At 46.7% G+C, this 50,242-nt stretch carries 60 protein-coding genes and 2 pseudogenes; 45 read left to right on the top strand and 17 right to left on the bottom strand.

All coding sequences use genetic code 11. The features are described from left to right. Positions 1-75 precede the first annotated feature (75 nt). The 5 genes from AB447_RS15945 to AB447_RS15925 all read left to right on the top strand — a co-directional run bounded on the left by AB447_RS15945 (position 76) and on the right by AB447_RS15925 (position 4,687). Complete coding sequence (locus AB447_RS15945; RefSeq protein WP_048356377.1) at positions 76-1,644, top strand: 2-isopropylmalate synthase; 1,569 nt, start codon at positions 76-78, stop codon at positions 1,642-1,644. A 455-nt stretch (positions 1,645-2,099) separates the two neighbouring features. Further along, positions 2,100-2,705: a YpjP family protein gene (locus AB447_RS15940; RefSeq protein WP_048356375.1), complete on the top strand. Its 606-nt coding sequence runs from the start codon at positions 2,100-2,102 to the stop codon at positions 2,703-2,705. Between the two features lie 16 nt (positions 2,706-2,721). Continuing rightward, positions 2,722-3,267: a phosphatidylglycerophosphatase A family protein gene (locus tag AB447_RS15935; protein ID WP_048356374.1), complete on the top strand. Its 546-nt coding sequence runs from the start codon at positions 2,722-2,724 to the stop codon at positions 3,265-3,267. A 292-nt stretch (positions 3,268-3,559) separates the two neighbouring features. Continuing rightward, positions 3,560-4,048: a dihydrofolate reductase gene (locus AB447_RS15930; protein WP_048356373.1), complete on the top strand. Its 489-nt coding sequence runs from the start codon at positions 3,560-3,562 to the stop codon at positions 4,046-4,048. 15 nt (positions 4,049-4,063) lie between these two features. Next, positions 4,064-4,687, top strand: a complete 624-nt coding sequence (locus AB447_RS15925) for a hypothetical protein (protein ID WP_048356372.1) — start codon at positions 4,064-4,066, stop codon at positions 4,685-4,687. Between the two features lie 53 nt (positions 4,688-4,740). Here the strand turns inward: AB447_RS15925 and trhA are convergent, their stop codons facing one another. Further along, entirely contained in the window at positions 4,741-5,379 is a 639-nt protein-coding gene (gene trhA / locus AB447_RS15920; protein ID WP_046129607.1) for a PAQR family membrane homeostasis protein TrhA, read from the bottom strand. Between the two features lie 15 nt (positions 5,380-5,394). Continuing rightward, complete coding sequence (locus tag AB447_RS15915; RefSeq protein ID WP_048356371.1) at positions 5,395-6,396, bottom strand: sigma 54-interacting transcriptional regulator; 1,002 nt, start codon at positions 6,394-6,396, stop codon at positions 5,395-5,397. A gap of 234 nt (positions 6,397-6,630) precedes the next feature. On the opposite strand from AB447_RS15915, the gene ilvA reads away from it, so the two are divergent. The 7 genes and pseudogenes from ilvA (at position 6,631) to ypmT (ending at position 11,515) form a co-directional block, all read left to right on the top strand. Continuing rightward, on the top strand, positions 6,631-7,899 hold the full coding sequence (ilvA, locus tag AB447_RS15910) for a threonine ammonia-lyase IlvA (RefSeq protein ID WP_048356370.1): 1,269 nt from the start codon (positions 6,631-6,633) through the stop codon (positions 7,897-7,899). 98 nt (positions 7,900-7,997) lie between these two features. Further along, positions 7,998-8,249, top strand: a complete 252-nt coding sequence (locus AB447_RS15905) for a YpmP family protein (protein ID WP_048356369.1) — start codon at positions 7,998-8,000, stop codon at positions 8,247-8,249. Between the two features lie 95 nt (positions 8,250-8,344). Continuing rightward, complete coding sequence (locus AB447_RS15900; protein WP_048356368.1) at positions 8,345-9,187, top strand: DegV family protein; 843 nt, start codon at positions 8,345-8,347, stop codon at positions 9,185-9,187. Positions 9,188-9,206: 19 nt separating this feature from the next. Further along, entirely contained in the window at positions 9,207-9,788 is a 582-nt protein-coding gene (locus AB447_RS15895) for an SCO family protein (RefSeq protein WP_048356367.1), read from the top strand. 145 nt (positions 9,789-9,933) lie between these two features. Next, a pseudogene (locus AB447_RS15890) lies at positions 9,934-10,660 on the top strand (SGNH/GDSL hydrolase family protein). 9 nt (positions 10,661-10,669) lie between these two features. Further along, positions 10,670-11,233, top strand: coding sequence for a YpmS family protein (locus tag AB447_RS15885; protein ID WP_048356366.1), 564 nt, complete (start codon positions 10,670-10,672; stop codon positions 11,231-11,233). Between the two features lie 90 nt (positions 11,234-11,323). Then, entirely contained in the window at positions 11,324-11,515 is a 192-nt protein-coding gene (gene ypmT / locus AB447_RS15880; RefSeq protein WP_048356365.1) for a protein YpmT, read from the top strand. Between the two features lie 38 nt (positions 11,516-11,553). Here the strand turns inward: ypmT and AB447_RS15875 are convergent, their stop codons facing one another. After that, positions 11,554-12,225, bottom strand: a complete 672-nt coding sequence (locus tag AB447_RS15875) for a DUF4397 domain-containing protein (protein ID WP_048356379.1) — start codon at positions 12,223-12,225, stop codon at positions 11,554-11,556. Positions 12,226-12,316: 91 nt separating this feature from the next. Between AB447_RS15875 and AB447_RS15870 the strand changes: the two genes are divergently transcribed. Continuing rightward, complete coding sequence (locus tag AB447_RS15870) at positions 12,317-13,669, top strand: MATE family efflux transporter (protein ID WP_048356364.1); 1,353 nt, start codon at positions 12,317-12,319, stop codon at positions 13,667-13,669. Positions 13,670-13,697: 28 nt separating this feature from the next. Here the strand turns inward: AB447_RS15870 and AB447_RS15865 are convergent, their stop codons facing one another. Together AB447_RS15865 and AB447_RS15860 are read right to left on the bottom strand one after the other, a co-directional pair. Beyond that, positions 13,698-13,946, bottom strand: coding sequence for a hypothetical protein (locus tag AB447_RS15865; RefSeq protein WP_048356363.1), 249 nt, complete (start codon positions 13,944-13,946; stop codon positions 13,698-13,700). Between the two features lie 67 nt (positions 13,947-14,013). Next, on the bottom strand, positions 14,014-14,445 hold the full coding sequence (locus AB447_RS15860; RefSeq protein WP_048356362.1) for a MarR family transcriptional regulator: 432 nt from the start codon (positions 14,443-14,445) through the stop codon (positions 14,014-14,016). 387 nt (positions 14,446-14,832) lie between these two features. Here AB447_RS15860 and msrA point away from each other — a divergent pair, with 387 nt between their 5' ends. The 13 genes from msrA to AB447_RS15795 all read left to right on the top strand — a co-directional run bounded on the left by msrA (position 14,833) and on the right by AB447_RS15795 (position 25,146). After that, positions 14,833-15,381, top strand: coding sequence for a peptide-methionine (S)-S-oxide reductase MsrA (msrA, locus tag AB447_RS15855; RefSeq protein ID WP_048356361.1), 549 nt, complete (start codon positions 14,833-14,835; stop codon positions 15,379-15,381). Beyond that, positions 15,368-15,826 carry a peptide-methionine (R)-S-oxide reductase MsrB gene (gene msrB, locus AB447_RS15850; RefSeq protein ID WP_048356360.1) on the top strand — a complete coding sequence of 153 codons (459 nt, stop codon included), beginning with the start codon at positions 15,368-15,370 and terminating at the stop codon, positions 15,824-15,826. The genes msrA and msrB overlap by 14 nt, the downstream gene beginning before the upstream one ends. Before the next feature lie 83 nt (positions 15,827-15,909). Further along, positions 15,910-16,686, top strand: a complete 777-nt coding sequence (locus AB447_RS15845) for a GNAT family N-acetyltransferase (RefSeq protein WP_048356378.1) — start codon at positions 15,910-15,912, stop codon at positions 16,684-16,686. Positions 16,687-16,763: 77 nt separating this feature from the next. Continuing rightward, entirely contained in the window at positions 16,764-16,898 is a 135-nt protein-coding gene (locus AB447_RS25370) for a YjcZ family sporulation protein (RefSeq protein ID WP_048356359.1), read from the top strand. Positions 16,899-17,337: 439 nt separating this feature from the next. Further along, positions 17,338-18,696, top strand: a complete 1,359-nt coding sequence (locus AB447_RS15835; protein WP_057957651.1) for an aspartate aminotransferase family protein — start codon at positions 17,338-17,340, stop codon at positions 18,694-18,696. Next, positions 18,680-19,372 (top strand): CoA transferase subunit A, encoded by a 693-nt coding sequence (locus tag AB447_RS15830; protein ID WP_048356178.1) that lies wholly within the window; start codon positions 18,680-18,682, stop codon positions 19,370-19,372. Before AB447_RS15835 ends, AB447_RS15830 begins: the two co-directional genes overlap by 17 nt. After that, on the top strand, positions 19,354-20,034 hold the full coding sequence (locus AB447_RS15825) for a 3-oxoacid CoA-transferase subunit B (RefSeq protein ID WP_057957650.1): 681 nt from the start codon (positions 19,354-19,356) through the stop codon (positions 20,032-20,034). The genes AB447_RS15830 and AB447_RS15825 overlap by 19 nt, the downstream gene beginning before the upstream one ends. After that, positions 20,022-21,296: a peptidase gene (locus AB447_RS15820; RefSeq protein ID WP_057957649.1), complete on the top strand. Its 1,275-nt coding sequence runs from the start codon at positions 20,022-20,024 to the stop codon at positions 21,294-21,296. Before AB447_RS15825 ends, AB447_RS15820 begins: the two co-directional genes overlap by 13 nt. Positions 21,297-21,320: 24 nt before the next feature. Continuing rightward, positions 21,321-22,214, top strand: coding sequence for a putative beta-lysine N-acetyltransferase (gene ablB, locus AB447_RS15815; RefSeq protein WP_082142418.1), 894 nt, complete (start codon positions 21,321-21,323; stop codon positions 22,212-22,214). 70 nt (positions 22,215-22,284) lie between these two features. Next, the gene (gene kamA / locus AB447_RS15810; protein ID WP_057957648.1) at positions 22,285-23,694 is read left to right on the top strand and encodes a lysine 2,3-aminomutase; all 1,410 of its coding nucleotides are present in this window, start codon (positions 22,285-22,287) and stop codon (positions 23,692-23,694) included. Continuing rightward, a complete protein-coding gene (locus AB447_RS15805) occupies positions 23,691-23,972 on the top strand; it encodes a YokU family protein (RefSeq protein ID WP_048356177.1) in 282 nt (93 codons plus the stop codon). The genes kamA and AB447_RS15805 overlap by 4 nt, the downstream gene beginning before the upstream one ends. Positions 23,973-24,081: 109 nt before the next feature. After that, positions 24,082-24,303, top strand: a complete 222-nt coding sequence (locus AB447_RS15800) for a YozE family protein (protein WP_048356179.1) — start codon at positions 24,082-24,084, stop codon at positions 24,301-24,303. 162 nt (positions 24,304-24,465) lie between these two features. Next, positions 24,466-25,146: a hypothetical protein gene (locus AB447_RS15795; protein WP_048356176.1), complete on the top strand. Its 681-nt coding sequence runs from the start codon at positions 24,466-24,468 to the stop codon at positions 25,144-25,146. On the opposite strand, the gene AB447_RS26930 is transcribed toward AB447_RS15795, so the two are convergent. After that, positions 25,139-25,273: a hypothetical protein gene (locus tag AB447_RS26930; protein ID WP_046129584.1), complete on the bottom strand. Its 135-nt coding sequence runs from the start codon at positions 25,271-25,273 to the stop codon at positions 25,139-25,141. The genes AB447_RS15795 and AB447_RS26930 overlap by 8 nt on opposite strands. Positions 25,274-25,395: 122 nt before the next feature. Here AB447_RS26930 and AB447_RS25365 point away from each other — a divergent pair, with 122 nt between their 5' ends. From AB447_RS25365 to AB447_RS15785, 3 genes are all read left to right on the top strand, one after another. Beyond that, positions 25,396-25,566 (top strand): YozD family protein, encoded by a 171-nt coding sequence (locus AB447_RS25365; RefSeq protein ID WP_082142419.1) that lies wholly within the window; start codon positions 25,396-25,398, stop codon positions 25,564-25,566. A gap of 106 nt (positions 25,567-25,672) precedes the next feature. After that, on the top strand, positions 25,673-26,284 hold the full coding sequence (locus AB447_RS15790) for a phosphatase PAP2 family protein (RefSeq protein WP_048356175.1): 612 nt from the start codon (positions 25,673-25,675) through the stop codon (positions 26,282-26,284). Between the two features lie 54 nt (positions 26,285-26,338). Beyond that, on the top strand, positions 26,339-26,659 hold the full coding sequence (locus AB447_RS15785; protein WP_048406038.1) for a YodL domain-containing protein: 321 nt from the start codon (positions 26,339-26,341) through the stop codon (positions 26,657-26,659). Between the two features lie 37 nt (positions 26,660-26,696). Here the strand turns inward: AB447_RS15785 and AB447_RS25890 are convergent, their stop codons facing one another. From AB447_RS25890 to AB447_RS15775, 3 genes are read right to left on the bottom strand one after another with little or no spacing between them, the layout of a single operon-like run. Beyond that, positions 26,697-26,828: a hypothetical protein gene (locus tag AB447_RS25890; RefSeq protein WP_096891842.1), complete on the bottom strand. Its 132-nt coding sequence runs from the start codon at positions 26,826-26,828 to the stop codon at positions 26,697-26,699. Between the two features lie 60 nt (positions 26,829-26,888). Then, complete coding sequence (locus AB447_RS15780) at positions 26,889-27,746, bottom strand: TIGR03943 family putative permease subunit (protein WP_048406039.1); 858 nt, start codon at positions 27,744-27,746, stop codon at positions 26,889-26,891. 17 nt (positions 27,747-27,763) lie between these two features. Continuing rightward, positions 27,764-28,765, bottom strand: coding sequence for a permease (locus tag AB447_RS15775; protein ID WP_048355321.1), 1,002 nt, complete (start codon positions 28,763-28,765; stop codon positions 27,764-27,766). A 199-nt stretch (positions 28,766-28,964) separates the two neighbouring features. Here AB447_RS15775 and deoD point away from each other — a divergent pair, with 199 nt between their 5' ends. Next, entirely contained in the window at positions 28,965-29,663 is a 699-nt protein-coding gene (gene deoD / locus AB447_RS15770) for a purine-nucleoside phosphorylase (RefSeq protein ID WP_048355320.1), read from the top strand. A gap of 30 nt (positions 29,664-29,693) precedes the next feature. Beyond that, positions 29,694-30,515, top strand: a complete 822-nt coding sequence (locus AB447_RS15765; RefSeq protein ID WP_048406041.1) for a M15 family metallopeptidase — start codon at positions 29,694-29,696, stop codon at positions 30,513-30,515. A gap of 89 nt (positions 30,516-30,604) precedes the next feature. Here the strand turns inward: AB447_RS15765 and AB447_RS15760 are convergent, their stop codons facing one another. Both AB447_RS15760 and AB447_RS15755 read right to left on the bottom strand, forming a co-directional pair. Beyond that, positions 30,605-30,868 (bottom strand): hypothetical protein, encoded by a 264-nt coding sequence (locus AB447_RS15760; RefSeq protein WP_048355319.1) that lies wholly within the window; start codon positions 30,866-30,868, stop codon positions 30,605-30,607. Between the two features lie 93 nt (positions 30,869-30,961). Next, positions 30,962-31,669 carry a class I SAM-dependent methyltransferase gene (locus tag AB447_RS15755; protein WP_057957647.1) on the bottom strand — a complete coding sequence of 236 codons (708 nt, stop codon included), beginning with the start codon at positions 31,667-31,669 and terminating at the stop codon, positions 30,962-30,964. A 148-nt stretch (positions 31,670-31,817) separates the two neighbouring features. On the opposite strand from AB447_RS15755, the gene AB447_RS15750 reads away from it, so the two are divergent. Further along, entirely contained in the window at positions 31,818-33,215 is a 1,398-nt protein-coding gene (locus AB447_RS15750; protein WP_048355318.1) for a S41 family peptidase, read from the top strand. 40 nt (positions 33,216-33,255) lie between these two features. Here the strand turns inward: AB447_RS15750 and AB447_RS15745 are convergent, their stop codons facing one another. Beyond that, the gene (locus tag AB447_RS15745) at positions 33,256-34,737 is read right to left on the bottom strand and encodes a sodium:solute symporter family protein (protein WP_048355322.1); all 1,482 of its coding nucleotides are present in this window, start codon (positions 34,735-34,737) and stop codon (positions 33,256-33,258) included. Next, positions 34,737-34,940: a DUF3311 domain-containing protein gene (locus AB447_RS15740; RefSeq protein WP_048355317.1), complete on the bottom strand. Its 204-nt coding sequence runs from the start codon at positions 34,938-34,940 to the stop codon at positions 34,737-34,739. The genes AB447_RS15745 and AB447_RS15740 overlap by 1 nt, the downstream gene beginning before the upstream one ends. Before the next feature lie 183 nt (positions 34,941-35,123). Between AB447_RS15740 and AB447_RS15735 the strand changes: the two genes are divergently transcribed. Further along, complete coding sequence (locus AB447_RS15735) at positions 35,124-36,038, top strand: ring-cleaving dioxygenase (RefSeq protein WP_048355316.1); 915 nt, start codon at positions 35,124-35,126, stop codon at positions 36,036-36,038. 15 nt (positions 36,039-36,053) lie between these two features. Then, the gene (locus tag AB447_RS15730) at positions 36,054-36,665 is read left to right on the top strand and encodes an alpha/beta hydrolase (protein ID WP_048355315.1); all 612 of its coding nucleotides are present in this window, start codon (positions 36,054-36,056) and stop codon (positions 36,663-36,665) included. A gap of 35 nt (positions 36,666-36,700) precedes the next feature. On the opposite strand, the gene AB447_RS15725 is transcribed toward AB447_RS15730, so the two are convergent. Further along, positions 36,701-37,321 carry a nitroreductase family protein gene (locus AB447_RS15725; protein ID WP_057957646.1) on the bottom strand — a complete coding sequence of 207 codons (621 nt, stop codon included), beginning with the start codon at positions 37,319-37,321 and terminating at the stop codon, positions 36,701-36,703. A 134-nt stretch (positions 37,322-37,455) separates the two neighbouring features. Between AB447_RS15725 and yodB the strand changes: the two genes are divergently transcribed. From yodB to AB447_RS15710, 3 genes and pseudogenes are all read left to right on the top strand, one after another. Then, a complete protein-coding gene (gene yodB, locus AB447_RS15720; RefSeq protein WP_048355314.1) occupies positions 37,456-37,785 on the top strand; it encodes a transcriptional regulator YodB in 330 nt (109 codons plus the stop codon). Continuing rightward, positions 37,782-38,529, top strand: a pseudogene (locus AB447_RS15715) (SDR family oxidoreductase). Before yodB ends, AB447_RS15715 begins: the two are co-directional and overlap by 4 nt. 71 nt (positions 38,530-38,600) lie before the next feature. After that, entirely contained in the window at positions 38,601-38,918 is a 318-nt protein-coding gene (locus AB447_RS15710) for a hypothetical protein (protein ID WP_048355313.1), read from the top strand. Positions 38,919-38,992: 74 nt separating this feature from the next. Here AB447_RS15710 and exlX read toward each other — a convergent pair whose 3' ends face one another. Continuing rightward, positions 38,993-39,691, bottom strand: a complete 699-nt coding sequence (gene exlX / locus AB447_RS15705) for an expansin ExlX (RefSeq protein ID WP_048355312.1) — start codon at positions 39,689-39,691, stop codon at positions 38,993-38,995. A gap of 252 nt (positions 39,692-39,943) precedes the next feature. After that, on the bottom strand, positions 39,944-40,399 hold the full coding sequence (locus AB447_RS15700; RefSeq protein ID WP_057957645.1) for a hypothetical protein: 456 nt from the start codon (positions 40,397-40,399) through the stop codon (positions 39,944-39,946). Between the two features lie 94 nt (positions 40,400-40,493). Between AB447_RS15700 and rarD the strand changes: the two genes are divergently transcribed. The 4 genes from rarD (at position 40,494) to bshB2 (ending at position 42,809) form a co-directional block, all read left to right on the top strand. Further along, entirely contained in the window at positions 40,494-41,426 is a 933-nt protein-coding gene (gene rarD / locus AB447_RS15695; protein ID WP_048355311.1) for an EamA family transporter RarD, read from the top strand. A 73-nt stretch (positions 41,427-41,499) separates the two neighbouring features. Beyond that, positions 41,500-41,775, top strand: a complete 276-nt coding sequence (locus tag AB447_RS15690; protein WP_046129564.1) for a hypothetical protein — start codon at positions 41,500-41,502, stop codon at positions 41,773-41,775. A gap of 1 nt (position 41,776) precedes the next feature. Next, positions 41,777-42,127, top strand: coding sequence for a YojF family protein (locus tag AB447_RS15685; protein ID WP_048355310.1), 351 nt, complete (start codon positions 41,777-41,779; stop codon positions 42,125-42,127). 16 nt (positions 42,128-42,143) lie between these two features. Further along, complete coding sequence (bshB2, locus tag AB447_RS15680; RefSeq protein ID WP_048355309.1) at positions 42,144-42,809, top strand: bacillithiol biosynthesis deacetylase BshB2; 666 nt, start codon at positions 42,144-42,146, stop codon at positions 42,807-42,809. A 46-nt stretch (positions 42,810-42,855) separates the two neighbouring features. On the opposite strand, the gene AB447_RS15675 is transcribed toward bshB2, so the two are convergent. Beyond that, positions 42,856-44,214, bottom strand: coding sequence for an MATE family efflux transporter (locus AB447_RS15675; RefSeq protein ID WP_048355308.1), 1,359 nt, complete (start codon positions 44,212-44,214; stop codon positions 42,856-42,858). Between the two features lie 1,047 nt (positions 44,215-45,261). Here AB447_RS15675 and AB447_RS15670 point away from each other — a divergent pair. The 4 genes from AB447_RS15670 (at position 45,262) to AB447_RS15655 (ending at position 50,168) form a co-directional block, all read left to right on the top strand. After that, entirely contained in the window at positions 45,262-46,548 is a 1,287-nt protein-coding gene (locus AB447_RS15670; RefSeq protein WP_048355307.1) for a C40 family peptidase, read from the top strand. Between the two features lie 111 nt (positions 46,549-46,659). Continuing rightward, on the top strand, positions 46,660-47,253 hold the full coding sequence (locus AB447_RS15665) for a superoxide dismutase family protein (protein WP_048355306.1): 594 nt from the start codon (positions 46,660-46,662) through the stop codon (positions 47,251-47,253). Positions 47,254-47,353: 100 nt separating this feature from the next. Further along, positions 47,354-48,244 carry an ATP-binding protein gene (locus AB447_RS15660; RefSeq protein WP_048355305.1) on the top strand — a complete coding sequence of 297 codons (891 nt, stop codon included), beginning with the start codon at positions 47,354-47,356 and terminating at the stop codon, positions 48,242-48,244. Positions 48,245-48,254: 10 nt separating this feature from the next. Further along, positions 48,255-50,168 (top strand): vWA domain-containing protein, encoded by a 1,914-nt coding sequence (locus tag AB447_RS15655; protein WP_057957644.1) that lies wholly within the window; start codon positions 48,255-48,257, stop codon positions 50,166-50,168. Positions 50,169-50,242: the final 74 nt, after the last annotated feature.

Below are 50,242 nucleotides of genomic sequence, written 5' to 3'. Positions count from 1 at the left end.
TTTTAACGGGTCAGTTCAATACATAGAGACGGGGCTTTTTTTTATACACAAATATGCCGAAGGAGTGGTTTTGACATGACAAGAAAAATTTGGGTGTTCGACACAACGCTTAGAGACGGAGAGCAGGTTCCTGGCGCTAAGCTCAACCTTTATGAAAAGCTGGAAGTTGCCAATCAATTAAAAAAGCTCGGGGTCGATATCATCGAAGCAGGTTTTCCTTCATCATCGGCCGGCGATTTCAATGCTGTAAAAGAAATTGCGAGAAAGGTAGGAAAGGTTGACGATGTGATCATCACGGGGCTGGCGAGGGCAGTAAAAGCTGATATAGATGCGGTTTATCACAGCGTGAAATACGCCGAACATCCGTTGATCCACATCGTACTAGGCACTTCTGACATTCATGTTGAAAAGAAATTCGGAAAATCAAAAAGCGAAATCATGAATATCGGTGTAGATGCAGTAAAATACGCCAAAACGCTTCTGCCGGATGTGCAGTACTCGACAGAAGACGCTTCACGCTCCGACTTTGAATATTTATGGTCGACAATTGAGGCTGTTGTAAAGGCGGGAGCGACGATAATCAATATCCCTGATACGGTCGGCTATGCAGAACCGGAAGAGTTCGGCGAATTGATTTTCAAAATAAACGACCGCTTGAAAAACGTAAATGACCGGGTGCTTCTCAGCGTCCATTGTCACAATGATCTTGGCATGGCAACTGCCAATACGTTAGCTGCCATTAAAAACGGTGCAGATAAAGTGGAGTGCACGATCAATGGAATTGGCGAACGCGCCGGCAACGCTGCTTTAGAAGAAGTTGTGATGGCGGTGAACACACGCCGGACATTGTATCAGGCGTTCACGAATATCAACACAAAAGAAATTACGAATACATCCAGGCTTGTCAGCAGCTTGATGGGGCTTGACGTACAAGTGAATAAAGCCATAACCGGGGAAAATGCTTTTGCTCATTCGTCAGGCATCCACCAGGACGGTTTGCTGAAATCGAGGGATGCTTATGAAATTATGAACCCGGTTGAGGTCGGTCTCGATGATATGGAACTCGTATTAACAGCCCGATCCGGCCGCCACGCGGTGAAAAACGCACTCGGGAAAATGGGTTTACGTCAGTTAACCGATCCGCAGTTTGAAGAAATATTTGAAGCGTTTCTCAAACTGGCCGATGCAAAAAAAGAAATCTATCAACACGATTTATATGTCATCGCAGAGAACTATTTCGCAAAGCATCATCCCTATGATCAAGACAGAACACAGCACAGCAGGCATTTTTATGAGCTTATCGATTTGCAGGTCATCAGTAATTTTCATTTTCCGTCTGCCAGTGTGAAAATAAAACAGAATGAGCAAATCTTCCAATCGAGCGCTGTCGGTTCAGGCCCGATCGAGGCGTTGTACGCCGCTATCACAGAAATCGCGGATTTCGATATTAAATTGATTGAATACAAGATCACGAGCGTATCAAGGGGAAAAGATGCCTTGGGGAAAGTCAGCATTCAAGCGGAACATAAAGGGGAAACATATTCAGCAAAAGCAACGGATACCGATATTATGAAAGCGAGTGCTTTAGCTTACATTCATGCAATCAATCTTATCGTGGTCGATCGATTGCTTCAGGTGAAATGAAGCAACGGAAGGGTGATCAAAAAGTGCAGGACAATTGTTAGAACCGGAGTATTTCAATGAGATGAAGCGCAGGAGCACGATCGGCTGCAGGACGGAAGTCGATTAAGCCGTGCTTGTGATTGCAAGCGGGACAAACCGGATTGATAAAGCTAAAATTGAGAAATTCGCCGGAAAAAGGTCGAAAAGGCGCAAAGCCAGTCAAGAAACAAGCAGGTCAACCGGCGGTCCTAGCGGTCGATCGGCCCGCTTGTTTCAGATGAAAACCTCCTTTAATATGAGAAGATCTGGGCATTCGAAGGCCTGCTTCAGTTGACGCCGGATGAGTTTTTGAAGCTCGCGGAAGGAGAAAATGTACGGGTAAACAGTCTTTCGGGATAACCATTTTAGCTGACTGAAAATTCAACATATGATAGAATAAGAGAAAACGAATGTGGTCAGAAGGGAACTAATCGGCGATGAAGATGTGGATGAGAAAAGCTCTTGTAACCTTATTTACAATTGCGACGTTCGGCCTTGTTTCACCTCCTGCAGCTTTGATGGCGGACAAGCCGTCAGAGCACCAGAACATCAAGCAGCAGACGGGGTATACGGCCGTATATGAAAACAGGGAAGATTCCCTGTCTGACGGGGAACAGGAACAAAAGCTTTCGTTCGATTCCTATATGACAGGGCTGCTGAATGATGCCGAAGATCAATCTTTTGCGAAGTTCGGGGACAAGATATCGCAAAAGATTGAAGATGAGTACAGAGAAGAAGTCCTTCCAAAGATTGAAGATGTGATCGTCAGCCATCTGATGACGCTGAAAGACGATGAGGCATACCAGGATCTTGAGATTTCTAAAACGCCGACACCGGGAAAATCGGAAAAAATCTTTCACGTGTATAACCGCAAAACAGGGGAGGATGTTTTAAGGTTTCACGTCAGAAGGGATCAGCCGCCCCAGCAAGGCTACTGGTTTAATTTTCATTATCACAGCGCAGAGGACGGTTTTCAAAAACACCATAACCTCGGAAGCATTTACTGGGACCGCAATACGCCGCCAAATTGGATGAGTCATTAAAGGAGATGGATGCCAGATGAAAAAATATACGATGAACGAAATGGTGCACCTTACAAAAAACATGCTGAATGAACGCGGCGTCACCATTGAAGACATCGCGCTCATCGTTCAAAAACTGCAGGAAAAATACCATCCTGACCTGCCTTTGAGCGTTTGTATTGAAAATGTCGAAAAGGTTTTGAATAAACGGGAAATCATCCATGCCGTTTTAACGGGAATAGCGCTGGATCAGCTTGCGGAGAAAAAGCTTTTGCCAGAACCACTTCAATATTTAGTGGAAACGGATGAACCGCTTTTCGGAATAGACGAAATCATTCCTCTGTCAATCGTCAATGTTTACGGATCGATCGGACTTACCAACTTTGGATACCTGGACAAAGAAAAATTCGGGATCATTAAAGAGCTGGATGATTGTCCGGACGGTGAGGTCCACACATTTCTTGACGATATCGTGGCTGCGCTGGCTGCCGCGGCGGCCAGCCGGATCGCCCACACTCATCAAAAGCTCCAGGACGAAGAGCAGGAAGAGAAAGCCGGGCATCCGAGCGTGCACGGGAGTTGATAAACCGCCGAAAGGCGGTTTATTTATTTAGGTTCGCCTTTTCTGAAAAATGTCTTGTTGCCAAAGGCCAAACAAGATACACTACAAAAGGATGAAAAAAGTGAAACGAAATCGGATGTATACCGTCATATGTTTAGGAACGGAAAGGACGGGGAATACAAGCTTCTTCAGTCGCCTGCTACGATGCTAAACCCCCGGGAAGCGATGCCTCTTTACGCCAAAACCGTTATACATAGCCATCTTAATCATCTGTAAAAAAACCGAATTATACATAAAGGAGGCTGTCATACACATGATTTCATTTATTTTTGCGATGGACCGGAACCGCCTGATCGGTAAAGACAATGATCTACCTTGGCATCTGCCGCGGGATTTAAAATATTTTAAAGACGTAACAAGCGGACATACCGTCATCATGGGAAGAAAAACGTTTGAATCGATCGGAAAGCCGCTCCCGAACCGAAGAAACATTGTCGTGACAACGAATGGGGAGCTCGATCTGCCGGGCTGCGAAATGCTGCATTCGGCAGACGAAGCTGTGCGTTTTGCTAAAGAAAGCGGGGAAGAATGTTTTGTGATCGGCGGTTCAACGCTGTATACAGAACTGTTTCCTTACGCGGATAAGCTGTACATGACAAAAATTGATGAAGCGTTTGAGGGAGACCGCTATTTCCCGGAATTCAGCGAAGACGAGTGGGAAATCGTTTCGAGACAAAAGGGTATAAAAGATGAACAAAACCCTTATGACTACGAATTCCTCGTTTATCAGAGAAAAGGATAGAGAGGAGGGAATTTCGTGTTTCGCTCTTGTTTTTTGGCGATCTATGTAACCTATATGCTGTTAAAGCACATCAGATTGCTGTATGAGCTTCAGACGCTCGATCCGCGGATTTCTTATGCCAATCAAATGCGGGCTGTGTATGACAAACCGAAATCTTTCATGCGCGGGTGTGTCGGGTTAACTGGATCGACCGTCTCCATTCACCAGTTCGGCAAGACTCCGGCAGGTCCTGTGCTGTATGTTCATCCGAAGCTTACGCTTGCAGATCTGGCTATTCTGCTCGGCCACCTCGATAAAACACCTTCTTTTTTCGCGGAACCCCGTGCATTTCGATACCCGCTTATCGGACAATGGCTGAACAAAATGGCCGCTATTAAAAAAAGCGGAGACCCAAACGAAGCCGCTGAAAAAATAGAAGATATCGTTCGCAAAGGTCAAAGCTTCATCCTTTCCGAGGATGACGGGATTGATTATGAAGCTTTGGCAGGCAGGCTCGGCATCCTTGTTGTACCGGTTGAGACGGCAGGTGTCGGGGACATGCAAAAAGGGGCGCTTTTTAAACGGCTGAGACCTGCGGATATCGACTTGACGATTCATCAGGCTTACGCCATTTCTGAAAAAAAGCAGCTTCGGGCATAACGCTTAGGAAGCGCAAAAACACCGGGCACATTATAAGCCCGGTGTTTTTTATGTTATACAAAAGGTACATTTGCAACGTAGAAGAGCACGCAGAAAAACATAGACGCGCTTCCTCCGAGGACAAACGTATGCCAAATGGCATGGTGGTAAGGAATTTTCCGCCATAAATAAAAGATCGTTCCGACGGAGTACAGGATTCCTCCTAATAGGAGGAGTGCAAAGCCTTTGCCGGTTAATGCCTCATAAAGCGGTTTGATCGCAATGATCGCCATCCAGCCCATCAAAAGATACATCAAGGTGCTTACGACGATAAAGCGCTTGACGAAAAAGATTTTAAAAACGATCCCGCATACGGCAAGGCTCCAGACGACCGCAAGCATCGTATAGCCGAGAGGGCCTTTGAGAGGGCCGAGAACTAACGGTGTGTAAGTGCCCGCGATCAATACATAAATGGCTGAGTGGTCGATAATTTCCAATATATCTTTCGTTTTCGGATGCTGAATGCTGTGCAAGAGGGTTGAACTTAGATACAAAAACAGCATGGAGGCTCCGAAAATCGAAAAGCTGACGACATCAAGCGGATTGCCGTAGCGCACTGCGAAAATCACCAAGAATACGATCGCAGGGATGGACAGCAGGACGCCGAGTCCGTGTGTTACGGCATTGGCGATTTCTTCTTTAATTGTGTACATCAACATACATCCTTTCTAATCCTGAATGATATGATTTTTTAATGAGCTTAAAAAACGCAGCCCTTCAAGCGTTATTTTCGTTCCGGCTCTTCCGCGGCCTTTTGTGACGTATTCCCGTTTTTCGAGGTAGTCGAGTCTATTGCGAACCTGCTGCGGAGTAAGCTCAGACTTTCCGTTTTTGCTTTGTTCTGAAAGGATTCTCCTGCTTGCAGGCTCTCCTTTTTCATTCAGTTGTTTGATCGTTTCGAGCAAAAACGCAAATTCCTCTTTTTCCATCAGCGTCAGAGACGCCGGCGCGTTTTTTTTGTCTTTTGTTTTTTTCTTATCAACATGCTCCCGCAAGGCGGGCGGAATGTCATAAAGCTGAATGGTTGTTTGGTCTGAGACGGTTTTCATATAATCGGCCATATTTTTCAGCTCTCTTACGTTTCCCCGAAACTCGTATTGCTCCAAAGCCTTCCAAACGACAGGTTCGACATAGATGTCACGGTCTCCGCTCCTCAGGAAATGATGAACGAGAAGGGGAATGTCGCTTTTTCGCTCACGAAGAGGAGGCAGCGGCAGGTTCAGCACGTTTAGTCTGTAATACAGATCCATGCGGAACTCATCGTTTTCAACGCGTTCTCTGAGCGGGACACTCGAGGATGAAATAAGCCTCGGGCCGATCCCTTGTTCAATGGCGGCCAACAGCTTTCCCTGAAGGGATAAAGAGAGGCCCCACACTTCATCGAGAAACAGGGTTCCGGGATCCAGCACGGAATCGTGAAAAAGTTTGTCTTCCAATTCTTCTTCAGATACGGCGCTGCAGTTCACTTGCAGAAACGGACCGCCGGAAAAAGGTGATTCATAGTGGATGACTTTCGCAAACAGCCCTTTTCCCGTTCCTGTTTCCCCTGATATGTACACCGGGTGAACGGATTCGGCAAATCGTTTGGCCCTGTTTTTTGTCTGTAAAAAAGAATCGTCTTCACCGATTAAGTCAGCGAAGGTGATCGAAGGACAAGTGTATTGGATCATTGTTAAACTCCTTTTGGTTCTAATTGATTCTATTATAACACCCAATTGAAACAAATAAAGCTTTTTTTGCAAAAATAATCTTTTTGAATGAAACGGTTCTTGCAGTCGTATATATGGATAAAGCGGTGAATCGTTAAAAAAGTCTGCAAATAAAATAGAATTGCCCTTTAAATTTTGAATATTCATGATATAATGGCGTATTAAATAAAGCTTTATAAAGAAAGGATCCTATAAATGAAACCGTTGCTTAAAGAAGACTCTCTCATCCAAGTCAAAGACATTTTAAAAGCACACCAAAACGTAAAAGATGTTGTCATTCATACCCCTCTTCAAAAAAACGAGAGGCTCTCTGAGAGGTACGATTGCAACGTTTATTTAAAAAGAGAGGATTTGCAGGTTGTCCGCTCATTCAAACTGAGAGGCGCCTATAATAAAATGAAGCAGCTGTCAAAAGAAACGACGAAAAACGGCATCGTCTGCGCAAGCGCCGGCAACCATGCCCAGGGCGTTGCATTTTCGTGCAAGCACCTCGGCATCCACGGGAAAATCTTCATGCCATCTACAACGCCGAGACAAAAAATATCCCAGGTTGAGCTCTTTGGAAAAGACTATGTCGAAATTATTCTGACCGGTGATACGTTCGATGATGCTTATCAAAGCGCGGTATCATGCTGTGAAGAAGAAGGACGCGCATTCATCCATCCGTTTGACGACCTTGACGTAATGGCCGGACAGGGAACGGTTGCCGTTGAAATCTTAAATGATATTGAAGCAGAGCCGCATTATTTGTTTGCGAGCGTCGGAGGAGGAGGCCTCCTTTCAGGGGTGGGAACCTACATGAAAAATGTGTCCCCTGAGACGAAGCTGATCGCGGTCGAGCCAAAAGGGGCGCCTGCTCTGTTTGAGTCCAGCAAAAAAGGCGAGGTTGTCATGCTCGCCAAAATCGACAAATTCGTCGACGGAGCCGCCGTACAAAAAATCGGCGACCAAACCTTTAAAACGCTCGAAGCCGTCGTCGACGACATTTTACTCGTTCCGGAAGGCAAGGTCTGCACATCCATTCTTGACTTGTATAACCAATGCGCGATTGTCGCGGAACCTGCCGGGGCTTTGCCGATTGCCGCTTTAGATCTTTACAAGGATGAAATCAGAGGGAAAAATGTCGTCTGCATCGTCAGCGGGGGAAATAACGATATCGGCAGAATGCAGGAAATCAAGGACAGATCGATGATGTACGAGGGTCTCCAGCATTATTTTATCGTCAATTTTCCGCAGCGGGCCGGGGCGCTGCGCGAATTTTTGGACGAAGTTCTCGGGCCGAACGACGACATTACACGGTTTGAATATACAAAGAAAAACAACAAAAGCAGCGGGCCGGCTCTCGTCGGCATCGAGCTGAAACAGCGCGAAGATTATGAACCGCTCATCGATAGAATGAACCGAAAAGGATTCCGCTACGTTGAAGTCAACAAAGATGAAGGGCTCTTCAACCTGCTGATTTAAGACATTTTTTTGAATACATCGCATCATTTCCGGACAAAGCTTCCCGGGATTATGTATAATATAATAAAGAAAATATCCAATAAAAGAGGATTGATACCTTGTTACTCAAAAGCCTAGAGTTCAAACGATCGGATGGACAGCAGGTGAAGGTGACGGAAATTCCATTGTTAAAGGAGGACGACCCGCACTTTTTTATGGCGAAGCTGAGGCTTGAAGCGTATTTAGAGGAGCTGTATGATTCGAGGCGGACAAAAAGCGTCTACTCCTTCAGGGAATATTTAAAACGGGCATTAAAATGGCGGGATTACCTCGCAATTTATCAGCAGGAAGAACTAAAACATAATGCATAGCATGGAAAAATTCTTTGCCAGCCTAAGCCAATGGCCGGCAAAGAATTTTTCATGCGGTTTTTGTGCCACATGGAACCGACAGGATGTGAAAAGGATTGGTAAACATTAAGATCGTAACGGATTCGACAGCGGATCTAAGCAGGGAAACGCTTCGCAAATACGGCATTTCCGTACTGCCGCTTTCCATAGCAATTGACGGAAAGATTTACAGGGATCAGATTGATATTCAATCTGATGAATTTATTGAGAAGATGGGAGAAGCAGCTGAGCTTCCGAAAAGCTCCCAGCCGCCATTGGGGGCTTTTGTCGACTTATACGAAAAACTGACCGAAGACGGGAGCGAAGTGATCAGCATACACCTTTCAAGTGAACTAAGCGGAACGTATCAGACGGCTGTGTGCGCTTCGAAAATGGTTGATGCATCGATTACGGTCATCGACTCGATGTATATTTCAAAAGGCTTAGGTTTTCAGGTGGTGAGGGCAGCTGTGCTTGCCGAGCAGGGATGGTCGGCTGCAGCCATGGCGGAAGACCTTAAACGGCTCAGACACCGCACTTCTCTGTATGTGACGATCGACACTCTTGAAAATTTGATCAAAGGGGGGCGCATCGGCAGAGGAAAAGCGCTGATCGGTTCATTGCTGAAAGTAAAGCCGATCGCAAGGCTTGAAGACGGGATCTACACACCTGAAAAAAACGTCCGCAGCAGCGCTCAGCTCATTAAATATTTAACAGGCCAATTCCTTTCGTCCGTAAAAGGAAAAACCGTTCAGGCGATCGGCATCGCTCATGCGGATGCGCTGGAGCTGGCGCATAGGCTGAAAGCTTCATTGCTTGAGCATGTTCCGGGGATGGACATCGATATTTTATGCACCACGCCGATCATATCGGTTCATACAGGAAAAGGAGCGATCGGTTTTACTTTTTATACTGACTGACAAAGGGGATGGGGAAAGATTGAAAAACGTTTTCGGCGCACTATTTGCCGGTATTGTCATCGCTTTGTTATGCGCTTGTGGCACCAGTAAAATTGAAGACCCGCTGAATTATGATGTACAGTCTTTTTCTTTTCAAAATCAAGATCATAAAACGGTATCGCTCGACAGCTTAAAAGGAAAAGTGTGGGTCGCGGACTTTATTTTTACGAACTGTGAGACCGTTTGTCCGCCGATGACCGCGCATATGACAGAACTGCAAAAGCAAATGAAAGAAGAAAACGTACAAGCCCGGATCGTCTCGTTCAGCGTCGATCCCGAAAACGATACACCGGAAAAGCTGAAAAAATTTGCTGCGAACTATCCGCTGTCTTTGGAAAATTGGGATTTTTTGACCGGATACTCGCAGGCTGACATCGAAAAGTTTGCGCTGAAAAGCTTTAAGTCGATCGTCAAAAAGCCGGAAAATAATGATCAGGTTATTCATAAAACCTCATTTTATTTAATCGACCAGAAAGGGAAAGTCGTCAAAGATTATGACGGTGTTAAAGATACGCCGTATGAAGATATCATTGCCGATATTAAAATTCTGGAAAAACGTTGAATATTGTATGCAACAGCCTGTTATCCCGCCGGAAAACAGGCTTTTTGCCGTGCGATTTTCAAAAGAAACAAAACGTGTTACACTTTCACTTAGGTGATAAAGAAGGAAGGGGCATCGCTATTTGAGCAAACGGTTTTTGTCAGTCATGATCGTTCTTGTCTGTCTGCTCTCAGCGTGTACAATTGTCAATGCGGGAGCCGAAAAAACGGCGGTTACTCCTAAGCGGAGCATCGTCATCGCCGCAGTAGGAGACTCTCTGACAAAGGGAGTTGGCGATCAGGAAGGAAAGGGCTATGTCGGAATGGTGGCCGAAAAACTGAAGAGCCGCAGCGATGTAAAGTCGGTTACGGTCAAAAATTATGCGGTGAAAGGCTGCCGGACTGATCAGCTGAAGAAAAAGCTGGAAGAACGAGAGGTGCAGGAGGGGCTGAAGGATGCTGACTATATCTTGCTGACAATCGGCGGGAACGATCTGATGAAGGTGGTCCGCCAAAACTTTGCACATTTAACGCTTCAGCCGTTTAGAGTCGAGCAAAAGGCATTTGAAGAAAGGCTTGCGGACATTTTAACGGACATCAGAGAGCAAAACGGCAGTGCGGAGATCGTTTATGTCGGCATGTAACCCGTTTACATTTACGCTTTCCGAACTGCGGGAAGTCGATCAGGTTGTTGGCGAATGGAACGAAGGAGCGAAGGGGAAGCTCAAAAACATCCCGAATGCAAAAATGGCCGATATCGCTGATATCTTTGAAGAATACAGCGATGAAAAAAGGATTGCAGATGATGAGTTTCATCCCAATCAATACGGGTATTCACTAATAGCAGAGCGTGTTTACGATCAAATGACAAAAGAAGACTTTCCGCAAGAATAAGGTGAAAACATGAAGAAATGGAAAAGTTTATTTTTAACGTTATTGGCAGTGAATATCATCATTTTGGCCGGGGTTTTGACCCTCCTGATCCTTCCGGGCGGCGAAAGGGAGCAGGCCGGGCCTCCAGTGAGCGAGTATGAACTGAATGTGACCGGCACGAAAGAATCATTGTCAGCATTCATCAATTCGTATTTGCAAAAAGAAACATCGTCAGATCTTGACTACAAAGTTGAAATCGATGATGAAGTCCACGTCATCGGCGCCATCCGCGCCTTTTCATCAACGGTCGATTGCGCGGTGTCCTTCCGGCCGTCAGTCGAGAAAAACGGGGATGTCGTTCTTCGTGTAACAAAATTTTCTTTAGGAAAGCTGAACATCCCGATATCGTTTGTTTTAAATTACATGGATCAGTTTTATGATCTCCCTGATTTTGTCCATGTCCGCGCACATGCGAAAGAAATTCAAGTCAGTTTATCGGAAATGCCGCTTAAAAACGGAATGTACGTAAAAGCGAAAACCATCGATTTGAAAAATGACCAAATCGAATTTGTCTATTATCAGCCGGCATCATAACTGAAAGTTGACGAAACGTTTAAAATACTGGACAATGTAAAATATTAACCGGTGAGGAATATTTTCTTTTTGAATAGTAGAGGTGACCGTATGGAGCGTATCAATAAATATTTCAGCTTATTGGCGTCATTATTTGCACTGTATTTTGCGGCGCTCGCAGCCCTCAGCTTTTTCGACGAAGATATGGACAAAATGTATTTAAACATCGGCTATTGCGCCTTATTTTTAAGCATTATGGTATTTACGCTTGATGTGAAAAAACGAAAAAAAACGGACCGGTAAAAAAGAGACATCACGTCTCTTTTTTTCGGTCGGCCCCGTCACGGATGTTTTTTCATTTCAAGAGCCGGAGATCCATTGATAAACCCGAGGCAATAGAAGGTGACCGGCTGATCGTTTGAAAGCTCGGCCTTCGGAACATTCAGCAAGACGGTTTCTGTTCCGGCTGCACGTATTTCCAAGTCGGCTTTTTCAAAGGGACATGCGATATAGTGGCTGGCGTTAGCAAAGGACACGTTTGCAAAAAGAACGGGCCCCTTTCTGACGGCAAGATCGAGAGCCGGGGCGTCGGGGGAGAGATGAACGAACCTCATACTGCGTTTGCTCTCTTGAATAGATACCCGGTCTGACATCGCGAAAGGAAACGGCTTTGACAGGGTGCCGGTAATGGCGATTGTATAATGGTTAGCCGGCATGATGTCATAATGTACGGTAAGAAGCGGAGGGCGCAGTGCCCCTGCCTTTAAAACGTCGATTCGGCAGAGTCCGGCGATAACCGGCACATAAGAGGACAGTTCTCTATAAGCTGCGTTTTGAAACAGCGGAAATCCGTTGACGAGCACGATGATATCGTCCGTGCCTGGAGCGGCGTGAAGCAGCCTGAGCATCGCCTGGCCGTTGCCGGCTCGAAAAGCAGCGAGTGCCTGCCTCTCTGTATACGGAGCATAAAAGACCGGCTCTGTCCGCCGGCCGTCATACATTGTGCTGTCCATCTGCACACGCCCCTTTCTATTTTTTCTTTCATGATATGAGGTTTTCCCGGCATCTGCCACAGCCGGGGACAAAGCAAAAAAGGAGAAGGAAATGAATACGGATTTTACATACGGAAATGTTTTGAAACAGCTGATTTTTTTCTCCGGGCCCATCATCCTCGCCAACCTTTTGCAGATTTCCTTCCAGTTCATCGACAGCTTGTGGGTCGGAAATTTGCTCGGCGCCAAAGCGCTTGGAGCGACGGCTGTCTCCGGAACGGTTTTCTTTACGGTCCTGTCGTTTGTATTGGGGATCAATAATGCTGCGCTTACGATTCTATCCCAGCAAAAAGGGAAGGGAGACAAAGAGGGACTTGCATCATACGTCAATGCGTTTATCGTGATCATGACGGTGATGAGCCTTTTGCTCGGCATTATCGGCTATATGTTTACAAATCCTTTGCTTTCCCTTCTGCAAACTCCGGATCAAATGATGGATTTAGCATCCGGCTATTTAAGAATTCATTTTATCGGAATTATATTTTTGTTCGGCTACAATTTTATCAGCACCATATTGAGGGCTGTCGGCGACAGTCAAACGCCGCTCAGGTTTGTGCTGACTGCTGTTATGTTAAATCTTTTTTTGGATCCGCTGTTTATATCGGGGTTTGATTTGGGGATTTCAGGAGCGGCTTACGCCACCGTTCTTTCCCAGGGGATCGCGTTTATTTACGGCATCGTCCATACGGTGAAAAAAGGGCTTGTTCCTTTTACGCTTCCAAAGCTGCCTTCGCTTGATGAGACGTCGGTTATTTTAAGGCTCGGGATTCCCGCCGGCTTGCAAATGGTCGTGATTTCAGGCGGTTCGATGGCGATTATGAGCGTTGTCAACTCATTTGGAGAAAGCGTTGTTTCCGGATTTGGAGCCGTCCAGAGAATTGACAGCCTTCTCATCCTGCCGGCGATGGCCATCGGAACAGCCGTCAACAGTATGGCCGGTCAGACGATCGGAGGCGGGGACATGGAGCGAACGGAGAAAATCGCAAACTATGGCGTTCTTTACGTGGTCATGTTCATGCTGTCGATCAGCACCGCGGTTTTCTTCGCCGGATACCATGCGGTGAAGCTGTTCATTTCAGAGCCTGAGGCGGCCGGCTTTGGAGAACAATATTTGAAAACGATTGCCTTCTTTTACCCGTTTATCGGTATTAATTTTGTGTTAAACGGCGTGGTAAGGGCTTCGGGCGCGATGTTTCAGATTTTGGTGCTGAACGCGGTCTCCTTTTGGGTATTGCGTTTCCCTTTTTCATATATGTTTTCTGAATGGACCGGAGAAAACGGCATCGCGCTCGGCATCGGCACGAGCTTTATGTTAAGCAGCCTGACTGCGTTTCTGTATTACCGCTATGGAAAATGGAAGCATCTCGTACTTTTTGGGAAAGAAAAAAGCACACCTTCTTCTTAGAGGGGTGTGCTTTATACGGCGTGCATTTTCAGCGTTTATCATATTCGGCGAGCTTGATAAACGTTTTTTCATCTTCGATTAAGCCGCAGACGCCGCACTGTACTTTCATTACGGGGCCGTTGTATGGAAGATGAAAAAGGGAGCGCTCGTCCTTTGAATACGTTTCCAAAATTTCCCCTGTTGAAGGGTCAAGCTTGACGGAGATCGGCGACTGTTCAATCAAATTGAAGCGCGTCCGATTCGTTTTGCAGTTTGGACATAGGTAAGGAGCTGTCATATATGTGTGCACCTCTTTTTGATCTTAATGTGCTCATGAGCGTGCGGATATATGTAAGTTCACCCGTTTAGTGCTGTCCTTTCTTGTCAAGCTTGCTGAACAGTTCGATCAGCGTTTTCAGCTCATCATCGGTGTAGCAGCTGAATCGTTTAAAATAATATTCTGTTTTCTTTTCTTCGAAATATCTGATAATTTCTTTGCCGGCATCTGTCAGGTGGATTTTGATGATCCTTCTGTCTTCTTTTGAACGGACTCTCGTGATCCATCCTTTTTCGACCAATGCATCGGTTACCGCGGTAATATGGCTGGCGGAAACGCCCAAAATCGTTGCGAACTCCGTCACCTTTTTCGGCCCCTGTTCGCTCAGCAGGCGCAGGATCATAAATTCATTTCGAGACATCTCTTTTTCGAGCAGCTCATTTATTTCATCGCGTATTTGTTTAAATACTGTGCGAAGCAAGGCTTCCATATCGTACATCATTTGTTCTCTAGCTTTCAAATTTCGCCCCTCCATACAATTAGCAAATTTCCGCTTTCTTTAGAAAGGAATAACCGAATCAGCATGAATTTTCCTTTTCATGAACATGATATCACTATGATACCATAATTTTTGACTGATAAGTAAATGTTTAAGCAGATTTTTAGTTCATGTGACCGCCAATTGACAAAGGCAAAAGCGGCAACAGCGGGTGAATTGACGGTTTATTCAGTAAGCGGGTGATGGAAAGGACAAATAATTGTCACAATTCTTTTTCCGGCAAGAGGAGAAAGTCGGATGTCCGAAGTTTTTTAGAATAATGTATGAGCGTGAGCAGAAGAAGATGGAAAAGCAAAAGGCTATGATATAATAGTTCACATCACGTTTTATGATAAGGAGGCAGCGCATATGGCTGAAAAACGGGAACTCGCTACGTTTGCGGGAGGCTGTTTTTGGTGCATGGTCAAACCTTTTGACGAACAGCCCGGCATTATTAAAGTCGTCTCAGGCTATACGGGCGGTCATAAAGAAAACCCGACATATGAAGAGGTCTGCAGCGATACGACCGGACATCGAGAAGCGGTGCAGATCACGTTTGATCCCGATATCTTTCCATATGAAAAATTGCTTGAACTTTATTGGCAGCAGATCGATCCTACAGACAGCGGGGGACAGTTTGCGGATCGCGGCGAATCCTACCGGACGGCGATTTTTTATCATCATGACAGACAGCGGAAGCTCGCTCTGGAATCAAAGAAAAAACTGGAAGGAAGCGGCGTCTTCAAAGATCCGATCGCAACCGAGATTCTTGAAGCCGGCCCGTTTTACCCTGCTGAGGAATACCATCAGGATTACTACAAAAAACATCCCGAGCGCTATAAAAGGTACCGTGTTGGAAGCGGGCGAGAGGGATTTTTAAAAGAACATTGGGGAGGCTTGGGACATGAGCGTCAATAAAGAAGAACGGCTCAAACAGCTCAATCGGATACAGTACGAGGTGACGCAGAACAACGGAACAGAACCCCCGTTCCAAAACGAGTATTGGAACCACCGGGAAGAGGGAATCTATGTTGATATCGTATCCGGGAAGCCGCTGTTTTCCTCGCTCGACAAATTTGATGCCCACTGCGGCTGGCCGAGCTTTACGAAGCCGATCAATGAAGGAGAGATAGAGGAAAACCTTGATACGTCCCACGGCATGATCAGGACGGAAGTCAGAAGCAAGACCGCTGACTCGCATCTCGGTCACGTGTTTCCCGACGGCCCGGGTCCAAACGGTCTCCGCTACTGCATCAACTCAGCCGCGCTTCGTTTTATTCCGAAGGACGATCTTGAGAAGGAAGGCTACGGAAAGTATGCCGGCTTATTTGAGAAAGGAAAAAAAGACTCTAAAAAGAATTGACATTCTCCTGTCAAAAGATGATCCTTTTTATGAAAGGGTCATTTTTTTATACCATGCATACGAACCGAAAAGAGGCTGCCGTTATGAAATCAATCGTACAGGCTGAGGAAAACTATTTACTGCTGACATGCACTAAAAAAAGCGAAGCGTTTTATGACGTTTTCATAGATGATCAGCTTCCGCAAATGTTTGCCAACCATTTTATACAGCTGCAGGACGATTATCCGATGGAAGATTTATGTTCGCTGCTCGTTCGCGTTCCGGGGATTTTAAAACGAAATTACATTCATGTGAAAAGTTCATTTGGCAAGAGTGTTCCTTTTTCTATGAAAAAAGCTTTGTTTGATCTCGGGTATGTCCTTGATGAGGAGCTTTTTTACAGCATCGATCTGACGGAATGGCAAGAGGATGCCGGGTCTGGCCGGATCAGATGGGGAACGCCAACATCGCTTCGGGACGGCTGTGAGGTGATGCAGGCCTATGATGCGCTAAGCATAAATGAGACATTTGCCAAAGAGAAGCTGCGCCGCAAGTATCCATTTTATGAAAAAGGCATTGTTCAGCTGTTTGTCTGCTACTCTGATGATGGGACGCCGATCGGCTGTGCGGAGCTTTACGCAGATTACCGGGAAAACGTGTCCAAAATCGAGGAAGTCGCCATTTTAGAGCCTTATCAGCGCAAGGGCTATGGAACGGAACTGCTCCATGAAATGCTTGCCGAATCAAAACGGTCAGGGCTGGGACTTAGCTATCTGGTCACGACTGGAAGCGATCAGGCGAAACGGTTTTATGAAAAGCTCGGATTTCGGAGAGCGCATCGCCTGACAACCATTTTTAAATATTTGTTTTCCCCGATGTAGGCAGAAGCACAAACCAATGGTGACTTGGCCCGCATAGGCTGGGGTGTAACGAATTTTCAGGAAAGGATGAATGTCCCGTGTATTACCCCCATCATTGCTGTGATTACGGCGGCTATGGATACGGCCATGGATTTTACGGAAAAAGCACGTTCGTATTAATCGTCGTACTCTTTATTTTGCTGATTATCGTCGGAGCCGCTTTTATCCACTAAAGAAATATAGAATCAAACCGGTATATAACATCTTCACAAAACCTTCCATCGGGAAGGTTTTTGTTTTGCAAATACGAATCGTTAAAATTCCTTTAATATGTAAAATAGACCTGCAAAGATGTTGCTTTAATCCTGCGTCTTGCGGCATCTGCTATGAATTTATACAAACAGGAAGGAACGTATTGAAGCATGATTTGGTCGTAAAAGGAGATTTTTTCAGATTATTTTATCCTCATGTAAATTCCCGGCATCCGCTTCTCGCGGAAAGTCTCGGTTTCCGCAGGATCCCAGAGTTCCGCCGGTTCCTCCAAGGGTTTCTCGCATTCGAAAAGCAGCCCGCATTCCTGTCTTCATTTACGTTTTCGAAAAAAGAATGCCGCCATTTCCCGTTTCATACAATGTAAAGAAAGTCCTGTTCCTTGGAAGGGGGGTATGTCTCATGTCATTTTTGATTAAACCGGATCTTCACGAAAGTTATCCGGTCGCTCACCATGCAAAAGGAAGCTATATTTATGACCAGTCGGGAAAACGATATCTCGATGGCTGCTCAGGTGCCGTTACCTGCAATCTCGGCCATGGCACAGCAGAGGTCATCACCCGGCTCAAAGAACAGCTTGATGCAGTTTCTTTTGTCTATCGTTCGCAGTTTACGAGCGAGCCGGCCGAACAGCTTGCCGAGCTATTGGCAGACGCGCTGCCGGGCAATTTGAATTGGTCTTTTTTTGTAAACAGCGGGTCTGAGGCGGTGGAAACCGCGATGAAGATTGCCGTTCAATATTGGCAGGAGAAAGGACAATACGATAAAACGGTGTTTCTATCCAGGTGGAACAGCTATCACGGCATCACGAACGGAGCCCTTTCGCTGTCGGGATTCTATGAACGCCGTTACCGTTTTACCCATCTTCTTCACAGGTATCCCGCCGCATCTGCACCGAACTGCTACAGATGTCCGTATGAGCTTGATTCTTCAGCTTGCAGTGCGGCATGCGCGAATGAAGTGGAGCTTTCGATCAAACGAATCGGCAAACGATTTATCGCCGGCTTTGTAGCGGAGCCTGTGATCGGAGCGGCCGGTGCCGCGATTACAGCTCCCGGTGACTATTACAAAAAAATAAAAGACATTTGTGAAGCGAACGATATTCTGTTTATTGCGGATGAAGTGATGAGCGGCTTGGGAAGGACGGGAAGGATGCTTGCCATCGAACATTGGGGCGTCACACCGGACATCGCCGTTCTCGGCAAGGGAATGAGCGCAGGCTATTCTCCGATTGCAGCTGCCGTTATAACCGATGACATGATGGAGACGATCAAAAATGGATCAGGGGTCATCATGAGCGGACATACTTACAGCGCCAATCCTTTTTCAGCCGCTGCGGCACTTGCGGTTCTCCGCTATATCATCAAGAACGATCTGCCCCGAAAAGCCGTGGTAAAGGGTGACAAGCTGAAGAAGAAATTAATGGACGTCATGGAACAAACCGGTATCATCGGTGAAATCCGCGGCAAAGGGCTGCTCTTGGGCGTCGAGTTTGTCTCCGATCAAAAAAGCAAAAAGACGTTTCCCGTCTCCTTATCGGTATCAAGGCGGATCATCGCGGAAGCGAAAAAGAGGGGGCTCCTTCTGTACCCGGCGCAAGCCGGCATCGACGGAGGGGGCGGCGACGCCGTCATCATCGCGCCGCCGCTTACGGTATCAGAAGCGGAGATGGAGGAGCTCGTTCACATATTCAGAGAGTCTGTCCATGAAGTTGAAAAACAAGTAGAAAAGGGGATACAGGCAGATGGCCCTTTTGAATAAACGGGTGTCAATCGAGGATGCGGTAGCAGATGTAAAGGATGGAGCGATCCTGATGTTTGGAGGGTTCGGCGGCGTCGGCTCACCGCCGTCACTCATCAGGGGGATTTTGGAAAAAGGCGTGAAAAACCTAACCGTAATTTGTAATGATGCAGGATTTCCCGGGATCGGCATCGGACCTCTGATCGTCAACAACCGCGTCAAAACGCTGATCGCCTCTCATATCGGCTCAAATCCCGTCGCCGGCAAACAAATGACTGACGGTTTTCTCGAAGTGAAATTTTCGCCTCAGGGAACGCTGGCCGAACGGATCCGCGCGGGCGGCGTCGGACTTGGCGGCATTTTAACAGACGTCGGAATCGACAATGAGATGGTGCTGGAAGAAAAGAAAACCGTCTCACTAAACGGGCGAACGCTCATTGCCGAAACAGCACTGACTGCGGAAATTGCCTTTGTTTACGGAAAAACGGCTGATGAATTCGGCAACCTCACCTATGACAAAACAGCCCGCAACATGAATCCGCTCATGGCGATGGCCGCAGACAAAACGTACGCAGAGGTCGAACAAATCGTCCCGGCAGGCGGACTTCGTGAAGAGGAAATCGTGACACCCGGCATTTTTGTCGATGGGGTGGTCGAATCAAAAGGGGTGACGTGGAAATGGGTTTGGGAGCATTAGAGAGGGAAGAGATCGCTAAAAGAGCGGCTCAAGAAGTGAAAAACGGAATGATCGTCAACTTGGGAATCGGCATCCCGTCGCTCGTCCCGAACTTCCTGCATCCGGGGATTTCCGTCATGATTCAATCCGAAAACGGTGTGCTCGGCATCGGGGAGACTCCTGAAAAAGGGATGGAGGATGAGAATCTTTGCAATGCGGCGGGCTACCCGGTCACTGTCGTAAAAGGCGCCTCTTATTTTGACTCCGCCGTGTCGTTCGGGATGATCAGAAAGGGCTGTATTGATTTGACGATCCTTGGCTCCCTTCAGGTCAGTCAATCCGGAGATCTTGCCAACTGGATTGTGCCGGGAAAAAAAGTTCCGGGGATGGGAGGGGCGATGGAGCTTGCGCAAAAAGCAAAAAAAGTGATCGTCGTCATGAGCCATACGGATAAAAACGGAGCGCCCAAGCTTCTCGAAGCCTGCACCCTTCCGCTCACGGCGAAGGCTTGCGTTGATATGGTGATCACCGATAAAGCGGTATTTGCGATTGAAAACAATCACTTTGTACTGAAGGAACTGATGAATGAAGCGGCTCTTGATGATGTGCTGCGGCTGACGGATGGACGCGTCCAGATCGATCTGCCGTTTTCGCAGGGAGGAGGAATTGGATGGAGACCATAGAGAAAAAAGTGTGCGACTGGATTGATTCGCATGAAATAAAAGCGGTTCGCCTGTTAAAAAAGCTTGTCGGGGAAAAAAGCACGATGGGGCAGGAATTTCACGCACAAGCGGTCGTTTTGGAAAAACTGAGGCAGTTTGACGCCGAAATCGACGTCTGGGAACCGAGCATTAAGCAATTGCGCCAGCATCCGCTGTTCAAGTCCGACAGAACGAGCTTTAAAGAAAGCCCGAACATCGTGGCCAGAAAACGGGGCACAGGAGGCGGAAAATCGCTCATTTTAAACGGCCACATTGATGTTGTGCCCGAAGGAAGCAAGAAGGATTGGGATACCGGGCCGTTTCAGCCTGTTGTCAAACAAGGAAGGATCTACGGCAGGGGAACAACAGATATGAAAGGGGGGAGCACCGCTCTGTTAATGGCGATGGAAGCAATCGAAAAGTGCGGCATCAGGCTGAAGGGAGACCTCATCTTCCAAAGCGTCGTTGACGAAGAGTGCGGAGGAGCGGGAACGCTGGCCGCCGTTACGAGGGGCTATCGCGCGGACGGTGCGCTGATTCCGGAGCCGACGAACATGAAGTTGTTTATCAAACAGCAGGGGTCGATGTGGTTCAGAATTACGGTAAAGGGCCTTTCAGCACACGGAGGCACAAGGTATGAAGGGGTCAGCGCAATCGAAAAAAGCATGATTGTCATCGAATCGATCCGCCAGCTTGAAAAGGTGAGGAATAAAAGAATAACAGATCCATTATATGAAAATATTCCGATTCCGGTTCCGATCAACATCGGAACGATCAAAGGAGGTACGTGGCCTTCATCTGTAGCCGATACCGTAATGATAGAGGGAAGGTGCGGCATCGCACCGAGCGAATCCCCCGAAGACGTTCAGTCTGAACTGGAGAGCTGGCTGAAGGATCTAGAATATCAAGACGAATGGTTTAAACATTATCCGGCCGAACTTGAATGGTTTGGCGCAATGTGGCTTCCCAACGATTTGACCGGGGATGACGAACTGGCCACTACGCTCAAATCAGCCTATCAAACAATCACCGGCGAACAGCCCATCGTCGAAGCGTCCCCATGGGCGACAGACGGCGGCGTATTGTCGCATGCGGGAAACACCCCTGTCATCGTATTCGGCCCCGGTGAAACGAAACTGGCTCACCAGGCCAATGAATATATCGAAAAAGACGCCCTCATTAAAGCGGCGAAGATTATTAGTCTTTTTATTATGAAGTGGTGCGACATCGAAAGAATAACATAGACCGGCTGTTTCGGAGGGAAGAGCATGATCAAAAAATGGGAAAATGAAACCTGCCGGCTTGAGCTTGATCTCGACCTTTTCAATAAAAGAATCAGAATCATCAATTACGAGGGGGATGTCTGTTCTTTTTTCCTCGATATGATGGAGGCGGCAACAGAACATGATATTGAGAAAATCATCATTTTTGCGAAAAAAAACGACACGGCCGGTTTGCTGGAGCATTTGTTTGAGCCGGAAGGACAGATTGACGGATATTATAACGGCCATGATGCGGCCGTGCTTGTCCAATATTTGAATCAAAACAGACGAAACACAGACGATTGGCTCGCTCAGGACGATATGCTCAGGGAGCTGTTTCTTTCCCCGGCTCCGCAGGAAAAAAAGCTGGCGCCGTTTTTCATCCGGCCTGCCGAAAGCGGCGATGCACCGCTTTTGGCGAAGCTTTATCAAGACGTATTTCCCGTCTATCCGGCGCCGGTTACAGACCCTGCATATGTCAAAAAGACGATGGCAGAAGGAGCCGTCTACTACCTCGCCTTTGATCAGACGAAGCTTGTCGCAGCGGCCTGTGCAGACGTCAACCAAACGCTCAAGAATGCTGAAATGACTGACTGTGCCGTTCTTCCTTCACACCGCGGTTTTTCTTTGACAAAGCGCCTGATTACAGCGCTTGAAGCCGAATTGAAGCAGGCGGGCGTCTTTTATGTTTTTTCGATTGCAAGAGCCGCTTCTTTGGGGATGAACGCCACGCTTTACCATTTATCCTACCGGTACAGAGGCCGGCTGGCGAACAATTGCTTCATTTATAAAAGCTTGGAGAACATGAACATCTGGTGCAAAAATTTAAGCCGTCCGCCTGAAATGACAAGTCAGGGCGGAAAGCTCAGCCGTTTCGGCCGGGATTGTTTTTCAAAATGAAGAGTCACTTTCCCTGCCGTTCACATAACTTGGATTAGTAAGAGGAAAAATGCTGATAGGGGGATGAAAGATGACAAACGGTCTGTTCAAGCCGAAAAGGCACTGGAAGGAGATTGAGCTTTGGAAGGATGTGCCGGAGGAAAAGTGGAATGATTGGATATGGCAGCTGACAAATACGGTCAGAACGCTCGACGATTTAAAAAAAGTCGTCAATCTGACAAAGGAAGAAGAGGAGGGGGTGCGGCTGTCCACGAAAACGATTCCCTTAAACATTACGCCTTATTACGCTTCGCTCATGAATCCGGATGACCCCCGCTGTCCGATCAGGATGCAGTCCGTTCCGCTTTCCGAAGAAATGCATAAAACAAAATACGACCTTGAAGATCCCCTTGAGGAGGACGAAGATTCGCCAGTCCCCGGTTTAACCCACCGCTACCCTGACCGTGTCCTGTTTCTCGTCACAAATCAATGCTCGATGTATTGCAGATACTGTACAAGGCGGCGGTTTTCGGGCCAAATCGGAATGGGCGTGCCAAAAAAGCAGCTTGACCAGGCGATCGGATATATTCGCGACACGCCTGAAGTCAGGGATGTCCTCATTTCAGGCGGCGACGGACTGCTGATCAACGATCAGATTTTGGAATACATTTTGAAAAACCTTCGCGCCATACCGCACGTTGAAATCATCCGGATCGGGACGCGGGCGCCTGTCGTGTTTCCGCAGCGGATTACCGACAAGCTTTGCGACATTTTAAAAAAGTATCATCCCGTGTGGCTGAATACGCATTTTAATACCAGCATCGAAATTACGGAGGAAGCAAAGGAAGCATGCGAGAAGCTTGTCAATGCCGGCGTACCGGTCGGCAATCAGGCCGTTATTTTGGCAGGTATAAATGACAGCGTTTCCATTATGAAAAAACTGATGCACGATCTGGTGAAAATCAGGGTGCGTCCGTATTATATTTATCAGTGCGATTTGTCTGAAGGAATCGGCCATTTCAGGGCGCCGGTATCAAAAGGGCTTGAAATCATCGAAGGCTTGAGGGGACACACGAGCGGATACGCTGTTCCAAACTTTGTGATTGATGCACCCGGCGGGGGCGGAAAGATCTCCATCCAGCCCAACTACCTCATTTCGCAAAGCCCTGATAAAGTAGTGCTCCGCAATTTTGAAGGGGTCATCACTTCATATCCGGAGCCTGAAAACTATGTGCCGGGAAGAGCGGATGACTATTTCGGCGAAATTTATCCTGAAGTGCTAAAGGAAAAAGAACGCACCGGAATTTCCGCCATATTTGAGGATCGCACCCTTTCCTATACACCTGAAGGATTGAACCGTTTAAAAAGAAGGGAAAGCTATGCGGAAAGGCCTGGCCACGAAACATTGAAAAGCCGCAGAGCGAAACGGGACGAATTAAAAGAAAAGAAATTTCTCGCCCAGCAAAAGAAAGAAGCGGAAGCTGAGGGGCATGCCCAATGAAGCGCTGCGACTGGTGCGGCGAACCGAAGGCCGAACATGATCAAACGACCGTTTACTGGGAACTTCCTGACGGAACAAAGGCGGTTGAAATTACGGAGACGCCCGCGGTCAAATGCCAAAGCTGCGGGATGGTGTATCAGGAAGATGATATTATAAAAGAAATCGAAAACCAGCTGTTTCTCATCGATACACAAACTTTGCCTTCATCGGTGTCGTTTGAAGGCCTTATGAAAACCGAGCGCATTTTAAAGCGGAACTACTTTGATTTTTCTTCGTAAAACCGGCTTTCTGAGCCGGTTTTTACATATCGGAGAACGGTTTATCGTTTGTATTTTTTCATTTGAGCTGTATAATAGAACAACAACAGAAGAGACAGGAGGGGAAACCGTGAAATCTTTTTACCATTATTTAATGAAATACCGCCATCCAAAGCCGAAAGACGATATCAGCGATTTCGCCAATCACGCCTACCTTGATCACGGGTTTCCCAAGGCATCAAATCGGTACGATGAAATCAGTTCGTATCTTGAGCTCAATACGGATTATTTATCATCAATGACGATCTTTGATGAAGCTTGGGAAAAATATATAACGGAAACAAAGCAATAAAAATGCCGCAGACAAGAGTCCTGCGGCATTTTTGTCGTTTAAAGCCGCCCCGAGGGCTTTTTGGAAAACTCGTCGCCGCTCTGTATCCCTGCCCATGCGAATTGACAGCCTGGCGCATACGATAAGCGTAAGACGGAAGCTTTCAGGCAGGGGGGAATCAGCATGAAGTCAAACGCGCCTAAATATAAAGTCGGGGATGTTGTAGTGGTGGTTATGTACGGTACCGTCGGCACGATTACGAAGGTTCATAAAATCGACAAACACTTTCTGTATGAAGTTAATCATAATGAAGTTCTTTATTTTGAGACTTCTTTACAGCTTTATAAAGACTACGACGGGGTCATCGTCGAGACAGAAAAGCTTGATATCGAATATGAATTTTTAATCGGGGATGTCGTATATGTGAAAAACTACGGTAAAGAATTGTTTAAGATCACCGGCCACAGAACCGAAATATGGAGATATGTAGAAGACGGCTGGGAAGACATTATTTACGAACTGATCCGTTTGAAAGACGGCGAATGGCTTGAGACGGAGGAAGAGGATTTGACCCTTGTCCTTAGAACATACGAAATGGACCAGTTTGTTCATCAGCTCCTTTTTGTCCATTATGTGGGGGAAGTGGGACAGGAACTCGATGAACCGTTGACAGAAAAGGTGTTCCTGCCTTTTGCAGGCGATAGCGAGGAGCAGAAAAAAGAGCGGAAAATAGCCTCTGTCGTGGTGGATAAGCTGCTCGATATCTACAACGACTATAAAGTATTGTATGAAATGTTTCAGGATGAGGAATATAAAGATATGATGGATTTTGTGTTGGGAAGCCTGAAAGAATATTTCAGCTGAAAAACACCAAAAATAAAAAATAAGGAAAACAGCCGAACAAAATCAATCCGGACATCACGCGCAAGACTTTTCCCAGGATTTGATCAAAATGCTCTCCGTCAAGCGCTTCAACGGCTTTCCGTATCATTTTTCTTTCCCCCTCTGGGCTTTGTTTTGTTACAACATGTATATGACAGGGGACAAACATTATGACAAACCGGTTATAAAACCGGAAGACAGCTCATACATCAGAATAAGGAGGCGATCAAAGTGAAAGAAATTGAGCTTATGATAGATACAGAAGAAATCGCTGATTTTTTTTATCTTGAGCTGACGAGAAGAGGCTACATACCGAGCGAGGACGAACTGTTCGAAATTGCCGATATCACCTTTGATTATTTGCTTGAAAAATGCATGATAGATGAGTATATAGAGGATTAAGACGAAAAGACCGAAGCCTCGCAGGCTGCGGTCTTTCATTGTTGCCTGCTGAACAAGGCCCGATGTACAATGTTTAAAAAATGATCAAGGAGGCAGCCGCTGTTTCATGTACAAAACAATCATTTCGGCGGTTCTATTTATCATAGCGGCCGTCATCATCCGCTTTCCTGTCGTTCAATCAGTCGATGTCAACATTCTTCAGGCTGTCGAAAGCATCAGGCAGCCGTTTCTCACACAGCTGTTCAAAATGCTGACCCATTTGGGATCAGGCAAGATCATCCTGCCCTTGCTTTTGCTTTTGACGGTCATTCTTGCCGTTTATAAAAAAGCGGGGGCTTCACTGTATGTGTATCTTTTATTTTTTGCGGAAAGAATGGCCAATGAAGGCTTGAAAGATTGGATTTCAAGAGAGCGGCCGTCACTCAGCCCGCTGGTTTCCGAGACATCCTTCAGCTTTCCGAGCGGTCATTCAATGAATGCAGCGGCCATGTATCCATTCATCGCCTATCTCCTTTTGACGCATGTGCCGTTTTTCAAAAAGCGCCGGACGTCTGTCATGGTGTGGACAGGCGTGCTGATCGGACTGATCGGATTCAGCCGCATGTATCTCGGCGTTCACTATACAACCGATGTGATAGGCGGGTTTTCCCTCGGTTTTGCGCTGTTTTTCATCTTCAAGAAAATTGACGAAAACTTCCCGCTCGTTCGACAAAAGTAGTCAAAGGGATCGAAAAGCAAAACGCTAATATAATAAAAAAAGGGAGGGATCGTGTTGCCGTTAAATTTCCAACTGTTTAAAAAGAAGCTGACAGCTTTCGATGTGACGATTTTTCAGACGCCCCGCTTTGGTGAAGAGAAGGGATATGAGATGGTGTACAGAACTGAAATAAACGGCAGAACCCATGAGGATGTATTGGAGCGGACGTTTTCGACCTTTAATGTATATGACACGGTACCGAACGATTATAAGGCCAGGTTTCTCGCAACGGGCGATATCGTATTAATTGATGAAGGAAGAAAGGGAAAAACCTATTATAAACTGCTGTCAACGGGTTGGAGCAAAATCAACCGCATTCTCCTGCAATCATCTTGAAAAAGCAAAAACTGCGGAAGCGTTAACCGCAGTTTTTTTACGTAGTATTTTTTCGTTTTCTGGCGCTGAAGTCTTTTTCGTGCGCTTCCTCAGCTGCAATCACATCCTTGGTCGGGATGTGGTTGTTTTTTTTCTGGCCGGTTACTCTGTTGCGCTGTTTTTTGCCCATTGTTCGATTTCCTCCTTCCTAACGAATAGGATGACTAAACAGCGCCTGTTTTATCCGGGGTTATTCTGTCATCTGAATCGTCGCGGGGTACACGTACGGATGCGCCGGTTCTTTTATGACGGTCTGTTGTTTAACCTTGATGACCGGAACGGTGCTTCCTTGAAATGAAGCCTTGCCGATCGTTCCTTTGATTTCAAGCCACGTATCCGGTGCTGTATAATGCGCTCCGTCCCATTCGGCGAGAAAGCCGATCAGACTTGCATCAGCGATACAGTGGGTAATCAGAAAGCGGGATAAGACGATCTGCTGTTTTTTTAAGGCACGTTCTTTATGGACAAAGCCTTGGACAATGATCTCTTTACCCGCGTAATCATCAAGGTTTTCACTGATGTCGCCGTAATATTCGGCGAACATATCGTCTTTCATCACAAGCGGATTCGAGTGTTTGAACCGGGTCATTTTCCGATCATATGCCGTTTGTGAAATGACGGATTCCTCCAGGCCTTTTTCGATTCCGGGCGTTGTCACATGTCCGCTGTTTGAGGCATCTGTTTTGGTGAGCATCGTTCCTTTATTTGCTGCGACAGATGAGTTCAAAACTGCAGGCGCAAACGTAAAACCGGTGATGAGCGGCAGGGAAATCACTCCGAAGTGAATCATTTTGATCAAAAAAGGTTTCGAACGGCCGTGGTCATGCCCGCATGAGGACAGCCCGCACTTTTCCTTGTGAATCGTCCAAACCCGTGTCAGTTGAATGAGAAACAGCAAAGTAAATACACCGGCTGCAATCAGGCTCATATATTCATATTTCGGATTGATGAGCCTTCGGATCTCTCCTGTATGATGGATTTTAAAAATATATCCTGAAAAGGCCGCCAAAATGACGGCGTGCAAAAATTGCCGCGGCTGAAAAACCATGTTAAAACACCCCCTTTCTATAAAAAGACAGCGATCTTCACACAAATATAGACAATCAGGGTGATCAGCGCCGCTAAGCACAATACAAACTTTGGTTTAAATACGCTGAGCATCATGATCGTGTTTTTTAAATCAAGCATCGGTCCGTATACCAAAAACCCGAGGATGGCCGTTTCAGGGAACAAGCTCCTGAAAGATGCGCCGATAAATGCGTCAGCTTCCGAACAGAGAGACAAAAAGTATGCCAGCGCCATCATGATCAGGCTCGCATCAAGCATCCCGCCTCCGTGGACGAACAGCGATTTTAACGGCATATACGTCTGAACGAGAGCTGCGACTAAAGCACCGGCAATCAAATATCTGCCCATGTCAAAAAATTCGTCAATCGCATGTGTCAGCACATGATAAAGCCGTTCCAAAAAAGGGGAGGGATGAAGGGAATGTTCATGACCATCTTTGCTGCTTTTCGCCTTTAACTGGCTTGATCGAAATATCAGACTGATCATAAGAGCGATCAAGACCGCAGCGGCGAAACCGACGGCAACTCGTAAGACCGCCATTCGTACATCATTGCCAAATGCCATATAGGTCGATAAAATGACGATCGGATTGATCAGCGGCCCGGTCAAAAGAAAGCCGACCCCGGCATAAATTGGCACGCCTTTGGCGACGAGCCTCCGGACGATCGGTACGATGCCGCACTCACAAGCCGGAAGGCACGCCCCTAACAAACAGCTGACAAGGACGGCTGAAAACTTGTTTTTCGGCATAAGAGCGCGAAGGTGATCTTCCGTTACAAAAATTTGAATAAAGCCGGCAATGAATACCCCGATTAAAACAAAAGGAAGCGCCTCAATTAAAATGCTGATAAAGATCGTGTTCAGCTGCTCGATGGACGATGGCACTTTAAAAGGAAGATTCTCCGCCAGCGATTCTCCGATTGCCGCAAGACATACGAATACCCCGATTGCCAGTATCCCGGTAAAATCAATAATATAACTGTTGATTGTACGAAACATAGTTCTCCCCATCCTTTAATTTAATCGGAATGATTCTTGTTTAAGATATGCTTGTCTTTTTTAAACATGACAGTTATTGGAGAGAGCATGACACATGCCTTTATTTTCTTTTTCCGTTGTATTGGTTTATAATACATAATGCGAGCAGTTGCTCCACTATTTGCTATCAGTCAGCTTTAAAAAGGCAGGAGGAATAATCATGAGCGTACATATTGGCGCGGAAAAAGGGCAAATCGCGGAAACGGTGCTGCTGCCCGGAGACCCGCTTCGTGCAAAATACATTGCTGATACATACTTAGAGAATGTCGAGTGCTACAATGAAGTGCGCGGCATGTACGGCTTTACGGGAACTTATAAAGGAAAGCGCGTTTCCGTGCAGGGAACGGGCATGGGCGTTCCGTCCATCTCGATTTATGTAAATGAATTGATCAACAGCTATGATGTGAAGAACTTAATTCGCGTCGGATCATGCGGCGCAATCAGAAAAGATGTCAATGTAAGAGACGTGATCCTTGCGATGACTTCTTCCACTGATTCGCAAATCAACAGGGTGGCGTTCGGACAAATCGACTTCGCTCCGTGCGCTGATTTCGGACTTTTAAAAGCGGCCTATGATGCTGCGGCGAAACGGAACATTCCGGTGACGGCGGGGAGCGTTTTTACGGCTGATCAATTTTATAATGAGGACAGCCAAATCGAAAAGCTTGCCAGACACGGGGTAATGGCGGTCGAAATGGAAACGACTGCGCTTTACACATTGGCGGCAAAATTCGGCCGGAAAGCGCTGTCGATTTTAACGGTCAGCGACCACGTCATTACAGGAGAAGAAACGACGGCTGAAGAAAGGCAGACGACATTTAATGATATGATTCTGCTTGCATTGGACACCGCCTTATAATGTTAAAGCGAGAAAAAGGAAGGGTATGAAATGAACAGAAAGTACAAATACGCATCGATTGCATCTCTTTTAAGCGCAGCGGTTTTGCTGGGCACAGGGTGCTCGATGACAGAACAGAAGCAGCCGGATACAACGAATACGAAAAACGTATCTAACGTGAACAAAGATCAAAAGACAGACAGCTCGAAAAGCGATCTAACCGATCAGGAATTTGTGCTTGAAAGCAAATATTTCAATCAACTCAAAGAAATCAACGGTTTGCCGACCATTCAAAATCCGGAAAACATACTGGCGCTTGTCAATAAAGAATACGCGCTCCCGGGAGATTACAAACCTGCGGATTTAACGGTGCCGAACGTTCAGTTCTCCTTTAAGGAGGATATCGAAAAACGCTATATTAGGAAAGAAGCGGCAGAAGCGCTGGAAGACTTGTTTAAAGCTGCGAAAAAACAAGGTTATGAGCTTGCGGCCGTTTCCGGATACAGGTCATATGACAGACAAAAAACGATCTATGACAACGAAGTAAGCTTAAAGGGGGAGAAGAAGGCGAAAGAAGCCGTGGCGTATCCGGGAGAGAGCGAGCATCAAACCGGGCTTGCGATGGATATTTCCTCAAAGAGCATGGGCTATGCCCTTTCTCAAGATTTCATCAACACAAAAGACGGCAAATGGGTGGATGAAAACGCCTATAAATACGGTTATATCATCCGTTACCCTAAAGGTAAGGAAAGCATCACGAAATATGAATATGAACCTTGGCATCTCCGCTATGTCGGCAAAAAGGCTGCCAAAGTCATAAAAGAGCATAATCTGACGCTTGAAGAGTACTTTAAAAAAGTGAAAAAAATATAAAAAAGGCTTTCGCGCTTGGCGCGAAAGCTCTTTTTTGTGAGACAGCGCGGCGAAAACCAAAAAGGCCGAGTAATACCGGCCTTTTTAATTTACCAGAAAAATAAGCCTCCAAGCGCAATGCCGGCGATCAAGCCGAGACCGATGCCGTAGGCAGCACCCCAGCCCCATCCCCAGCCTCCCCACCAGCCGTAGCCGTAGCCGTAACCGGGAGCACCTCTTCTGATCATCGGGGAGATAAATACTTTTTGCGGCGTGACGCGAACGATTCTGCCGACATGGACGCGGCCCCTTCTATCAGTGATTCTGGCCACTTTGCCGACATTCTGATTGCAAATTCTATAGTAACGCTCCATTTACATGCTCCTTTCATCTAGTATGCTCTCTATTTCAGCATATGGCGCAATTGATAGAAAAGGTTGGACGAAAGAAGCAAGACAAACGCTGGTTTATGGACGGCACACAAAAATAATAGGATTGAGAGCCCCCTGATATGTTGCCAGCAGTCGCTGATGTTTTTCCATTGTTTTATAGGCTTTTTCCGGAATGTCAGGCGAAAGGTCCATCTCTGTGACGCTTTCTTCGGGATCTGCTGCTTCCAAGGCAGCGCCGATCGTCTCGATCTGCGAAAAACCGGAACCGCGGAGTACGCTCAGCCATTCGTCTTCCGTGTACAACGCGGTAAATCCGTAAAAATCGCTGATTTCTTTTTTCTCTTCCTTTGAAAGACTGTCATCGGCAAGAGACACTTCAATACAGACGAGCTTTCCGTCAGGCTTCAAAATCCGGCGGATTTCTGCGAGTGATGAAGCAATGTCTGTAAAGTTTAATACGGATTCCGACAATACACAGGCAAAGCTGTCAGACTCGAACGGCGTTTTTTCAATTTGAGAATGTACGACGGGGATGGACAAGTCTTCATCTGCAAATCTTTTTTTCGCTTTACAGGTCATGACCGCGTCTGAATCAAGAGCGGTCACCGGAAACAGAAGATGTCCCAAGTATGCTGCGGTCTGGCCCGTACCGCAGCCGGCGTCAAGAATCGGGAGTTCAGGATCGATACCGGCTTTGGCGAGGACGGCCTTTGTCAGCGCCATGCCGCCCGGATGAGCGCCGGAAACGCCGAAATAAGCCAGCATGTCTAAATAATCGCTCAAAATTAAATCCCTCCTTTTTGTATGCATATGCGGCATTAACAAATCGGTTTAACGCCGGGAGCCGGAAATCGCCCAATTTCAAGTAATCCGAGTTGACGAATAAAGAATCGTCCGTGATAATATGGTAAGAAGAAAAGGTGGTGTTCGTTTGAAACAGCAGTTAAAACTATTTTTGATCGTACTCGTTACGGCTGTCGCCGCATCGGCGCTCACGCTTTTTATAGTGGGCAAAGGGAACGGCGGATCCGCCTATTCCTCGGCGGACAGCGAAAAATTTGAGAAGCTGATGGCGGCTTACGACAAGATCAAGAGCGATTATTACAAAAAAGCCGACGATGAAAAGCTCACAGACGGAGCGATAAAAGGAATGCTTGCGGCTTTGGGTGATCCATATTCTACATACATGGATAAAAAAGAAGCGCAGTCTTTCGAGGAAAGCATTACTTCTTCTTTTGAAGGAATCGGCGCCCAAGTGGAAGAAAAAAATGGACAAATCTTAATCGTCGCGCCGATAAAAGGCTCCCCCGCAGAAAAAGCGGGCTTAAAGCCGCATGACGAAATTCAGAAAGTCGACGGCAAAAGCGTCAAAGGAAAGACCGTCAATGAAGCAGTCGCGATGATTCGCGGCAAAAAAGGCACGGATGTCAAGCTTGTGTTGAAAAGGGAAGGCGTCGGTGAAATCGATGTCACTATTAAGCGGGATACGATACCGGTCGAAACGGTTTATTCGAAAATGATCGACGGCAATATCGGTGAAATCCAAATCACGTCATTCTCTGAAAATACGGCTAAAGAGCTGACGAAAGCCATTGACGATTTGACCGAAAAAGGAGCGAAAAGGTTCGTTTTAGATCTGAGGGGAAACCCAGGCGGATTAATGGATCAGGCGATTGCGATGAGCAATCTGTTTGTCGACAAAGGCAAAACGATTATGCAGGTAGAACCGAAAAACGGAACGAAAGAAGTATACAAAGCCGAAAATGAACGCAAAGTGAACAAGCCGACTGTTGTCCTTGTAAACGGCGGAACAGCGAGCGCGGCGGAAATTATGGCGGCCGCACTTCACCAGGCCTCAGGCATCCCGATTGTCGGCGAAAAAACGTTCGGAAAAGGAACGGTCCAAAATGCGGAAAACTTCTCTGACGGATCTACAGTGAAGCTGACGATCGCCAAATGGCTGACGCCGAACGGAAACTGGATTCATGAGAAAGGGATCGAACCGCAATACAAAGCCGAGCTTCCCAGCTATGCCAAACTGCCGTATCTCGATCCTAAGAAAAAATATCAGTCAGGCAGCACGGGAGACGAAGTGAAAGTTGCCCAAGAAATGCTGAAGGCTCTCGGATATAATGTAAAACCAACGGGCTCGTTCGACGATCAGACGGTTCAAGCCGTTAAAGCGTTCCAGAACGACCAAAAGCTCAAAACGACAGGAATCATAACCGGAGAAACAACGAGCGGAATGACGGTAAAGCTTCAAGATAAGCTTTCAAAACACGATACACAGCTCGAAAAAGCGATCGAGATCGTCAAAAAGGAAAAATAAACAAACCCCTTACGCTTTTAAAGGCGTAAGGGGTTTTTCATCAGGCGCTTTTTTGTACATTGTTCTTCTTGTCAAACAGATAGCTGATGACGGAATTCGATTTCACGCGTTTTACGAACAGCGGATTGAGGATCATGACGGACAGGAGGTTGGCCGCAAGTCCCCAGAAGCCTTCGTAAATCCCGAAGGATGCCTTGGTCGAATACACCGTAAATGTAACGGCAAGGCCGATCAAAAGTCCGATGATGGTCGCTTCTTTTGTCTGATTTTTCCAGAATAAGCTGATGACGATCGCCGGGAAAATTTGCACCATGCCGGATACGCCGAGGAGCTGAAGCGTCACAAGCGCCGTCGGGAACAGCATGCCGAATATAAGCGCAAGGCCGATGACGACGAATACCATGGAACGGGTGACCAATGTCAACTTGCTCCCCGACACACCGGGATTGATCAAATCACGGTATAAATTGTTGGCAAACAAATTGGAAGCGCCGATCGCCATAATCGAACACGGAATGAGACTCGCCAGGGCGATGGTTGAATAAGCAAGGCCTTGCGTCACACCTCCGTAAGAGCTTTGAATCAAATAAAGCAGCGCAAGTCTCGGATTGATGTTATCCGGAAGTACGAGAAATGCAATGAAGCCGAGAAAGATCACTAAAATCAGCACGATGTTGTAAAGCGGCAGAAACATGCTGTTTTTCCTGAGAGCATCGGCGCTGTTCGCCGTGAATACGCCTGTTGCCGCATGCGCCCACATAAATAAGGCGAGGGCGGACACGATGGAAGCGGTGATGAACCAGGTAATCCCTTTCGGACCGTCTGCAGGAATCGTCAGCATGTGCGGCGCTTCATGTGCAAGTTTTTCAATCATGGGCGTCCAGCCGTTGAAATGGATGAGCGGCAATGAGACGACCATAAACAGCATCATCACCCAAACTAGAATATCTTTTATAATAGCGGTATATGTAGGTCCTTTGATGCCGCTGAAAAACGTATAAAGCGCGACAAGAATAAAAGAAATGATAACGACGGCTTTGACGTTAATATAACCTGTTCCCGCGACCTGAAGCGTATCCTGAATTCCGCTGAGCTGAAGGCAAATGTACGGAATCAGCATCAGAACGCCGACAATTGCGACAAGCGATGACAGCAATTTGCTGCCGAAGCGTTCTCTCGCGTAATCGGCAAGCGTCGTTAATTTATGCTCCTTTGCGACATGCCACAGTTTCGGCAGGAAGAAGTATGCGATAAAATACGCCAAAACCGAATAAGGGATCGCAAAGAAAGCTACGCTTCCTCCCGTAAAAGCGGTGCTTGTCAATCCTAAAAATGTGTAGGCCGTGTATAAGTCGGCACCTACGAGGAACCAGACGAGAAGCCCTCCGAAACGCCTGCCTCCGACAGACCATTCTTCAACCGATTTGCGCGACTGCTTGTTTCTGCCGGCAAGAAAACCAATACAGACAACGGTCAGGATAATGCCGGCCGTTATCAAAAGCGCTGTTAAATTTCCCTGCATCATTCATAACCTCCATTTTTCTTCTCCAATTTATACACGACAACCGTAATCAATGGCGTCACAACGATCCATAATGCGAGCCAAAAATGGAAAAACGGAAGCCCGAACAATATCGGCTGGATCCTGTTTACAAACGGCAGCAAAGCAAGCTGGCCGATAAAAGGGATGATGAATAGAATGAAAATGAAAAACCGTTTATTCACCTTTTTTCCTCCTTGAACGATTTTAATGTTCATTATCATAGCAGTTGTCAGATTCAATCACAAGATAATTATTAGAAAAAAGTGATTTTTTAAATTATTAAAACAATGCTTCAGCCTTGCAGAAGCGAAAAAATAACATTACAATAATTAATATCTTGAATTCGAGATAAAAGGAGAATCACGATGAAAACAAAAGGACTGCACCATGTCACGGCATTTGCGAGAGACCCTAAGGTGAACCTGTCGTTTTATACGGAGGTATTGGGTCTGCGCCTCGTTAAAAAAACGGTTAATTTTGACGATCCCGGCACCTACCATTTTTACTTCGGAAATGAGACCGGCGATCCCGGCACGATTTTAACGTTCTTTCCGTTCCAGGGAAGCATGAAAGGTACGGTTGGAAACGGACAGGCGGGAAGGATTGATTTAGCGGTTCCGAAGGGCGCTCTTCCCTTCTGGAAGAAGCGGCTTGCAGATTTCGGCATCGATGTTCGGGAAACCGTGCTTTTTCAGGAGAACGTGCTTCTTTTTCAAGATGCTGAAGAGCTTCAGCTTTCCATCACAGAAGACGGGGAAAGCGGGCAAAACACGCGGGAAACGGCAGATATCCCGCCGCATTATGCGATCACCGGCACAAAAGGCGTGACATTGAACAGCTACCGGCCGGAGGCGACGATCCGTTTTTTGGAGGACCAATTCGGCTATCGGAAAATAGGCGAAGACGGGGATTACGTCCGGCTGGAGATCGCCGGAACGATCGGTAACCGCCTGGATGTCAAAATCAATGGGCAAACGAGGGGCATCGGCGGCTACGGTACGATTCACCACGTTGCTTTCAGAACGACTCGAGAAGAACAACAAGAATGGAAAAAGCTGCTTCAAGAAAGCGGATTTTCTGCCTCGGAGATTCTCGACCGCCAATACTTCACGTCGATATACTTCAGGGAACAAGGCGGCATATTATTTGAAATGGCGACAGACGAGCCGGGCTTTCTCGTTGACGAAGACCTCGCGGATCTCGGAACAACGTTAAAGCTGCCGGACTGGCTTGAACAGCACCGCCGCCAAATCGAGGGCGTTCTTCCAAAATGGGAATAGGGAAGGGGAGTACGAATGAACCATATATTTGAAAGAGGGCAATCAGATGTTACATTGCTGCTTTTGCACGGAACAGGGGGGAACGAACACGACCTTTTGCCGATTGGCCGCATGGTCGATCCTGATGCCAATTTGCTCGGCGTCAGAGGAAATGTCCTGGAAAACGGCATGCCGCGCTTTTTTAAGCGTCTGAGAGAAGGCGTTTTTGATCTGGAGGACTTGATCGAAAGGACGGATGAGCTGAAAGCCTTTCTTGATCAGGCTGCCAAAGAGCTTGAATTTGACAGGGATAAGGTGGTGGCGGTCGGATATTCTAACGGCGCCAATATCGCCGGAAGTCTGCTGTTCCGCCACGGGCAGGCGCTAAAAGGCGCCGTCTTGCATCATCCGATGGTTCCATTTAGAAACGCCGCGCTTCCCGATATGACGGGGGTGCCGATTTTCATCGGCGCAGGAAAGATGGACCCCCTCTGCCCGCCGGATGAAACAAAAGAGCTTGAGAGCTTATTCAAAAACGCCGGGGCTGATGTATCGCTTTATTGGGAAGACGGCGGACATCAGCTCACACATCGGGAAATCGAACAGGCAAAAAGCTGGTATGAAACACATATAAAAGCAAAAAAATAAACCTTAGTCCTTCAAGGACTAAGGTTTTCTCTATGTTACAGCCATGTTGATACTTCTGAAACGTCGAAGCGGGTGCTCTTGTGAGCCGGCTTAACCGGTTTTCCGATCGAGATCAGCATGACCGGTACATAGCGCTCATCAATTTGAAATTCTTTAACAAATGCCTCTTTGTCAAAGCCTCCCATTGCACATGTGTCATAGCCTTTTGCTTTGGCGGCGATCATCAGCTGCATAGCTGCGAGCGATGCGTTTGTAAAGGCGGCGCCTCTGGCAAAAGCGCTGCTTTGGTAGGCTCCGTTAATTTGGGAAAGCAATGTGTTTTTGATGTCCTCCGTCATAAAGCCGGCTTCTGTTAAAGGACCGTAAACGGCTTCACCGTTCAAATTCGCCTTTAGGTCTCCCAATACGGCGACAACTGCGGATGCCTGGGAGACTTGCTTTTGATTGTAGGCGATCGGAAGCAGTCTGTCTTTTGCTTCCCGGCTGTGGAATACGGTAAAATGCCAATGCTGCAGGTTCCAGGCTGACGGAGCTTTCGTCGTGATGGAAAGCAGCTCTGTCAGTTCCTCTTTTGAAATGGAGACATTTGTGTCATATTCTTTAATCGAAGTACGTTCTGTCAATACTTTAATCGTGCTGTTTTCTGATCGAGACATGTGACTTCCTCCTTTGGGATAAACGTGTTATGATAGAGTCAGATAAAAAGTTAGAAACTTACTTTTTGTAACTTCAAAGAGTATTCTAATGTTTCAACTTATATTTGTCAACAGGATATGGAGGGGTGAGAGAATTGGGGTTTACAATGTGTCCTAAAATGGAAGCCGCCTTTTCTTTGCTCGGCAAAAGATGGAATGGACTGATTATTCATGTGTTGCTGGATGGACCGAAACGGTTTAAGGATTTAACCGAGATGATACCGATGATCAGCCAAAAAATGCTGGCTGAACGTTTGAAAGAACTGGAGCATGGCGAAATCGTCGAAAGACAGGTTCTGCCTGAAACGCCTGTTAAAGTGATTTATCAATTGACGGAAAAAGGCAATGCGCTCGAACCTGTTTTAAAAGAGATACAAAATTGGGCTGAGCATCATTGTGATGCAGAAGGGGGCCACGAGCGGTGACCGGAAAACAAGCTGCAGTCATTACCGGAGGCGCAGGAGGAATCGGAAAAGAGCTTGTCGCAGCATACGCCAAAAAAGGCTATGACGTGCTGTTTGCCGATGTTCTGGAGGAACAGGGCAGGCAATTGGAACGCGGGCTCTCGGCATCCGGATTGCGGGTTCAGTTTGTACCAGCGGATCTAGCAAAAGAAGAGGACGTCAAACACCTGATGGAAGAGGCTGTCAAAAACGGCCGCACGCTTTCCGTTCTGATTAATAACGCCGGAAAATCGGTCTGGAAATCACCGTATCATCTGACATCTGAGGAGTGGGACGATGTCTTGAACGCCAACTTAAAAAGCGTGTTTCTCTGTTCCAGGGAAGCGGCAAAAAAAAATGAGGGAAAACGAAAACGGGGGCGCCATTGTCAACATGTCTTCGACGAGAGCTTTTATGTCTGAACCGGACAGCGAAGCCTATGCTGCGTCAAAAGGCGGGATCATTGCTTTAACCCATGCTCTCGCTGCGTCGTTAAGCAAGGATTCGATCGTGGTCAACAGCATTTCCCCGGGATGGATCGAAACAGGGCATTATGACAGGCTGCGAAGCATTGATCACGAGCAGCATTTTTCCAACAGGGTCGGTCATCCGCTTGATATCGTCAAAGCATGCTTTTATTTAACCGATCCGGACAACCGGTTTGTCACAGGTACGAACGTAACGGTTGACGGCGGAATGACCAAAAAAATGATCTATGAAGAATAGCCGGCGCCCAAGCGTTTCCCTGCTTTATGAATACCTTGGCTATAGGCAGACATAAAGGAGGATAAATGCCGATGTACCCTCATATGCTTTATGGATATTCGAGATCTTACCCTGCCGCATATCCGGCGCGGTCTCCGTTTTTCTGGCTCGGAGCGCCGTTGATCGGCGGATTAATCGGCGGATTTCTCGGAAGCGCGCTTTTTAACTTTCCAAGGCCGTACGCATATCCGCCTTATGCAGGATACGGAGGGGCAGTGCCGTACGCGGGCTATGGAGGAGCACAGCCTTACGGAGGTGCCCTTGCACCCGCGTCTTCCTACGGTGCCGCCCCATACGCAGCGCAGCCTTACCAAGGCGTTCCAGGCGGAGTTGTTCCATACTATCGATAAAAATAAAAGTGTTAACGCCGAAACGGCGGCCTAAGCGGGATATTCCGCCCTTAGGCCGCCGTCTTGCTGTCTATTTAGTTGGGAAACTGGACCTTGCCGGAAACCATGTATGCTTTTGATGTACCGTTTTCGGGAAGCTTTGGTATCGTGTCTTTCACGACTTTTCCGCGGATATCGGTGATTCTCACCTTCAGAGAGCCTGTCCCTAAATTGGTGCTGACGAAATGATTGTAGTCCGTCTTCTCCATGTTGATCCATTTTCCGCCTTTGTAGTATTCCATTTTCATGACCGGATACTTGTGATTTCTCACTTGGATCGCCGCCCACCACCGGCTGCTGCCTTCTTTGATCCGGTATGTGAAGTTGCCTTTGATTGGCGCTTTGACGACACGCCATTTAATGTTGATTTTTCCGTCTTTCATATCGCCGATTTTCCGGAAGGCGTTAGGCGACAGGTCGAGGGCGCCGGGTGCTCCTTCAGGGTACAGGTCGGTGACGTAGACGGTCGTTTTTCCTTTCGGCCCTTCCACTTGCAGGTAGGCGCCGGCCAGAGCGGCTTTTACGCCCTTATAGTTAAGATCGGTCGGGTTTAACGCAGTGATCTCCATATTGGAAGGGATGGGGTCAAGAAGCAAAGCTCCTCCAGAATAGCCTGATCCCGTATAGGTTGCATAGCCTTTGTGAAGGTCGTTGTATGCAGCCGAAGCCTGCGGTGAAAAACAAAGGATTGTCAAAACGATAGTGCTGATAAAAGTGATGATCTTTTTCTTCATATACATCCTCCTTTAATTTCAAATGAGAATCGTTTTCATTATAACGGCCGGCCGATACGAATCGAAAGAGGAAATAGATACATAGATTTTTTAAGGCGGATAGACTACAATATACAAATCAAAGGGCATGGTTTGAAATGGCCAGGCAAAAGAGATGATAGACTGGGAGCGCTAGTGTTAATATGATTTAGTGGACAGCGGTAAAGGATGACGGCAAAGAAAAACGGCCCGCTTTTTCCAAACCGGCCGTTTTCAATACGTGATTTCGACTTCAGACAGGTTGAAGTCTTCATTTTTCAAAAACATCACCTCTAAAATGCCGTCCTTAAATACGGCTTTTGTACCTTTTCTGCGTACAAGAGAGGGGAGAATGACTTTTTTCTGCTGCCCTGTTTCAGGGTAGTTTTCTATGATCAGGGTTTGTGAAGTATGTTTAATTTTCAGGGGGTTAAGCTGTTCTCTTGTAAGCGGGATTTTGACGAATACGTGGCTGGTCGTTTCAAAGACGTCAATCTGTTCGGTTTTCTCCGCTGCCGGCGTTTCTTTGGCAAGAGGGTCACGAAAAGGAAACTGAGCCGAGTACCCCGGTCCAAAAACGCTTTTCATTACTTGGTTAATATAGTGTTCAACATCTTTCGGGTCGGCGTTTTTTAAGCCGTCCTTGGAAAATGGCTGCTGAAAAGGAAAAAAGCGTTGCCAATCAAACACAGGTCACACTTCCTTTCTCATAGACGGTACAGTATATGCCTCTGAGATATAAAGCGTGCGACGTGATGAAGGAAGAAAGGAAGAGGATGGTATTATGAATCATTCAACTCAAACGAAAGGGATTATGTATACAGCATGTTCTTATTTACTGTGGGGGCTGCTCCCTTTGTACTGGAAAGTTCTCGAACAGACAGCAGCCCTTGACATACTGGCTCACCGCATCATCTGGTCGTTCGTCTTTATGTGCGGCATGCTGCTGTTTTTGCGGCAATGGAAAGACGGCATCACCGCTTTCAGGGCGCTTCTCGGAAACAGAAAAGCCCTTGTGACGCTGATATTTTCCGCCGTGCTGATCACAGCCAATTGGTATGTCTACATATGGGCCGTTAATCACGGCTATATTCTTGAAGCGAGTCTCGGCTATTATATCAATCCGCTCGTTTCCATTTTGCTCGGGATCGTCTTTTTGAAGGAAAAGCTGTCGCGGATGCAGGCTGTAGCGGTTATCATTGCAGCTGCCGGCGTATTGATATCCGCTTTTCAGTACGGTTCTGTACCGTACATCGCGCTTACACTGGCTTTCAGCTTCGGCCTTTACGGGCTGGCGAAGAAAAGAACGCAGCTTTCGAGCGCCGTCGGGCTGACACTGGAAACGATGGTTATCGCACCCGCAGCACTCATCTATTTACTGTTCTCTAGCGCTTCGGGCCAAACACACGCCGCATCAGCCGATATCGGTACGATGATTTTGCTGTTTTTGGCCGGCGTGCTGACTGCCATACCGCTTCTTTTATTTGCCGAAGGAGCGAAAAAGCTCCCGCTGTACCAGGTCGGAATTTTGCAGTATATTGCGCCGACGATTACGCTATTCTTAGGCATTTTTGTTTACCATGAACCGTTCAGCAGCGAAAAAGCGTTCACGTTTTCCTGCATATGGGCGGCGCTTGTTTTGTTTACCGTGTCCCAATTGAAATGGAAAAAGCAATCAAAGGTATTTCTCAAAAGAAAAAAATCGTATCATTCATAAGCCCTTTTTCTTTTCAATAACAGCTGATCATGTATAATAAAACATTATTGAATGGATTCGGAGGCGGTCCGTCATGGAAAACGAAACCGAACTGTTTCACTCATATCTGACCCTCTGGAAAAACCGGACGGTGCATGGAGACCGAAAGCGGGCGCTCGATCAGGCCATCGATGATGAACTGAATGACCTCAGAACCCATCCAAGGCTCAGAAAAACGAGATTTGAAAAATATGCTCAGGCCGTTCAGCGGATTATCTCATCCCCCTTGGAAGCGGACATAAAGCTTGAGCTGATTGCACGCCATACAGAACGATTGCAATTATTAACAAATAAAGAAAGCAGGGAGTAACATGAAAGCAATCAATAAAGAAGATGTCCAAGCTTCTTTACAGACATTTTTAGATGAGCCGGTCTATATTCATTTGGAAACAACCACAGGATCATATTCGGCTCATAAAAATGAGCAGAACATGACGGTCGTTGCGTTTATCCGCAATGCAAAAGTCGTCTGCTCCCGGGCGAAAATCACGGGAAACGGGCCTTACCGGGCGGGCTTGAAAACAGAAGAAGGCTGGATTTACGCAGAGGGCCTTACAGATTATACGATCGATGACGAAGGAAGGCTGCTCCTCGCCGGCTATTTGCCAGGAGGCAAGCTTGCCATTTCACTTCAAATCAGCAAAAAGCCATTTGCAGTCTAAAAAGAAGGTGTTATAAATGAAAAAACATTTACTTGTCATCCTGCCGCACCCTGATGATGAATCGTTCGGAGTGGCGGGTCTAATCGCTTTAAACCGAAAAGAAGGGATCCCCGTGACTTACGCTTGTCTGACGCTTGGAGAAATGGGCAGAAATATGGGGGATCCGCTGTTTGCCAATCGCGAAACGCTTCCTCTGCTCAGAAAGCAGGAATTGATGGATGCCTGCAGGGAAATGGACATACAGGATTTGCGAATGCTCGGGCTCCGCGACAAAACGCTCGAATTTGAAGATGAAGACCAGCTGGCGGACAAAGTGGAGGCCGTAATCGATGATGTAAAACCGAGCCTGATCGTGACGTTCTATCCCGGCCATGGCGTCCATCCGGATCATGACGCCTGCGGAGCGGCGGTCATCCGCGCGCTGTCCAGGAAAAAGAAAGAAGACAGGCCGCGTGTGTTATGCATGGCGATCACACACCACAGAGAAGAAGTACTCGGCAAGCCTGATGTCGTTCTCGATATCAAAGAAGCGGCTGATATCAAAATGAACGCGTTAAAAGCGCACAAGTCACAAACTGGCGGCATGCTGAAAGAGATTGAGAAAAAAATAGCAAACGGTGAGCCTGTCGTTGAAACATGGTTTGAAAAAGAATCGTTCTGGACATATCAATGGGATGATTAATGAGAAAAAGGTATAGAGCTTAAACATGCTCTATACCTTTTTTGCTTTATGCGCTGAGCTTCATGATCAAACGATTTTGAATGATCCTGAGCCTGAGGAAAAGTCCGACGGCTCCAGCGGCAAGACCTGCGATCAAGCCGAGCCAATATCCGTATGCTCCGAAGGAAGTATAAGTGCCGATGATAAAACCGACGGGAAGCCCGATGATCCAATAGGAAATCAGGGCTGTGACAAGCGTGTAGTTGACGTCTTTGTATCCTCTGAGCGCTCCTTGAATAGGTGCTGCGATTGCGTCTGAAAGCTGAAAAAACAGGGCGTACAATAAAAAGTGCTTCGTCAGGGACAAGACCGCGGGATCTCCAGTATACATACCGGCGATTTGCTGTCTGAACAACAAAATCACAAGAGCGGTGAACAGCGAAAATCCGACTGCCATCGAGATGCCCAGGTAGCTGTAGGCCTTTGAATCCTGAAAGCGCTTTGCTCCGGCTTCAAAGCCGACGACGATCGTCAATGCCATCGAAACGCTCAAGGGCAGCATATAAAGAAGCGAAGCGAAATTCATCGCCGCCTGGTGGGAGGCGATCGTCACCGTGTCAAAATGACTCATCAATAAGGTTACCGCCGCAAAAATACTCGTTTCAAAGAAGATGGCAAATCCGATCGGAAGCCCGATTTTCAAGAGCTTCAAACATTCTGAAAGGGAAAATGAATAAAACGTCCCGAAAATCTTAAACTGGTAAAAAGGCGGTTTTTTATGAACGATCAATAAAGATATGAGACAGATGCACCAGTACGTCAATGCGGAGGCCAAACCGGCCCCGGCTCCCCCCATTTTGGGGAATCCGAGCTTTCCGAAGATAAATAGTGCATTTAATACAAAATTAATCGGAAGAGCACATAAGGTGATCAGCATCGTCACCCTCGTTTTGCCGAGCGAATCAATGAACGAACGCATCACATTATACACAAACAGCGGCAAAATGCCGAGTCCAAGATATGATAAGAAATGTTTCGCGATGAGCGACACCTTCTCATCGAGCTGAAGCCCTTCCAGGATCGGATCAACCAGGAAAAACCCTGAAATCATAACGATGAGACTGATGATAATGGCCACGTATACCGCTTGAATCACAGTGTAGGGGACTTCCTTTTGCTGTTTGGCCCCCATCAACTGAGCGACGGTAGGAGTCACCGCCGTCAAAATGCCGGCCAGTCCCGTATACACAGGCGTCCACAAGCTCGACCCGATCGCAACGCCGGCAAGGTCCGCAGCGCTGACCTTGCCCGACATCACCGTATCGAGAAACGTGATCAAGGAAAGACCGGCCTGTGTGATTAAAATCGGAATTAAAATCGTGATAAACTGTTTTGCTTTTTCCCTCAAATCCTTTGTTTCCCTCATATTTGCTCCCCGTTTCTTTTGGATAACGAGAGAAATTATAACACGTTATGTAGATAATGCAACAAATGCCTATTCAATCCTTCCTCGTCTGCTTTGTTTTTTTAAACATTTGCACATAAATAAAGGAAAGAGAAATCACTCCGAGAAAAGAACATAAATATTGGAAAATTTTTTGGATCGCCATATCAACACCTCCTCTTTATTAAGATGTGAAAGAAGACCGGGAAAATACATATAAAATGGAAAAAATCAGCGATGTAGGTCTTTTTGTTTATTTTAAGAGAGAAAATATAAAGGTTTTAGTTGTGTAATTCTATTTTTTTGTTCACCCTCGACAGTTATAAAGAGCTAGTATTGAAGATCGTAAAAAGTCGGATGGTCTAAAAAAAGATACGCCGAATTCCGGATGATGGCAAAAAAATTGTATGATATAGTCAATTTATAGTTTCAGGGAGGAATTTTATGAGGAAAAATAGAAATGTATGGAGGAACAACACATTCGGAGTCTTTCTGCCGGATCATAGATCACAATGACCGGTTGATGTTCCGATGCATGCATACGACATGAAAGTCATCGCCCTCATGTGACGATCCACGAATCTTTTGCCAAAGTCAAAAAAGCTTCGCCCTAAAAACATCTGCGCAGTAACCCGAAAAGCACAGGCGCTTTTTCAGCCTGAGCCTGTCTGTCCCATACATGTTTCTGTCAACCCTTGCAAACCGTTTTCACAGGCGGCACTTCCTTCTTTGAACATGTTTTCAGCACGAAAACCGATTTTCGGCACAGAATTGAATACAAAAAAGAAGAACATTGATTTTTGTCAATGATTCTTTGCTTTTGCATTTAAAAACTATTAAAAAATTTCAAAATCAGCCGATACAAATCGTGAATTGCATTTTTGCTTAAGAACGAAAACGGGGGTCCCGTCCGCTAAAAGACTTAGGTGATCGAATCAATTGTCTTTATCGGACGGCGTTTTAAGCAATGACAAAATGTAATGGATACATAGAGAGAAAAGCGAAAAATAAGGCGGGAGGTTAAAAGGTATGAAGAAGAAGATAGCAGTAGGTTTGGCGGCCTCTGCGGTCGTTGGAACTTCGCTGGCTGCGTCACCAGTGGAAGCCCAGACGATCAAGGTGAAGAGCGGGGACTCGCTGTGGAAGCTTTCAGCTCAATACAACACGAGCGTTTCCGCACTGCAATCAGCCAACAATCTGTCATCAACAGTGATCTATGTCGGACAAACCTTGGAGATTCCAAACGGAAAGTCGGAAAGCGGCAGCAAAAAATCAAGTTCTACGAGCTCAAGTAAAAGTTCTGCAAAGACCACTTACACGGTTAAATCAGGAGATTCTCTCTGGCTGATCGCAAAAGACTACAAAACGACAGTCCAGGAGATTAAAACGTTAAACGGCTTGAGCAATGACATGATTTATCCGGGCCAGAAGCTTGTGATTAAAGGAGCAGCCAAAAACACAAAATCCGGCACGAACAAAAAGTCTGCACCGTCAAGCTCAAGCAGTTCAAGTAAATCAAGCAGTTCAAGCAGCACGTACACAGTCAAGCTGGGCGATTCTTTATGGAAAATTGCCAATCACTTGAATATGACGGTTGCCGAGATTAAAACGCTGAACAACTTGAAGTCGGATACGATTTACCCAAATCAAGTCCTCAAAGTAAAAGGGACTTCTACAAGCGGAAGCAAAACGTCGTCTTCAAGTTCTTCATCGAGCAAAAAGAGCTCAAACAGCAGCTCAAAAACGACAACTTATACCGTTAAGGCCGGCGACTCTTTATGGAAGATTGCCAACTCGATGGGTGTGACGGTTCAAAGCATCAGGGAAGCCAACAATTTAAAGACCGACGTGTTACAAGTCGGCCAAAAGCTGAAAATCTCAGGCGGAACGAAATCAACGCCGTCAAGCTCTCCATCTAAATCTTCAAGCTCTTCAAAAACGGGCACTTCGTCAAGCGCGAAGGTGGAACGGATGATTGACGAGGCTGAAAAACAGCTGGGTGTTCCTTACAGATGGGGCGGAAACAATCCTTCCGGTTTTGACTGCAGCGGCTTCATCTATTATACGCTCAACAAAGTCACATCGGTTTCCAGATTAAGCGCGGCCGGATATTGGAACATCATGACGCCTGTCAGCACGCCTTCAAGAGGGGATTTCGTTTTCTTCTCGACGTATAAAGCAGGCCCTTCCCATGTCGGCATTTATTTAGGAAACAATAAATTCATCAACGCCAATGATTCGGGAGTCACCATCAGCGATATGAACAATTCATATTGGAAGCAGCGCTATCTCGGAGCCAAACGCTATCCTTTTTAAAAAAGCCATTTTTATGGCTTTTTTTTGTGCATCGATCCCTTCAGTGTGGAAGGTTTATAAGATCCTGCCGTTGTCTACACTAGATGAAAAAAGACAAAGGGGGATCTTGCGATGCATCGATTGTCCAAAGTGCTGCTCGTATGCGCTTTTGTTTGCATGACATCGGCATGCGCACAGCAAAAAGAGCCTGATCAGGAGAAAAGCGCACACGAGCATGCGGAAACGTTTGAACCGCTCACACAGCCGATTAAGGTGCAGCTGATGAAACGGGACGGAAAAGAGACCGGTTTTATAGAAGTTTCTGAATCTGCATCAGAGGGCGTTGATATAAGAGTTGCCGCCCAAGATCTGCCGCCGGGGCTGCTCGCTTTTCATATCCATGAAACAGGCCAGTGCAAAAGGCCTGATTTTGAAAGCGCCGGCGCTCACTTCAATCCCGAGCAAAAGGAACACGGCTTTAACAATCCGAAAGGGCATCATGCCGGGGATTTGCCGAATATTGAAGTCGGGGCTGACGGCAAAGTCGATGTCATTGTCAATGCACCTGACGTCACGTTGCATAAAAACAGCAAGTTCAGTCTGCTTGACCAGGACGGGAGCGCATTTATCATCCACGAGAAACAGGATGACGATTTAACGAACCCGTCCGGAAACTCAGGAGACCGAATGGTTTGCGGCGCCCTATCAAATGACGGCAAATCATAATGCTCCGTTCATCAGGCAGAAAGTATATCTATTGAGGAAACAGAAGAGTGTTTAGTATACTTGATATAGAAGACGCTTTTTAGAAAGGAACATACCACGAATGAAATATGACCTACACGAACTAGAGCTGCCTGAAAAAATAAAGGAGCGGCTGATCGAGTCCGCCAGCCGGCCTGCCGGACAGGAATTTCAGTCATTGATCGGAAAGCCCGGCTATCAAGCTGAGGACCGTGCCGTCCTAAATGATGCGCTGATCGCGCTGTCCCTCGGAAAAAATGTGCTGCTGAAAGGGCCTACAGGTTCTGGGAAAACAAAGCTTGCAGAAACGTTGTCCGCTTATTTCCAGAAGCCGATGCACAGCGTCAACTGTTCTGTTGACCTTGATGCAGAGGCGCTTGTCGGCTATAAAACGATTGAAAACACAGAGGGACGCGCTTCCATCGAATTTATCGAGGGGCCTGTGACAAAGGCGATGAAACACGGGCACTTTTTATATATTGACGAAATCAACATGGCAAAGCCGGAGACCCTGCCGATCTTAAACGGTGTGCTCGATTACCGGAAGACGATGACAAACCCGTTCACCGGCGAGGTCGTCAAAGCAAAAGACGGTTTCGGCGTCATCGCTGCGATTAATGAAGGCTATGTCGGAACCGTCCCTTTAAACGAGGCATTAAAAAACAGGTTTGTCATTATTGACGTTCCGTACATTAAAGGCGACCTGCTAAAGCACGTGCTTGAAACACAGTCTGAATTAAAGGATGAGAAGCTGCTCAGCCGGTTTGTCACTTTGTCTTCGGACTTAATGACACAGGCGCACAACGGTCAGGTGTCCGAAGAAGCTGCATCGATCAGGGCTCTTTTGGATACTTGTGATCTATCAACTTACATTCCGCCGCTGCGCGCGATCGAACGGGGCATCGTGGAAAAGCTTGACGATGAACGCGAAAAAGCGGCTGTCCGCAATATTGCCCAAACTTTATTTGAATGAGGGTTCTTTCATGAAGTTTATTAAATTTAACGACAGCAAGATCGATTCACTCTTGTTTATGGAGCTGACGGATCTGGCGAAGACGCTCGCTAAAAGCGATCAGGTCGAAGTGGAATACGGTGTTCAGTCCTATTACAACCCGTTTGAGAAAAAAGTCTATATGAGTCATTTCTGGAAGGACCGCGCTCACCCGGACATGGTCGCCGGGCTGAAGAGCGATGTGTACCTGCGCTCTGTCGGTACCCGCTACAGCTCGATGAAGGACTTCGCAAAGATGCTCGATGACATCCGTCATTTTCAGTTTAAGAGTTTTGCAAAACAATTGTTTATGCTTTTTGAGGATGTCAGAATTGAAGAGTGCATCAAAAAAGAACGGCCAGGAACAAAAAACGTGTTTTTCAAGCGGAGAAATATGTACCGTAAGCATTTTCTGACACAGCTGACGCTGAATCTGGAGCGGAGCATTTTTACCGATGCCCTGTTTTGCGCCATTTATGTGAAGCTTACGGCGGATTCGCCGCTTGAGGGCATCCCGCATATCCATGAATCGATTGATCCGCTGAAAGGGTTTATCGAACAGCAGCTGAGCCGTGTATATGAAGCGCGGTCAACCGGGGATATCGTATCAATCGTCAGCATGTTGATGGAAGGCTTTGAAGAGATCCTTGAAAAGGATATGCTGAACACCTACTTCTTTTTCCCGGAGCTTGGGTACGAACAAGTTGATGAAGAGTCCCTGTTTAACGATTTGAAAGCGAAACCGAAACTAAGCGAAGATTTGACGCTGGATGAGAAAAGCGAAGGGGACGAGGAAGTCCTTGATGAGGAAATGCCGACATGGCACAGAGAAACGGAAGCGCCGGCCAAAAGCTTCCTTCAATTCGACTTGGAGCACGGCGCGAAAACCGATATTGCGGGAGGCGCCTTGAGGGAAGGAGAAGACGGCGATCAAGCGCTCGGCGCAGTCCAGGGAACGGCGAAACAAACGAAAAGGAAAGATTACTCAAAGCTTGAATCCCTTGAATCTGTCCAGGACGAGCCGAATGCGGGCGGAACACCGGAAGGAAAGGAAAACCGCTACGCCTTCCCGGTTTTTAAAACGCCCGAAAAACCGACAAACGAAGAAGCATTGGACTATCAGGAGCAGGCAAAGACGGTCGAATCGTACCAAAAGCGGCTGAAGCAAATGATTCAAAAAACGCTGGAGCACAAAAAAACGCTGCCGAGAACCGATTTGCACGCCGGCCGCCTGAACAACAAGCTGCTTCGCTACTTTACGGAACGGAATCCGCGTCTTTTTTACAAAAAGCAAGAAAACTCAACAGAAATCGATGCCGTCTTTACATTGCTGGTGGATTGCTCCGCCAGCATGCATGACAAAATGGCCGAGACAAAACGGGGCATCGTGCTGTTTCACGAAGCGCTTAAATCCGTATCCGTCCCCCATCAGATCGTCGGGTTTTGGGAGGATACGAATGATGCGACAGAAACAAGCCAGCCCAACTACTTCCACACGGTTGTCCCTTTTAGGGATTCGTTAAAAGAAAACGCAGGACCCCGCATCATGCAACTCGAACCCGAAGAAGACAACAGGGACGGCTATGCGATCAGGCAAATGACGAAAATGCTCGTTCAAAGAAGCGAAGAGCAAAAATTCCTGATCGTCTTTTCAGACGGGGAGCCGGCCGCCTTCAATTACGAACAGAACGGAATTGTCGATACGCACGAAGCGGTAATGGAAGCGAGAAAAAGAAAGATCGAAGTGATCAACGTATTTTTATCGAACAGCGAAATCGAAGAATCGCAAATCAAAACGATTCAGGATATGTACGGAAAGTACAGCCTGTTCGTCCCTGATGTCGATCAGCTTCCGGACGTGCTGTATCCGCTCTTAAAAAAGCTGTTGAACAAAAGTATAAGATAGGTATGACAGATGGCTGCATTCTTCGCGGCCATCTGTTTTTATTGCAGGTATGATCGATAAATCATCCAATTTTT

The sequence above is a fragment of the Bacillus glycinifermentans genome, from assembly GCF_001042475.2.
Taxonomy (GTDB): domain Bacteria; phylum Bacillota; class Bacilli; order Bacillales; family Bacillaceae; genus Bacillus; species Bacillus glycinifermentans.
The sequence above is the reverse complement of the archived record's forward strand: the minus strand, read 5'-3'. Positions and strand labels throughout refer to the sequence as shown.

Bases quoted from the DNA above. Each gene is read 5' to 3' on its own strand.
- AB447_RS15945 (WP_048356377.1), top strand. From the start codon at position 76: ATGACAAGAAAAATTTGGGTGTTCGACACAACGCTTAGAGACGGAGAG.
- AB447_RS15940 (WP_048356375.1), top strand. From the start codon at position 2,100: ATGAAGATGTGGATGAGAAAAGCTCTTGTAACCTTATTTACAATTGCG.
- AB447_RS15935 (WP_048356374.1), top strand. From the start codon at position 2,722: ATGAAAAAATATACGATGAACGAAATGGTGCACCTTACAAAAAACATG.
- AB447_RS15930 (WP_048356373.1), top strand. From the start codon at position 3,560: ATGATTTCATTTATTTTTGCGATGGACCGGAACCGCCTGATCGGTAAA.
- trhA (WP_046129607.1), bottom strand. From the start codon at position 5,379: ATGTACACAATTAAAGAAGAAATCGCCAATGCCGTAACACACGGACTC.
- AB447_RS15915 (WP_048356371.1), bottom strand. From the start codon at position 6,396: ATGATCCAATACACTTGTCCTTCGATCACCTTCGCTGACTTAATCGGT.
- ilvA (WP_048356370.1), top strand. From the start codon at position 6,631: ATGAAACCGTTGCTTAAAGAAGACTCTCTCATCCAAGTCAAAGACATT.
- AB447_RS15885 (WP_048356366.1), top strand. From the start codon at position 10,670: ATGAAGAAATGGAAAAGTTTATTTTTAACGTTATTGGCAGTGAATATC.
- ypmT (WP_048356365.1), top strand. From the start codon at position 11,324: ATGGAGCGTATCAATAAATATTTCAGCTTATTGGCGTCATTATTTGCA.
- AB447_RS15875 (WP_048356379.1), bottom strand. From the start codon at position 12,225: ATGGACAGCACAATGTATGACGGCCGGCGGACAGAGCCGGTCTTTTAT.
- AB447_RS15870 (WP_048356364.1), top strand. From the start codon at position 12,317: ATGAATACGGATTTTACATACGGAAATGTTTTGAAACAGCTGATTTTT.
- AB447_RS15865 (WP_048356363.1), bottom strand. From the start codon at position 13,946: ATGACAGCTCCTTACCTATGTCCAAACTGCAAAACGAATCGGACGCGC.
- msrA (WP_048356361.1), top strand. From the start codon at position 14,833: ATGGCTGAAAAACGGGAACTCGCTACGTTTGCGGGAGGCTGTTTTTGG.
- msrB (WP_048356360.1), top strand. From the start codon at position 15,368: ATGAGCGTCAATAAAGAAGAACGGCTCAAACAGCTCAATCGGATACAG.
- AB447_RS15845 (WP_048356378.1), top strand. From the start codon at position 15,910: ATGAAATCAATCGTACAGGCTGAGGAAAACTATTTACTGCTGACATGC.
- AB447_RS15835 (WP_057957651.1), top strand. From the start codon at position 17,338: ATGTCATTTTTGATTAAACCGGATCTTCACGAAAGTTATCCGGTCGCT.
- AB447_RS15830 (WP_048356178.1), top strand. From the start codon at position 18,680: ATGGCCCTTTTGAATAAACGGGTGTCAATCGAGGATGCGGTAGCAGAT.
- AB447_RS15825 (WP_057957650.1), top strand. From the start codon at position 19,354: ATGGGTTTGGGAGCATTAGAGAGGGAAGAGATCGCTAAAAGAGCGGCT.
- AB447_RS15820 (WP_057957649.1), top strand. From the start codon at position 20,022: ATGGAGACCATAGAGAAAAAAGTGTGCGACTGGATTGATTCGCATGAA.
- ablB (WP_082142418.1), top strand. From the start codon at position 21,321: ATGATCAAAAAATGGGAAAATGAAACCTGCCGGCTTGAGCTTGATCTC.
- kamA (WP_057957648.1), top strand. From the start codon at position 22,285: ATGACAAACGGTCTGTTCAAGCCGAAAAGGCACTGGAAGGAGATTGAG.
- AB447_RS15805 (WP_048356177.1), top strand. From the start codon at position 23,691: ATGAAGCGCTGCGACTGGTGCGGCGAACCGAAGGCCGAACATGATCAA.
- AB447_RS15795 (WP_048356176.1), top strand. From the start codon at position 24,466: ATGAAGTCAAACGCGCCTAAATATAAAGTCGGGGATGTTGTAGTGGTG.
- AB447_RS26930 (WP_046129584.1), bottom strand. From the start codon at position 25,273: ATGATACGGAAAGCCGTTGAAGCGCTTGACGGAGAGCATTTTGATCAA.
- AB447_RS15790 (WP_048356175.1), top strand. From the start codon at position 25,673: ATGTACAAAACAATCATTTCGGCGGTTCTATTTATCATAGCGGCCGTC.
- AB447_RS25890 (WP_096891842.1), bottom strand. From the start codon at position 26,828: ATGGGCAAAAAACAGCGCAACAGAGTAACCGGCCAGAAAAAAAACAAC.
- AB447_RS15780 (WP_048406039.1), bottom strand. From the start codon at position 27,746: ATGGTTTTTCAGCCGCGGCAATTTTTGCACGCCGTCATTTTGGCGGCC.
- AB447_RS15775 (WP_048355321.1), bottom strand. From the start codon at position 28,765: ATGTTTCGTACAATCAACAGTTATATTATTGATTTTACCGGGATACTG.
- deoD (WP_048355320.1), top strand. From the start codon at position 28,965: ATGAGCGTACATATTGGCGCGGAAAAAGGGCAAATCGCGGAAACGGTG.
- AB447_RS15765 (WP_048406041.1), top strand. From the start codon at position 29,694: ATGAACAGAAAGTACAAATACGCATCGATTGCATCTCTTTTAAGCGCA.
- AB447_RS15760 (WP_048355319.1), bottom strand. From the start codon at position 30,868: ATGGAGCGTTACTATAGAATTTGCAATCAGAATGTCGGCAAAGTGGCC.
- AB447_RS15745 (WP_048355322.1), bottom strand. From the start codon at position 34,737: ATGCAGGGAAATTTAACAGCGCTTTTGATAACGGCCGGCATTATCCTG.
- AB447_RS15735 (WP_048355316.1), top strand. From the start codon at position 35,124: ATGAAAACAAAAGGACTGCACCATGTCACGGCATTTGCGAGAGACCCT.
- AB447_RS15730 (WP_048355315.1), top strand. From the start codon at position 36,054: ATGAACCATATATTTGAAAGAGGGCAATCAGATGTTACATTGCTGCTT.
- AB447_RS15725 (WP_057957646.1), bottom strand. From the start codon at position 37,321: ATGTCTCGATCAGAAAACAGCACGATTAAAGTATTGACAGAACGTACT.
- AB447_RS15710 (WP_048355313.1), top strand. From the start codon at position 38,601: ATGTACCCTCATATGCTTTATGGATATTCGAGATCTTACCCTGCCGCA.
- exlX (WP_048355312.1), bottom strand. From the start codon at position 39,691: ATGAAGAAAAAGATCATCACTTTTATCAGCACTATCGTTTTGACAATC.
- rarD (WP_048355311.1), top strand. From the start codon at position 40,494: ATGAATCATTCAACTCAAACGAAAGGGATTATGTATACAGCATGTTCT.
- AB447_RS15690 (WP_046129564.1), top strand. From the start codon at position 41,500: ATGGAAAACGAAACCGAACTGTTTCACTCATATCTGACCCTCTGGAAA.
- AB447_RS15685 (WP_048355310.1), top strand. From the start codon at position 41,777: ATGAAAGCAATCAATAAAGAAGATGTCCAAGCTTCTTTACAGACATTT.
- bshB2 (WP_048355309.1), top strand. From the start codon at position 42,144: ATGAAAAAACATTTACTTGTCATCCTGCCGCACCCTGATGATGAATCG.
- AB447_RS15675 (WP_048355308.1), bottom strand. From the start codon at position 44,214: ATGAGGGAAACAAAGGATTTGAGGGAAAAAGCAAAACAGTTTATCACG.
- AB447_RS15670 (WP_048355307.1), top strand. From the start codon at position 45,262: ATGAAGAAGAAGATAGCAGTAGGTTTGGCGGCCTCTGCGGTCGTTGGA.
- AB447_RS15665 (WP_048355306.1), top strand. From the start codon at position 46,660: ATGCATCGATTGTCCAAAGTGCTGCTCGTATGCGCTTTTGTTTGCATG.
- AB447_RS15660 (WP_048355305.1), top strand. From the start codon at position 47,354: ATGAAATATGACCTACACGAACTAGAGCTGCCTGAAAAAATAAAGGAG.
- AB447_RS15655 (WP_057957644.1), top strand. From the start codon at position 48,255: ATGAAGTTTATTAAATTTAACGACAGCAAGATCGATTCACTCTTGTTT.